This window comes from Myroides odoratus, assembly GCF_965118575.1.
Taxonomy (GTDB): Bacteria; Bacteroidota; Bacteroidia; order Flavobacteriales; family Flavobacteriaceae; genus Flavobacterium; species Flavobacterium odoratum_B.
In genome coordinates this window covers 115344-173014 of record NZ_CBCPHW010000007.1, presented here as the reverse complement: position 1 = coordinate 173014, position 57671 = coordinate 115344, and the positions used below count along the sequence as shown (strand labels likewise).

Genomic DNA, 57671 nt, shown 5'->3' with positions numbered 1-57671 from the left:
AAAGCAGGCCCAATATTGCTAGTGCTTCTTTAAACTATAATACAGGAGATTATCAGACCAGTACATATAGTACTCCCGGTTTTTCGGAGTTGAGAACAGGCTACTATTTTGGCGATACCTATAATTATAATAGAGTAGAAGCTAAATTAATACCGATTAACAATGGGGCTAATGGAATGAAAGTATCTGTTTTCATAAAAAGTGAAAGATCAAGTGCCACTAAATACCCTATTCGGGATTTTATCTATCCTAATTCATTTAAAACCAGAGATGAAAATGGGACAATCTACAATTATGAAACACAAGTGCCAAGTATTTTTAAAGTTGGTTTTGCGGGTGGTACTGGCGGTGCAACTCAAACTCAGATTATCAAAGATGTGGTTGTAAATTTACCTTATGCTCCTATTACGCAAGATCGGGACATGCTTTTATGTCTCACCAATGGTGATGATAAAAATAATTCACAAAGTATTGTATCGCCCTTTTCATTAGATACCTTTTATGTTGGAACCATTGATAATCCAAGTAGTCAACAAGGAGAACGCAATGTGGATGTAACCTCTTTTCGATTTGAAGATGAAAATGGATTTAATATTAATACGGGTACAAGAATGGACTCTAATTTTTATATAGTGGAGTATCGACAATCAGGGATTGGATTATGGGAGTATTATTACGATCGTAGGTTGGGAAACACGCCCGCCAATTATTTATATTTTACGCCAGAAACTAATAATTTACCAGAAGGTGACTACAGTGTATATTATTCAGCTCACAGTAAAGATGATGGCAGTAATGGACCTTTTGCTGAACATATTTACAGGTGTAGACCCACAAAAATTACGGTAAAAGCAAGAGTGTGTAGTGCAGTAGTTAATCCAAATCTACCGATTAAAGTTCTACTAGAAGAGTAATCTGAAATACTAAAAAAGGGCTTGAAATTATCTTTCAAGCCCTTTTTAGATACATTAAATTCAAAAAAAAAATCGCTCCTTTTTGAATTGAACTATTCTTCAATATTGTTTTCTTTCAGTAGGTTTTGCGCTTTTTCTACATCTTTTTCTTCCACAAATACATGAACCGCTTTACCTAAAGTGCCATAACCTGCACTGCGTCCTGCTTCAATATCATCTCGGATAATATAGGCGATGTTGTTTTCTTCTAATAAGTTACGTACAGCTAAAACCATAACTTCACTGCCTGCATATAATTTTTTGTGATCCATATCTCGTTTATTTTTTATTAAAAGTACACTTTTTAAACTAAATAAACAGAGGATTATTTCTTTTTTTAGCAAGTTTCTCTCCGAAGTTTCCGAGTATTATAGGAGAAAGTTCTATTTTTACTCTTTCTAATAAATGCGATATGTACAATCTGAAAATAGACTATGCAGAAGGAGCTCATCCTGCAATTCTAGATAAATTACTAGAAACCAATTTTATACAACAAAATGGCTACGGAATAGATGATTTCACACTGGAAGCTAAAGCTGCTTTACGTGAGAAAATCAATAAACCCGAAGCAGAAATTTATTTTGTTTCTGGAGGAACGCAAGCGAATTTACTGGTGATATCTTCTTTATTAAGGGTTCATGAAGCGGTGATTTGCGCCAATACAGGACATATTTATGCCAATGAAACGGGAGCCATTGAAGCTACGGGACACAAGGTTATTCCAATTGAAACAAAAGAGGGGAAAATTACGGTTGACCAAGTAGAACAGACCCTAGCCTCCTTCCAATTGCGTCCGCATGTTGTAAAACCAAGGTTAGTTTATATATCCAATACAACCGAATTGGGAACCCTTTATACCTCTAAAGAATTACGCGCTCTTTCTGATTTTTGCAGAGCAAATGATCTTTTGCTTTTTTTAGATGGCGCCCGATTAGGACATGCTCTTACTGCTGCAACCAATGATCTATCTCTAGAGGAAATAGCAGATTTAGTGGATGTTTTTTATATAGGTGCAACAAAAAACGGCGCACTATTTGGCGAAGCAATTGTCTTCCCAAACCCAAAATGGGCACTTGATTTTGATTATAGTCTCAAACAAAAAGGAGCGCTCTTAGCCAAAGGACGAGTATTGGGTATTCAGTTTTTAGTACTTTTTCAAGACGACTTGTATTTTAAACTCGCACAAGATGCAAATAGAAAGGCAGATAAAATTGTAGAAGCACTCTATGAAAATGGCTATGCTTTTTTAGTAGAACCTGCAAGTAATCAGATTTTTCCCATTTTACCACTTGTACTTATTCAACGCCTACAGGAAGAATTTGACTTCTATGTTTGGAAACCAATTAATGCAGAATATGCTGCGATACGCTTAATTACCTCTTGGGCAACGGATGAAAAAATGGTAGATGTTTTTATTTCAATGCTAACTGAATAAGAATCATATGAACCAGATTTTTATTACTGATCTAGATGGGACTTTATTAAATAGCAGGGGCTATTTGAGTGTGGAAAGTGAAGCTATTCTCAATCAGGTGGCTACGGAAACCTCACATAAAATAGCATTTGCAACTGCAAGAGGCCTAGCGAGTGCACAAAAGGTTATTCAAAGGGTGCAGTGGAATTTCCCTGTACTTCTAAATAATGGTGCAATCATTTACGATTGGACCGCACAGAAAATTTTAAAAATTAACGGTATTGAAAATCAATATGTTCAAAAGATATTGAGTATCAGTGCGGATTGCGGAATATCTCCTTTTGTTTTTACGTTAAACGAGCATTTTGAAGAGGGCATTTTTTATCAAAAAAATCCATCCTCTGGAATGCAAAGTTTTTTGGACTTACGCCCTAAGGACCCCCGTTTTTTAGAAGTTGACATTCTTCAATCTCATCCAGCTATTGAGAATACTCAAAGCCTTGTTCTTATGTTTATAGCAGAGTATGAAACCTTAGTACCCTTAAAACTGTATTTTCAAGAACACTTTAAAAATGAAATGAAGTGTCTATTAACCCAAGATCAATATATTGCCAATCAATTTGTTTTAGAACTTTCCAGTGCAAATGCAACCAAAGAAAATGGAATTACTTACCTGAAAAATCTATGGGATATAGCTCCTCAAGATTTGCATCTTTTTGGAGATAATTTAAATGACAAAGGGATGTTAGAATTGGAAGCCAACACCTACGCTGTTAGCAATGCACATGCTGTTATTTTAGAAACTGTTCAACATAGAATTAAATCCAATGATGAAGATGGTGTAGCTCAAGTGATCGAAAAAAGAGTAGCACTTCAAAAATAACACTTAAATACAGTAAAGAAGAGAAGTGAAAAGCACATCCGCTTATTCTACAATTTTTTTATACCTTCGGGGTTTTCTTTTTTGACCTATATTTTAGAAGAGAAAGACCAAAGTAAAAATCAAAGTAAAGACCAAAGTAAAGACCAAACAATAAAAACTAAAAACATAAATTCATGAAATTAGCTAGTATAGACAACGGCACTAGGGACGGTCAATTAGTAGTTGTTACAAAAGATTTGACAAAAGCAATTGCGGTTAGTGAGATTGCAGCTACTATGCAAGAATCCATAGATCAATGGGCAACAAAAGAATCACTTTTAAAAGAAGTGTATGACAACTTAAACGCAGGAAAACTGTCTAATACAATTGATTTTACAACAGCTAAAGTAATGGCGCCCATTCCAAGAGCTTTTCATTGGGCTGATGGAAGTGCGTATGTAACGCATGTGGAATTGGTTCGCAAGGCAAGAAATGCAGAATTACCTGAGTCCTTTTGGACAGATCCATTGATGTATATGGGAGCGTCAGATGCCTTTATTGGTGCAACAGACCCAATTGAAATTGAAAAAGAAGAGTGGGGAATTGATTTTGAATCTGAAGTAGCTGTTATTACTGACGATGTTCCTCCAGGAGTAGATACTCAAACAGCATTGAAACATATTAAATTAGTGACAATCGTAAATGATGTGTCTCTGAGAAACTTGATTCCTGCTGAATTGGGTAAACAATTTGGTTTCTATCAGTCTAAACCATGGACTACTTTTGCCCCTGTAGCAGTCACACTAGATGAACTAGGAGATGACTGGAAAGAAGGAAAATTGCATTTACCTTTGCACTCTACCTTAAATGGTACACTAATCGGTTCTCCAAATGCAGGTATCGATATGACGTTTCATTTTGGACAGTTAGTTGCGCATGCCGCAAAGACGCGTTCTTTAATGGCAGGAACAGTAATTGGATCTGGAACAGTAGCAAATCAGGGTAGCCCTACAGGATCAAGCTGCTTGGCAGAGGTTCGATGTCTTGAAACAATAAAAGACGGTAAACCTTCAACTCCATTTATGCAGTTTGGAGATCGTATTGAAATTGAAATGATGGATAATGACGGAAAAAGTATTTTTGGACGTATCAATCAAGTAGTAAAGCAATATAATAAATAAGCCTACTTCATATACTTAAAAAAGCGCGTTTTTAAAAGACGCGCTTTTTTTGTTTGGATCGAATGCCATCCGAAACGAACAATACAAATAATAAAGAAACCATTGTAAAAGAGGGAGATCACACCAAAAATCCCCACCAAACGCCTAACCTGAAGGCCAAATATCCCACCTAGGAAAGGTTTATTAGCCCCTATAGCCTTGTTTTTATCAGGTTGAGTGAAACATTTTTACGTTTGGGTACTCGATTTTATCCGTTTGAGTTTTGTTTTTCTCTCAGTTAGCCCAATAAACACTACTATTGTATTACTTAAAACTCGTGAAAGAAAAGAATAAGCGTATAGCTTTAAGAGAGAATCAGTTTTAAATATAAAATGGTTGAGTTAAAAGTTTTATTAGATGCTCTCGTGATATATAGCATATATTTCTTTTGCTAGGTTAGTAATTGATAAGGTGAATGAGAAGAACAAACTTACTATAGGTTTGTTCTTTTTTTTTGTACCTATTCTACGGTAAATATTCGGCGCTCAACATGGCATACGGGACGGCTGCGGGTCGTGGAAGTGTCATACGATACATACCTCAGTCTTTACACCCCCAGTATGTCCTAAAGGACAGTTATGGAAATCTTTTTATATGTTCAGCAGGACATACAAGACGGCCACATATGACAGAAGTATGAAATAAGTACATTAAGTCTTCATACCTAGCTTGTCACCCATCAGATGTCCTTGGGAGCACTAAGGTTTGCATCCTAGACCTCACGTTTTATCAATTCCTACCCAACTTTTGCGCTTGATCCCATCCATCCGCTATCCTATCTAGAATAAAGAAAAAACGCTTATATTTTGCTATACGTCCCCAACTTTCGGTCTAGATTCCTTTTCATTTTGTATTTTTGAATGCATAAATAATAAAAAACAATGAAATTAATTTTCGCTTCAAATAACAAAAACAAAATCAAAGAAATCAAGAATCAACTTCCAGATTCCATAGAAATACTAAGCTTAGAAGATATTGGTTGCATGGTGGATATTCCCGAGACGGCTACTACTATAGAGGGCAATGCACTTTTAAAAGCAGATTATATTAAGCGCCATTACGGGTTTAATTGCTTTGCAGATGATTCTGGATTAGAAGTTAATGCATTGGGCGGTGCTCCAGGGGTTTATTCTGCTAGATATGCAGGGGATGGCAAAAATGATCAAGCGAATAATGCTAAACTATTGAGCGAATTGAAGGATAAAACGGATAGAAAGGCAAACTTCAAAACAGTAATTGCCTTGCATTTCAATGGAGTACAACATTTGTTTACAGGTGTTATTGCTGGAGAAATTCTAGTAAAAGAACAAGGCGAAGGAGGATTTGGATATGATCCTTTATTCAAAGCAGATACAATGAATAAATCTTTCGCGGAATTGACTATTGAAGAAAAAAATGCAGTGAGTCACAGAGGAAAAGCAGTGAGTCAATTGGTAGATTTTTTAAAAGGAAAAGACGCCGAAGACCTATAAGTTACAAAATACGCTTGAAAATACATCTCTTTTAGTAGCGATTACTTGTCTTTTAGTTTTATATGGATTGACTTATCGTATAAAAACTAAAATAAGTTTTTTTAAAGGAGCGATAGGAAAGTGTACCCATAAGAAATAAAATAAAAAGAAGATTGGTTTTAAGTATTTGTTAGCCAGTTATTTGACGGGTTGATGATTCAGGTTTTTCTTTTTTTTAGTAGCCCGATAGCACAGACAATCTTGGCTAAGGTTAAAAGATAAGCTGAAAAAAGTTTTGTAGTCTTATAGAATACTATAAATTTGATTAATTTTGCAATCGTTTTAAATCAATAAAGTTACAAAAGAACAACCATGATACTATCAATTGTTGGGTATGGCGATCCTGTTTTACGTAAAATAGGAGAAGACATAGCGGAAGATTATCCAAACTTAAGCGAATTAATTGCTAATATGTACGATACGATGTATTCGGCTAGTGGCGTAGGATTAGCAGCTCCTCAAATTGGATTACCAATTCGTTTATTCGTAGTTGATTGTGCTCCATTTGCAGAAATGGAAGATAATACAGCAGAAGAAATAGCGTTTTTAAAGGAATATAAAAGAACATTCATTAATGCAAAAATCCTAAGTGAGGAGGGAAATGAGTGGTCTTTCAATGAAGGGTGTTTAAGTATTCCTGATATTCATGAAGCTGTAATTCGTAAAGAACAAATCACAATTGAATATTATGATGAAAACTTTACCAAATACACGGAAACAATAAATGGTTTGGCTGCACGTGTTATTCAACATGAGTATGATCACATTGAAGGTATTTTGTTTACAGACAAGCTATCAACCTTAAAAAAGAAATTAATTGCGAAGCGATTAAAAAATATTATGGAAGGTAAAGTGTTTACAGACTATAAAATGAAATTTGCCTCTAAAAAAGGGAGATAAAAAATTGGAAATTAAGAAGTAATTAAGATATTTGTCACAAAGAAAATTTTTAGAAAATGAGTTTAGAAAAAGTATTAGCTATTTCTGGTAAACCAGGATTATTTGAGTTAATGGTTCAAACACGCACAGGATTTATTGCAGAGTCATTAGTTGATCGAAAAAGAAGTACTGTAGGGTTAAAAAATAACGTTAGTTTATTATCTGAAATCTCAATATACACACACGAAGGAGAAATTAAACTTTTTGACGTATTCAAGAATATCGCGGCAAAAGAAAACAATGGAGAAGCGATTTCTCATAAAGCTTCGGATGCTGAATTAGTTGCTTACTTCCAAGAAGTATTGCCAAACTATGATTCAGAAAGAGTTTATAATTCGGATATTAAAAAAGTACTTAACTGGTATAACATTATACAGAAAAGAGGTTTAATCGAAGAAACTTTTCAGGTAGTTGAAGAAAACAAGTAAGAAAAAAGAATAAATAAAAAAGCTCGTTGTACAACGAGCTTTTTTATTTTTACAGGAGTATTAAATAGACCTATTATGCATACACAACAAGAGAAACTGGAAGCCATCGGTAAGTTATTAACGATAATGGATGAGTTAAGAATTCAGTGTCCGTGGGATAAGAAACAAACGTTTGAATCTTTGCGCTCATTGACCATTGAAGAAGTATATGAACTAGCAGATAGTATATCGGGTGCTAATCCAAAAGAAATAAAGGGAGAATTAGGTGATTTACTTATGCATATTGTTTTCTATGCCAAAATAGGAAGCGAACAAGGTTTGTTTGATGTTAAAACAATTGCGGATGGAATATGTGAAAAATTAATCTATAGACACCCTCATATTTATGGAGATGTTCAAGTAGAAAATGAACAAGAAGTACTGCAAAATTGGGAACAACTCAAGCTTAAAGAAGGAAGAAAATCAGTGCTAGAAGGCGTACCAACAAGTTTACCTGCCATTATCAAAGCACTGCGCATACAAGAAAAAGTAAGTGGAATTGGTTTCGATTGGAGCAATAAAACCGATGTTTGGGCCAAAGTAGAGGAAGAAATTCAAGAATTTAAAGTAGAAGAAGCAGCTGGAAATAAAGAGCTGATGGAAAAAGAATTTGGTGATATTCTCTTTTCTTTGGTTAATTATGCCCGTTTTGTAGGCATTGATCCGGAACACGCTTTAAATCAAACCAATCAAAAATTCTTATTGCGATTTAAAACGATGGAAAGTCTGATCCAAGAAGATACAAAGGTCATACATCAAATGACGCTTGATCAAATGGATGTATATTGGGAAAAAGCAAAAAAGTTAACGCAAAAATAAAGGAGAAAATGAGCAAGAAATCCATAATTGAGCTTAAAATAGTTTTTGTTTTACTGTTTTCGTTGAGTCTGTCCACCAGTTATAGCCAGCGAATTCAACAAGATATTTGGAGTGATTTGACTTATAATACAGAGCAGTATACAGCAAAACTAAAGCAAAATAGCTTTGACGACTTAACTTTTACGGATTCAAATGCTAATAAAATTGAATTTAATACGGCTTATTTAGAAAAAAAACTCGGTGGTGCATATAAGGATACAGAAGTTAAATCGATGTTTTTTAAAGACTTAATCCTTGATTATATGCATATTCAAGGCTATGAAGCGTCCTATACTGTAGATGTTTTAGGAGTCTTAACGCTTGCGGATAATCAAGGAAAAAAAGTTGTTTTAGAAGCGCATATAGCCAATAGTTTAAGGGATGATGAGCCTAGATTAGCTGCTAATGTAACAGTTAATGAAGCTGGCAATTGGGTATATCAATCAACCGACCAACAAGCGGAGTTGACGAAAAGTCTGAACGGAAATAGAAGGTATACAGACAGTAATAAAACAATACTTGAGTTTGAAAGGGCGACTTGGGAACAAATAGTAAAAAAGCATAAATCAGAACGTGCATTATTTCTTTATTTATTGAAGGAGCTTTTATTGTTGAAGAATTAGTTTCCCGTCTACATAAACCTGTTTTACTTAAATTAACGTATAGATAAGGGTGATAATATTTGTTTTTTGAATTAAAACAGCTGATTTTGATAGAATTTAGCAAATATATATTGGGGCTTTGGTATTCAAATTATTTGAACTACTTTGCACAACAAATAAAAAAAGAGAGGTCCCCGCTTCAAAATGTCATCTTCAGAATGAAGAGTTTGGAAGAGATCTTGAGATTTAAATAATACACACGAACCAAATTAGACAAGTAGCCGTCTTATTTTATGGTATCAAAAAGCTAACTTCTTGAGTTAGCTTTTTTATTTTCCCATCTAAGGGATGCCTAATCTTTTTTCTACCTCCTTTTTCTTTTGTTTACTATTTGTTGGAAATCCTAAAAGATAGAAGCTCTAGAACCATAGAAAAAGCAAGAACTTTTTTTAATTAGATTTAATATAAATTAGTTGATCATTTACTTGCTGAAATTAAGGAGAGTAACTACATTTGTTTGCGTAAAAATAATGTTAAAATAGATGAGTTCTTTTTTCAAGATTACCATTTTAGCTGTGCTCTTTTTCTTTGTAGAAAATGCTGCTCTAGCCCAAGTTAAACAAGGTGTAGTTCATGGAGTCGTAGTGGATCAAGCGAAACAGCCTATTCCAGGAGCTACGATTTTAATTGAAGGAACCTCAATTGGCGTCATGTCCGACACTAAAGGTCATTTTCAACTTAAAAATTCAATTGGAGAAGCAACGATTCAAGTAGCTTTTCTCGGATTTGAAACCCAAGTTAAAAAAATATATTTTAAAGAAGTAGCAGGTAGCGTATTGCAATTTGTCTTAGTTGAAACTCCAGCAATGTTGGATGATGTGGTGGTGGAAGTGAAAGGGAAAGTATCCGCTTTAAGAGATGAAGCCTTTGCAGTATCAGCGATTGATTTAAAAAAGTTTAGCAATAGCACCTCTGATTTGAATCAATTGTTGAACAAGAGTACAGGGATTAAAGTACGTCAACAGGGTGGAGTAGGTTCAGATTACAACTTCTCTATTAATGGAATGTCCGGTAAAGCCGTAAAATTCTTTGTGGATGGTGTACCACTGGAAATGCTGGGAAAAGGGGTGGACATGAATACACTACCCGTTAATATGGCAAAACGCGTAGAGATTTACAAAGGCGTTGTACCCGTTCATTTGAGTACGGATGCCATGGGAGGAGCAGTCAATATAATAAGTAACAGTCAACAAGCCGATTATGCGGATGTGAGCTATACTACAGGGTCATTTAATACCCACAAGGTCAACTTAAATGGACAGTTTAAAGAAGAAGGCACTGGAATCGTCCTGCGATTAAATACGTTTTTTAATCATTCAGATAATGACTATACCATGCGCAACATGAAGATATGGAATGCCGATAAATACGCCTATGAATACAAAGATGTAAAGCGCTTTAACGATCAATACCAATCTTTTTTTGTACTGACAGAATTTGGTGTAGTAAATAAAAAGTGGGCGGATCAATTTTTCGTAGGAACCTCGTATTCCCTATTTGATAAAGCGATTCAAACCGGATCCAATCAGGATGTTGTCTACGGTAAAGTAAAGCAAAAAGGAGATGCCAACAACTATTTTCTAAAGTATAAAAAAGGCAATCTACTAGACAATCGATTGGATATCAATCTATATGCGGGTTATTCTAAGAGTTTAGAACATGGAATTGATACCTTAATGCGCAAATATGCTTGGGATGGAACCTATACACCTGCAGGAGGAAGTGAAATGGGAGGCCCATCATTCAGTTATATTTACAGAGATCGCTTCTATTCTCAACTATCGTTGGAGTATAGATTTAGCGATTATCATAAAATCAATGCAAACTATACCGTTGATTATATTGAGAATACAACCTATAATTCCTTAATTCAGACCAAAGCAGATGTTTTTCCAGCAAGAATGACCAAACAGATTGCTTCTTTGAGCTATCAACAAGACTTCTTTGATAAGCGTTGGACCAATATATTCTTTGGAAAGTACTATAAAATCAATTTGCAAAAGACCATTTGGGATGCGTGGACGCAAGTGAATACTGCTGTGAAAGAAAACTTTGACAATAGTGGCTATGGAGTAGCAACCCTCTTTAAAATAACGGACAATTTAGGGCTAAAAGCCTCTTTTGAACGTTCGTATCGCTTACTAGAACCCGAAGAGATTTTTGGAGACGGTATTACGATAACGAGTAATATGGATTTAAAACCAGAAAATAGCAACAACTATAATTTGGGGGTGTATTATAGTAATCGCTTTACGGATCATTTTATTCGTTTGGAAGCAGCAGGTTATATTCGCGACACCAAAGATTATATTTATACTGTGCCCAACTTGTATAGCAGTACATTTAAATATGAGAACTTAACCAATATTTTTACGAAAGGACTAGAGGCAGAATTTAATTATCAGTATAAAAATTACATCAATGCCGTATTTAATTTGAGTTACAATTATGCCTACGACAATACTAAATACGCGAATAACAGTGAAATTGTATCGGCAACGTATAAAAAGGAAATACCTAATCAACCGTGGTTATATGGAAATATTGATATCACACTTGGGCAGGATGATCTTTGGCAAAAAGGCAGTCGCCTTGAATTTCATTGGGGATGGCAAATGACGGAATGGTTTTATAAAAACTGGCAGTCATATGGAAATAAGAAAAATATACCGACCATACCTAGACAAAATCTCCATGATATCGGTGTTAGTTATAGTTTGGCCAACGGAAAATACAATGTTGCTTTTGACTGTACTAATGTGGGGAATGCTTTAGCCTATGACAATTTCCGTTTACAAAAACAAGGCAGAGCCTTTTATTTAAAGTTTAGATATTCATTACAATAACACATTCGATTCATGAAAGTTAACTATATAATCATGCTATTGCTCACTATAGGTCTAGTGAGTAGCTGTAGTAAAGAGCCTAGTCAACAAGGCGGATTTGAAGGAGAAGAAAAATACGATTACTTTTTGTTGTCTGCCCTGGGAAGTTGGCCCAATACCGTCCATTATATGACAGCAACCAATAATTTACGCGAAGGAGAAATGAATTTGGAAGTGGAGGGAGATGAAGTAAATTCAAAAGGAACCTATTCCTATATTGTCAAAGATGGTTATATCTATAATTACAAAACGGATCAAGGCGTATTTAAAAAAATGAAATACACCAAAGATCATTTGGTTACCGAATTAGAAGTTCCCTTTGCAGCCATTTATGATGTCAATACTTATACTTGGATAGACGACAATACACTGTTAGTATTAGGAACAACAGGTGGAGTAGAAAAATTAGTTTGTACGGTGTTTGATGTGCGTACCTTGCGTATTCTTCATCAAGGAGAAATCAAAGGGCTGGATACTTTCCCCGATAAATACAATTACTATTTACTTGGTGCGATTGCCTATGTGGATGGAAAGTTATTTTTACAATATGGATATCGCGATCATACCTGGTTAACCCCAACTTATTTTAATTTTGCTACCATATCGTATCCAAATTTTGAGGTAATCAGCAAAGAAGATGACACGCGAAGTAGAGGAGTAGCTAATAGTTCTCCTTATTTTAGAACGACATTCATAAAAGATAATGCCGATTTCTATTTTACTTGTTTTCCCAGAGAAGCAACCGGTCAAACCGATGTGTTTTTATTTAGAGCACAAAAAGGAGATACAGCAACGGATAAGAGCTATGAAATTAACCTATCTAATTTAGCTGGAGGTAAGATAATTGAACCTGCAATCGGTTATTTGGGGGATAATAAAATGGTAATGCTTTACCGTGATCCTGCTTTAGGAGATAGTTACAATGGACGATATGCCCTTGTCGATTTAGAAAGTAAAAAGATAATACGCATATTGGATGAAATTCCTGGAGATGAACCCTATGAGTTAGGATTTTTCTGTAAAGAAGGCAAATTGTATATCGCAAACAATGCCTTAAAAGAGCAAAATCACATTTGGATTTATGATAGTCAAACCGATCAAGTGACAAAAGGAATGAAAATTCCAGATCGTATCTCAGGTTTTGCGCGATTTGAAAGTTTTTATTAGTAATCAATAGCAACAACAAAAAAAAGGACATCATTTGGTGTCCTTTTTTTGTTGTATCCATACCTAAAAAAACACCTTTGCTTCAACAAGTGAGGAGCAAAGGTGTTGGTGAAATAAAAGATTTAAAATTTGTAATTGAAGGATAATGTAAAAATTCGACTGTCTAGGTCGTAATCTTGTTTGACTTTTGAATTGAAATCATTTCCTTGAATTGTATAATTATTGGTATTCAATACATCAGTAAGTGCCAATTTGATACTGCCTTTCTCCTTTAACACACTAGTAGAAGCACCAAGAGATAAATTAAAATAGCTGTCTCTTTTGTATAAACCAATATTGGATTTAGAAAAATATTGAGCATTAACTTCCGCTTTTATTCCTTTGGTAATTGTAAAACTATTTTGTGCATTTAGTGTGAAAGCCAATTGCTCACTATCAATAGTTGTTCCTTGGTAATCTCCTTTGTATTTGTTGTTGAAAAGATTAAGCATGGTGCTCATAGTCCAAAAGTCAGCCGGGTTTACCGTTGCTGTAATTGTGGTTCCATAATGATATGATTTGTTTAAGTTTTCCAGTGTTTTAACTAGAATCGTATTGTCTTGTTCATACTTGTAAACCTCAGTCATTACGTCGTTGGTCTGGCTAAAATAAACCGTTGCAATAAGGTATTTACTCCAAATATAACCGATCTCCGTTGCATGCGTAATTTCCGGTTTTAGGTTTACATTTCCCTGCCAATAATTAAAAGGATCATCGTAAAAACGGAAGGGATTTAAATCAAAGTGACTCGGTCTGTTGATACGCTTACTGTACGAAGCATAGTAGCTATGCGCATTGTCCGTTTCGTATTTAATGGATGCACTAGGAAAAAGCTTGTTATAATCCTTATTGTAGTGCTCTTCCGTTGTTTTCTGATGAATTTGACGATCCGTATACTCATTTCGCAAGCCAAATTGAATTTGCCAATGATCCAAAGCAAGCTTATAATTGGCGTATAACGCATGAATTTGCTCCTTGTAATCGTAATGATTACTCGTTACAGGATCAAGCACCCATTGGCTATCTTGTTCTAGTTCATAAACTGAAGGATTATCATTGGATTTAACAATGGATTTCCAACCTGTTTCTAGTGTTTGCTTTTCATTTACCGGAATTGTAAAATCTAATTTACCATTCCACACTTGTAGTGTAGACGGAATTTTCCCTTTTCTATTTGGGTAATTTTCCGATGCAGGTAGAAGGTTCTCCTGCAATTGAGTCTGGAGCGATCTGAATTTGGAGTTTTCATATTCTACATCAAAATCCAGTCGAACCCCTTCTTCCGAAAACTTGTGTATTCCATTTATACTAAACGTATAATCATACCAATGTTCGTCGTTGTAATTATTGGAGCGAATAGTAGAAAATAACGTCTGGACTGGAGCATAAATCTCACTTGTTCCTTTTGACTTATTTTCGTAACGACCAATTTTAGCATCAAATAGAATACCTAGATTCGTTTTAGATGACACTTGATAATCCGCACCAACTTTGAAGTTATTAGACGTTAAAGGTTCGCTCGTTGTATACCTTTGTGTGGTTTTTTTGATTACTACATTTGCTTGATTCGGGTCAAAAAAGTCCTGATTAAATGTTTTGCGTTCTTCTTCTCCTCTAAAAGTATAGCTATAATCCGTATAAAGACTTAATTTATTGTGGGTATAATTTAAACTAAGCCCAGAGTTGATGCGATTTTTTCTTCCTCTTCCACCATTTACATATACCGTTCCGTTGAGACCTTCTAAAACACTTTTTTTCAATACAATATTGATAATTCCAGCATTTCCCGTTGCATCGTATTTGGCTGATGGATTGGAGATAATTTCAATGTTCTTGACTACGGATGAATTGGTAGATCGGAGTAGATTGGCTAGTTCTTTCGAAGAAAGAGAACTTAATTTGCCATTGATCATAACACTTACCCCTTTTTTTCCTCGTAAAGATAGTTCCCCATCTTGCGAAACAACAACCCCTGGTGCGCGACCTAGTACCTCCAAAATCGTACTCCCTTCTGACAGGGTACTGCTTTCAACATTAAAAACCATCTTATCTGCTTTCTGTTGAAATACAGGCTTATCCATACGGATAATTACTTCGCCTAGGTTGGTGTTAGGTTGTTGGAAGATACTGTCTAATTGTGCTTCGGTTTGAGCATACGAGTTCAATCCCCATAAGGAGAGTAGTAAAATATAAGCTCTATTCATGATTAAAATTTATTGTGTGTTTTTACTTGTTTTCGTTTTGTTGCGGCGTCCACGCCAGATTAAAAAGCCCGTAATAGGCAAAGAGGCACAAAATAAACTACTCACAAAAGCAAATACCTTTCCCGGGAAACCAAAAAACGCCCCAACATGTAAATCATAGGTAGCATCTACTGCTTTTTGTGCGACTAATTTGTCTTGATGTGATCGATCGAATAACAATTTTCCAGAGTGTTCATCAAAAATCATCATATGAGATTCGGCATAGGTGAATTCCTTATCCTTAATCCAAATACTAAAATTCTCATGGTGATGGTCAGCCTCTTCGTGATCTTCCAGGTCCAATCCAAACGAATAAGCTTGCGGATAATATTCGCGTACTTGCGCGATAATAGCGTCGATTGTAGTTGGGGTTTCTTCACTTTCTGGAGCCGTTGTAACATATTGTTCGTAGCTAGGGTATTGACTGTCCCCTCCATTTAAAGCAACATATACCCAATGTTTGGTAATAGTAAACGAGTACATAATTCCCGTTAAAGCAATAATAATCGCTAAAAAAGAAGCATAGAAACCTAGAATATTGTGTACATCGTAATTTTTGCGTCTCCAGCCTTTTACTTTTTTCCATCTAAACCAAAAACGCTGCTTGCGCATGTTTTTGTTTTTGGGCCACCACAAGATGATACCCGTAATGAGCATGATAGCAAAAATAACGGTAGATACCCCCACAATGGTTCCCCCAATACTATTGCTTAAAAGTAAGGAGCGATGCAAAATCATCGTAAAGAAAAAGGGATTGTTTCGGATATTATATACGGCCAGAACCTTGCCTGTATATTGGTTTACATAAACGTTTTTATATACTAGGTAGGTATTAAAATAGTTCCATCCGTTGGGATCGACTAGATGAATACCAAATTGGTAGGATCGAGTAGGGTCGATGGGAATGGTTACTTCCTCTGCGAGTAAAGTTTCTCCTTGTTCTTTAAGTTGTATATTGACTAGATCTTTTAATTCCCTAATAGGAATAGGAAGTTTATCCTGTATGTTTTGTTCGTGATGGAAAATGACATCCTTTCTAAGAAAAGCGGTAATATCTTCATTGAAAACATAAAAGGCACCCGATAGGGAGGCAATTAGCACAATACAACCACTAAGAAGTCCTAACCATAAATGAGCTTTTACAATCCATTTTCTGAAAAGTCCCTTTTTTTTCTTCTTGTCATTGCCCATAACCGCATTTTTTTATTTAGATTCAATATAGATAATACAAATGAAACGCAAATATAATATTATTTAGAATCATTTTAAGCATTAATTAGGATAATTTACAAGCTATTGTTTATGAGGTGTTTGTTTTGATTTTGTTCACTTGTTTTTTCTTTCTAAGGTAGAATGGCGAAGGTTAAATTAACATTAAGCACAAGATTTACATTAATTTTTTACTACTACTTAAAAAAAAGGTAATTTTACTAATCACATAAAATAAAACAGATGACACATTTAAAAGTGGGCGACCAAGCACCCAATTTCACAGGAATAGATCAAGCAGGAGTTAAGCATCAATTAAGCGATTACAAAGGAAAAAAATTAGTTATTTTCTTTTATCCTAAAGCAAGTACACCAGGTTGTACGGCCGAAGTGTGTAATTTGAGAGATAACTATCAGATATTGAAAGAACAAGGGTTTGAATTACTAGGTGTAAGTGCAGATTCTGCTGAAAGACAACAGAAGTTCATAACTAAAAATAAGTTGCCTTTTCCCTTACTGGCAGATGAAAATAAAGAAGTTTTAAATGCTTTTGGGGTTTGGGGACCTAAAAAATTTATGGGAAGAACGTATGAAGGTATTCACCGTTTGACTTTTGTTATTGATGCAGAAGGAAAGATTCAACAAATCATCGAAAAAGTCAAAACAAAAGACCATGCTGCTCAAATTTTAGAAGCGTAAAAAGCGGGTATATACACGTTTTAGGTTGTAATAAAATTGAATATGAAAGAAAAAGAAAAACAAGTAACCAAACAAGAGCTATTCTTACTTAAAGAGTATTCTTCTATCGATAACCAACAGTTTAAAATTTTATACGATACCTATGGGTTTGCTTCAGCCAAACAATGGAAAGATTTTATCTATTATGCCTTGTTGGTTTGTGGAACTGGCTTTTTAGTAAGTGGTATCCTATTCTTTTTTGCCTTTAATTGGGATCAAATGCCCGTTAGTGTAAAATTCTCGCTAGTGGGCCTTGGTATTTTAGGAAGTGCCTATTTTGCAATAACCCCCCGAGTAAAAGAAGAAGTAAACAAGATTAGCTTAGTGGCAACTTCCTTGCTAATTGGTGTATTGTTAGCTGTTTTTGGACAAAACTATCAAACGGGAGCCAATGCGTATGATTTGTTTTTAACTTGGTTGGTAATAGTCACCCCACTAACGTTGGTTAGTAACTTTAGTTATCAGTGGTTATTTTTTAGTGTTTTAGCCAATACAACACTCATTTTGGCCATGGTTCAATACTTTCAAGTTGATTCTGTTTTTGTGGGAATTGCCTATTTAGTTCTACTGAATTTAATCTTGTTGGTATTGCCGCAATTCAAACCCCTATACCGCAATTTTCAAATCAATAACTTCTATCAGCAAATACAACTCGTAACTCTTTTTACCTTAGCTACTGCGGGATTTGGGTTTTGGTTGTTTACCAAGGATTCAAGTTACCAAGCCAAAGAAGTAGAAGGTGCCCTTTGGACGCTGCTTATTGCTGTGGTTGTACTAGGAGGAGGCTTAGGAATAGGCTGGATGAAAAAGCAAATTTATTTATTTTCTTATGCAGTTATTGCCCTTGTTAGTTGTGGACTTATGCTGTGGATGAAGTTATTTAAAGATGCCACCGAAGGATTACTTGTTTATATGCTTTACTCTCTAGGTGCTATATTTTTTATTATTAAAATCGTTTCAATTCAATCTAAAGCGTGGAAGCATGAAAACAAAAACAGGGAATAACTTAATCGAGGAGGTTGAGAAACAGGGAGTTGTTGTTGATCAACAACTCATGGAGCACCTAAAAGAAGAAAAGGCTATCAAGTATATATTTTTAAAACTGGTTGCTATTTTGGGAAGTTTACTGGTTGTAGGTTTTTTCTTTGGTTTCCTAATCCTTGCGCTTAATGATAGTTTGAACTATATCAGCTTTTTGTTTTTTGCAGCTATCTTATATGGCCTAAGCTTTCTAGGAAATAAAAAAACAGAACCCGCACTAAGAGACGGCGTTTTTGTTGCCACGTATATCAGTGCTATAATTTGTGTTATAGCGGCTTGTATTGACTTACAACTAAGTGAAGAAAATACACTTTTGTGTTTTAGTATACTTTGTGGTGGTGGATTCTTTCTCTTCAAAAGCAAGCTCATTCAGTTTATATCAGTGCTAGGTTTGTATTATGGTCTAGTTTACTATTTAGGCAATATAGGGGTGGGCTATGTAGGTCTATTTTTGTTTTGGGTGGTATTAGGAGGATTGTATTTCTTGTTTGATAGAGAGTTAGATATTAAAACAAACAATAAATTTTTGGGGAAGAAATATAATCCCTTAGTTAATGCTTTATTTTTTGTGCTTCTTTTTGAAGTGATACTTGATAATTTAGCCTTGCTAGAGCCAACAAACTGGTTCATTAGAGGTAGATATGGTGAATATAGTTGGTTTAATCATCGTATTTACTTAGTATTTGCGGGAATTGTACTTATTCTCTTGATCTATTTTACAGGAAAGAAAATAAATGAAAAACTACAGTTTCAAAAAGTAAATCTTGCCATTGGTCTGGGATGTCTTTTTATTTTAGGGATTTCCTTTTGGATGAAGGGATTTGGAATTCCATTGGCAATTAGTCTTTTACTCTTACTTTGGTCGTATCTATTTCGCTATCAAAAGGGAATTGTTTTAGCGCTTGCCACTTTGGGATTATCACTAATTTCATATTATTACTATTTGAATGTTACTTTGCTGGTAAAATCATTAATTCTAATGGGATTAGGTATACTTTTTTTAGGTTTATTTGTAATTAATACTAAGTTGAATCGTGAGAAATAAAAGAAATAGTGTCATTGTTCTAACTCTTGTTTTGTTTGGTGTATTTTTCGGACGTGCGATCTGGCAGAAAGAACAAACTATTCAAGAAGGAAAACTCGTTTTCTTAGAGTTAGCCCCTGTTGATCCTCGTTCCTTAATGCAAGGCGATTATATGCAGTTGAATTATGCTGTCAATAATCAATTGAGTGATGCAGGGATAGATAAAGAAAAAATACACAAGCGGGGCTATGTTGTTCTCGCCCTAGATCCCCAAAATAAAGGGGTATTTAAAGCCATAGGAGAGACTTTACCCCTTGATCTAGTAGATTCATTGATTGCGGTAAAATACTTCAATTGGAATGGGTTTAGCCTTTCTGTAGGTGCAGAAAGTTACTTCTTTCAAGAAGGGAAAGACACTTTACACGAAAAAGCAAAATATGGAGGATTGCGTGTGGACTCCAAAGGAAATAGTGTATTGATGGGTTTATATGATGCCGATCTCAAAATAATTGAATAAAATAGATAAAGATGAAAAAAATAGGATTAATTATGGCATTGATTTCCTTTGTACTAAGTGCAGGGTGTAAGAGTCAAGCTATATCAAAGGATACCCAAACTGAAACAAGCATTCCGATGAATACGACAAGTAAATTAGATGGAGAATGGGAGTTGATAGCTATTCAATCTAGCGCTAAAACAGAGGAAAACGTACAAGATTTATTTCCCCTAAAAAAACCCTTTCTTATTGTAGATTCGAAAGAAATGAGTTTCCATGGTCATAATGGCTGTAATATATATCAAGGAACGATAGAAGCCATAGACGCTAATATACTGCTTTTAGATAAAAAGATAGTATCAACCCGTAAATACTGTGAAGGTGTTAATTCCCCAGTCTATATGAGCGCTTTAGGAAAAGTCAAAGACTATCAAATGGAACAAGATGTATTGACTTTGACTTCTGAAGATCAAAATGTATTTTTAAAGTTTAAAAAAATAGAGAATTAATAGTCGTTAGTCTATATTAAAATTATACCTCTTCCTTTTTAATATAAAAACGAAGGGAGTTATGAAATAATTTGTAAATTTGAATAGTAATATTAAAAAATAAAACTATGAGAAGAAAGTATTTATCAATTGTTGCTGTAGCTGTATTGAGCGTTTTTACGTTAGCAAGTTGTAAAAAAGAAGTAAAAGAAACAACGGAACCCATAAAAGAAGTGGTAACGACTGAAGAAGGGATGGCTGATAATTCTAAAACATCTTTAGATTGGGCTGGAACCTACAAAGGAACTATTCCATGTGCAGATTGTCCAGGTATTGACGAAACAATCGAAATTAAAGCAGATGGAACCTTCAAATTGGTGGACCATTACCAAGAAAGAAAAGACGGACATTTTGAAGAAGTAGGAATGTATGAGTGGGACAATGCAGGAAATAAAATTGTACTTACTTTAAAAGATGGAGGTAAAAAACACCTTGCAGTACACGAAGGAAGTGTATTAGTTTTAGATCAAGAAGGCAATGTTATTACAGGGAATTTAGCTGAAAATTACCGTTTGAAAAAACAATAAAAAGAACAAGTAACCACACTCGAAGGGGCAAAAATGCGATGCATTTTTGCCCCTTTTTTTTGTTCGCTTACCTATAAAAAATAGGGGGTATACTTTTTAGTTTATACTATTTGATCCAATCTTTGTTGCGGGCTATTTCGTTTTAAGGCTTGATTTATTTGAGTGAGATAAATAGTCAATGGAACAAAAATAAGGTAAATCATTACTTTAACTAAAGGTGGTTAAGTGAAATAACAAGGCGCTTTTAGACAAAAATAACAAAGGACGAATAAAATACAAATGACTTAAAGTGACTTTAATTTAATATGAATTAAAAGTTTAATCAAACACGTATAAGTATTTGAAAAATAACGATATATATAAATTAAAGTAATCACATAACAATAAGTTATGAGTTGTAAATTGTTGTTTTTTGTCTTTTGGATTGCGTCTTAGGGCTTTTTTAAATTTAGTAGATATAAAAGTTAGGTTTTTTTATTCTTGTTTTTTGGTTCTTGAAAGCCATCCTCTTTTTTGTCTTTTTTAAGAGAATTTAGATTCGCATAAAAAGAAGATATATCCTAAAAATGCAATACCTTTAGTCAAGGCAAATCAATTGTAAAAAAAGAAATATGGCGACCCTTATTCTAGAAAGAAAAAAATCCTTGGTGGATCGATTTAGAACCTTTCAAATCTATTTAGATGGAGAGAAAGTACACACCATTGCCAATGGCGAACAAATCCAATTTGACGTAGAAAAAGGCAAACATATGTTAGCCGCAAAAATTGATTGGTATATTTCTTTGCCTGTTGTTTTTGATATTGAAGAAGAAGAGACACTCACTTTTTTAGTGCATACGCCAAATTTGGTTCAAGCCGTTTTTTATGCTTTTTCAAATAAGCACAAGTACCTAACTTTAAAAATTAATACCAGCGATAAGCGCGTGCGATAAACCTAAAAGTAAAACTTTTTAAAGCTTGTATTTGCAACGTTTTTATCCTTAATTTTGCACGAATCGACAAATAATACCATTTGTTTTTTGAAAGTTTACCCGTATGTTTAAAACCAAAACTTGGATCTCTGCCGCAAGATTGCGCACGTTACCCTTATCCATTTCGGGCATTATCGTAGGAACGGCATGTGCCTATCCTTACTATGCCAGTAACCCTCATTTTTCTTTGATTTTTCTATTTGCAATTCTTACCACTTTGCTGTTTCAAATTCTATCCAATTTTGCCAATGATTATGGCGATGGGGTGAAGGGAACGGATAACGAAAATAGAATAGGCCCTAAAAGAGCTTTACAAAGCGGTCTGTTGACCAAAGAAGAATTGAAGAAGGGGATTAGTATTACAGCGGGATTATCACTTATTTCTGCGCTTATTTTAATTTATCTCGCCTTTGGCAGAGAACACTTTTTAACCTCTTTGTTTTTCTTTGTATTGGGCATTAGCTGTGTGGCTGCGGCAATTAAATATACCGTTGGAAAATCGGCCTATGGATATAAAGGATTAGGTGACCTATTTGTGTTTATCTTTTTCGGACTTGTAAGTGTAATGGGGTCTTTCTATTTGTATGGACAAGCTCTGAATTGGTGTATCATTTTACCCGCTATAGCCGTTGGAAATTTGAGTATCTCCGTATTGAACATTAACAATATGCGAGATCTAGATGCAGATAAAGTAGTAGGGAAGCATACACTTGCCGTAAAGTTAGGTAGACAAAAGGCAAAATACTACCATTATTTTATTGTTCTTTTTGCCCTAGTAGCTTTTGTGGTTTATGCTGTGTTCAGCGCCATACCGTGGTGGAATTTTGCTTTTAGTATTGCCTATATTCCCTTTGTGAAACATTTGATATTCGTAAAAAACAACATTGAACCTAGCGCTTTAGATAGTCAGATGAAAGTGGTAGCCTTAAGTACTTTTTTGGTTTCTCTACTTTTTTCCTTAGCTTTAATCATATAAAACAAGAAATATGAAAATAACTTATTATGGACATGCCTGTTTAGGTATCCAAATCGAAGATATTCACGTAATCGTTGATCCTTTTATTACCGGAAATCCTTTGCCTGCTGCCAGAGAAATCAACGTAGAAGCAATCCAAGCAGATTATATTTTATTGACCCATGCCCATGGCGATCACATTGCGGATGTAGAGTTAATTATCCAGCACAACCCCGAGGCGATTATTGTTTCAAATGCCGAAATTGCTGGACACTATGAAGCCAAAGGCTTTAATGCACATCCAATGAATCACGGCGGAACGTGGCAGTTTGAATTTGGCAAAGTAAAATATACACCAGCCATTCACTCGAGTTCTTTTCCCGATGGGAGCTATGGCGGACAACCTGGAGGCTTTGTTATCGAAAGTAAAAACAAAACGATTTACATCGCAGGAGATACCGCTCTGACTATGGATATGAAATTAATTCCCCTATTTGCATCCTTAGATTTAGCCATCTTACCGATTGGAAGTAACTTCACTATGGGCGTAGAAGAAGCCGTTGTTGCAGCTGATTTTGTACAGTGTGATAAAGTATTGGGGTATCATTTCGATACCTTTGGCTATATTGAAATCGACCATGAAGAGGCCAAACGCAAATTCTTTGAAAAAGGAAAAGATCTAATGCTTTTAACTATCGGAGAGAGCCTAACCTTATAAAAGAGATGAAAGCAACATATAGCAAGCATATCTTGCAGTTTAAGAGACTTTCTGCAACTTCTAGGGGAGTAATGACCCAAAAAGAAACTTGGTTGCTTAAAATAGAAGAAAACGATAAATTTGGAGTGGGAGAGTGCGGGATACTGCGCTCTCTTAGTTTTGATGATCGTCCAGGCTATGAAGCACAATTGAAATGGGTGGTTGAAAATATCCATTTAGGGAAAGAGGTTTTATGGGAAAACCTCCGCGATTGGCCTTCGATTCAGTTTGGTGTTGAACAAGCGTTTTTATCTTTAGCAAGTAGTGATCCCTTTGTTCTTTTTCCCTCTCAATTTGTGGAAGGCAAGGAAGCAATTTCCATCAATGGTTTAGTGTGGATGGGCAATGAAGCTTTTATGAAAGAGCAAATTGATGAAAAACTAAGCCAAGGATTCACTTGTGTAAAATTAAAGATTGGCGCCCTTGATTTTGAAGCAGAATTAAATCTGCTGCACGATATAAGAAAGCAGTATACAGCAGCTCAAATTGAGCTAAGAGTAGATGCAAATGGAGGATTTACGGTAGAAGATGCCTTAACAAAACTCCAACAATTACAGGTTCTAAGCCTGCATAGTATTGAACAACCCATCAAGGCAAAGCAAGAGAAAGAAATGGCGGCGCTTTGTCGAGAAACGCCCTTGCCAATTGCCTTAGATGAAGAATTAATAGGCATAACAACCTATGAAGCTAAAAAGGCGCTGTTGGAACGTATTCGTCCCCAGTATATTATTTTAAAACCAAGCTTAATAGGCGGTTTTAAAGGAAGTATGGAATGGATAGAAATTGCAGAGCACTTGCAAATAAAATGGTGGATTACCTCTGCTTTAGAAAGCAATATAGGTTTGAATGCCATTGCCCAATGGACCTTTACTCTTCAAAACCCGATGCCACAAGGTTTGGGAACAGGAGCTTTATACACCAATAATTTCGAATCTCCTTTGGAGGTTAAAGAAGGGAAGCTCTGGTATAACCCAACTCTAAAATGGGATTTCCTTTAAAAAGAACGTAAATAAAATAAAGAAGGCTCACAAGTTGTGGGCCTTTTCTATGAACAAAGCACACTTGCTTTTATTTTCTTCTAAATTCATCTGGCGCTAGGCCAATGTGTTTTTTAAAAAACCGTGAAAAATAAGAATTGTCTTTAAAGTTGAGTTGATAAGCAATTTCACTGGCCGATAAATTGGTGTGAATTAAGAGCCTTTTACATTCCATCAAGATGCGATTGCGAATCATATCTCCAGCCGATTGGTTTTTAACCCTTTGACACATGGCATTGAGATAATTTGGTGTAACTAATAATACTTTAGCATACTCCTTGGGAAATCGATACTCAAAAAAATGCTTGTCGATTAACGATTCAAAGGATTTAATAAGCGCATTGGATTTTACGTCATTTTTATTGCCTGAAGCAGTAGTTTCAATTTCCTTTTTACACAACAAGAGAACCTCTAGTAAATACGTCCGCAGTAAATTAATATAAGTCCCATTTTCTGTTTCATAATCTTTGAGCATGCAATCCATGGCAAGTTGTACTGCCTGATTCAATTCATCTCCCATTTCTAAGACATGATGCGTTGTAAATTTTTTGAAAAAAGGCAAATCGTGAACAAATAAATGATCAGAGACAAACTGCGTAAGAAAACTGGGCGTAAAACTCAGCAGGTACCCTTGGATGGTTGTATTAAAACTCCAGCTGTGTTGTTGCCACGTATTTAAAAAAATAATATCGCCTCTTTTTATTTCATAAGCTTGTAAATCGATATATTGAATACCTGTGCCATTTGTAATATAAATAAGCTGAAAAAAATCATTTTTATGCATTTTAGTCGTATAACTATCCGTTACCTGTAAGGTATGGTGTAGTTTGGTTATCATAAATTCCTTTTTCTCGCCTTTAGTAGTAAATAATCGTTGTTGGTTTAATTCCCCATTATGCATTTTATCTATTTTGTATTGCAATACTAAAGATAGGTTTATTGTTTTGTATTCGTGTTTTAATTAATAATTTTAGTATTTTTTTATAAAAAATACACAGAATGAGGGTTTGTTTTAGGAATAAGATAATTTGAATATTATATAAATAGACCGTTTTTTTGCTTTTAGTATATAAATCAAAAAGACCGCTCTTTCAAAGAATGAAAGTAGCGGTCTTTTTTTTTAACAAACTAAACCAATCGTTTGTTTTCGTTAGAAAACATATCCATTCGCGTCTATTACTTTTTTAGCAATAGATTCTCGCAGTGCATTTACATTGGGTAGATTTACGTATTTAGTAAATCGTCTTAATCCCATTAACATGATGCGTTGTTCGTCACCTTCAGTAAAAGAAGCGATTCCTTCTTTTCCTTTTTGAGCTATGATATCAACCGCATGGTATAAATAGAGTTGAGCCATCGCAATTTCTTCCTGGATGTTTTGCTCTCCTTTGTTTTTGGCTAATTTTTCAGTTCTTAAGATTGCACTTTCCGCCATGTAAATTTCAATCATCATATCTGCTGCAGCCATCATTAAAGCTTGGTGTTTTTCCAAATCAGGACCAAATTTTTGAACAGCGCTTCCAGCAACCATTAAAAAGGCTTTTTTAAGCTTTTCAATCATTTCTTTTTCTTCCGCGAATAGTTCACTGTAGTCTGGGGTATCAAAACTTGGAATAGCCATTAATTCATCAGCCACTTGCATAGCAGGTGTTAATAAATCGACATGCCCTTTCATTGCTTTTTTGATTAACATTCCAACAGCAAGCATGCGGTTGATTTCATTTGTTCCTTCGTAAATACGAGATATACGCGCATCTCTCCAGGCACTTTCCATCGGTGTATCTTCAGAGAATCCCATACCGCCAAAAATCTGAATTCCTTCATCCGCACACGATTGAACATCTTCAGAAACCGCAACTTTTAGAATCGAACATTCGATAGCAAATTCTTCAACCCCTTTTAATTCCGCTTCTTGATGTGTATTGCCTTCTTCAACACGTTGATTGATTCTCTTTTCAATACTTCCAGCTGCTCTATAAGAAGCCGATTCCCCTACATAGGCATTGGTCACCATTTCGGCAATTTTCGTGCGTATTGCCCCAAATGAAGCAATAGGAACTTTGAACTGAATACGCTCATTGGCATAGTTTACAGCCTCATTGATTAATCTTCGTTGAGAATCCAAACAAGCAGCAGCTAATTTAATACGTCCAACGTTTAAGGCATTCATTGCAATTTTAAACCCATTGCCACGTTCCGAAAGCATATTTTCAACAGGTACTTTCGTATTGTTGAAAAACACCTGGCGCGTAGAAGAAGCTCTAATACCTAACTTGTGTTCCTCTTCTCCGAGAGAAATGCCATTAGAAGGATCATTTTCTACAATAAATCCCGTAATATTTTTATCATCTTCAATACGTGCAAATACAATGTATACACTGCAGAAACCTGCATTTGAAATCCACATTTTTTGCCCCGTAATAGAATAGTATTTACCATCTTCGGAAAGTACAGCTTTTGTTTTTCCTGAATTGGCATCTGATCCTGCATCTGGTTCTGTTAAACAGTAAGCGCCAAACCATTCACCACTAGCTAATTTGGGAACGTATTTTTGTTTCTGTGCTTCATTTCCATACAGAGTGATGGGCATAGTTCCAATTCCGGTATGTGCACCAAAAGCCGTAGAAAAAGATCCTGTTGCCCCCGATATGTAGTCACAAACTAACATCGTAGAGACAAAACCCATTTCTAAACCGCCATAGGCCTCAGGAACAGCAACGCCTAAAAGTCCCAATTCCCCCGCTTTTTGCATACACGCTTTGGTGAAAGCATAATCCTTATTTTCAAAGCGATTCTTGTGTGGCCAAACTTCTTTGTCGATAAACTCTTTGACAGAGTCACGCATCATTAGTTGCTCTTCTGAAAAATCTTCCGGAGTAAAGATATTTTCACTTTTTGTTTCTTTTATTAAATATTGACCTCCTCTTGTTATAGCTGTATTCATGATTTATTTTTTTAGGGTTAATTAGTTACTTATAGTAATTCGTAGATTCCAGCAGCACCTTGACCTGTTCCCACACACATGGTGACGATACCGTATTTAGAGCCTCTGCGTTTCATTTCATCAAATAATTGAACAGATAATTTAGCTCCTGTACAACCTAGAGGATGGCCTAAAGCAATCGCACCTCCATTGACATTAACGATATCTGGATTAATTCCCAATTCTCTGATTACAGCTAACGATTGCGAAGCAAAAGCTTCATTCAATTCAATCAAATCGATATCGTTTAATTGTAACCCTGCTTGTTTTAGTGCTTTAGGAATGGCTTTAACAGGACCAATTCCCATAATTCTAGGCTCAACACCTGCAGCTGCATAATTAACCATACGAGCAATCGGTTCAATATTAAGTTCCTTAACCATTTCTTCAGACATAATCATAACAAAAGCTGCGCCATCACTCATTTGAGAAGAATTCCCAGCCGTAACTGATCCATCCGCAGCAAATACAGGTCTCAACTTAGACAACGCCTCAATAGAAGTACCCTTACGCGGTCCTTCATCTTGTGTAACAACATACGATTTACTTTCTCTTTTGCCTTTTTCATTAATAAAGACCTCATCTACGGTAATAGGTACAATTTGATCCGCAAATTTCCCATCAGCAATTGCTTTTAAGGCCTTCATATGTGAATGATAGGCAAACTCATCTTGATCTTCTCTGCTTACTTTAAACTGGTTTGCAACTGCTTCCGCCGTCAATCCCATGCCCCAGTAGTAATCTTCATTACCCGCTTTAGCAACACTATAATCTGGTGCAGGTTTATACCCACCCATAGGAATATAGCTCATGCTTTCAGCTCCACCCGCAATAATGCAATCAGCCATACCTGCTTGAATTTTTGCAACGGCCATACTAATCGTTTCAATTCCAGATGCACAATATCGATTTACGGTTACACCCGGAACATCATCTATTTTTAGTCCCATTAAAGAAATTAGGCGCCCTATATTTAAGCCTTGTTCCGCTTCGGGCATGGCGTTGCCTACCATCACATCATCAATGCGCGTCTTGTCAAATTCAGGCAAGGCTTGCATGAGATATTCAATGGTTTCTGCTGCTAGTTCATCGGGTCTTTTAAAACGAAAAACACCACGAGGAGCTTTACCGACAGCTGTTCTATATCCTTTTACTATATATGCAGTTTTCATGTTTTTGTACGTGTTGGTTAGTTAGTTTCTCAAAGGTTTACCTGTTTTAAGCATATGTTGAATACGCTCTAAGGTTTTGCGTTCTCCACACAGAGATAGGAAAGCTTCTCTTTCTAAGTCTAGTAAATATTGTTCAGACACTAGTGTAGCTTCAGATAAATCTCCACCCGCCATAACATAAGCGAGTTTATTGGCGATTTTTAAATCGTGTTCTGAAATGTATTTACCTTCCATCATGCTGTTTGTTCCTACATAGAACATACCCAAAGCTTGACGGCCTAAAACCTTGATGTCTTTGCGTTTAACCGGTTGGGTGTAGCCTGCTTGTGCTAGCAATAAAGCTTCGCGTTTGGCTTGCGCAAGTTGCAAGTCTTTATTGACAACCACTAAATCTTTGCCTCTTTGAAGAATATTAAAGTCATACGCCTCTTCCGCAGAAGTAGCCACTTTAGCCATGGCAATAGTTAAGAAATGTTCTTGTAAGGTATTTAACTCCACATCATTTTTGCGATATAAGTCAGAAGCTCTTACAGTCATTTCTTTCGAACCACCACCACCAGGAATTAAGCCCACACCAAATTCAACTAATCCAATATACGTTTCTGCTGCGGCAACCACTTTATCTGCGTGTAAACTAATTTCACAGCCCCCTCCAAAGGTCATCCCATGTGGAGCAGCTACAACAGGAATTGCGGAGTAACGCATGCGCATTGTTGTATCCTGAAACATTTTGATTGCAATGTTTAACTCATCCCAATCTTGTTCAGCAGCCATCATGAAAATCATCATCAAGTTAGCACCTACAGAGAAGTTTGAACCTTGATTTCCAATAACCAATCCTTCAAAATTAGTTTCTGCAAGCTCCACCGCTTTGTTTAGACCCGCTAAAACACCTCCACCGATGGTATTCATTTTCGAGTGGAATTCTAAGTTTACAATTCCATCCCCTAAATCGAGTAGGGTAGCCTCGCTATTGCCCCAAACTTTATTGGTTGTGCGAATATTATTTAAAATAATAAAAGCATCTTGTCCAGGAATAACGTCAAACGTTTTGGACTGTTGATTGTAAAATAGTTTTTTGCCGTTTTCCAATTTATAGAAACTCTGTGCACCAGAGGCTGCTAACTCTTTAATCCAAGCAGCAACTTCATAGCCTTCTTGTTCAATTAAGTCAATCCCTTTTTGCAAGCCTAGGACATCCCAAGTTTCAAAAGGACCGTATTTCCAAGCATATCCTGTTTTCATCGCATCATCAATAGAGAAGAGCGTATCTGTGATTTCAGGCACTCGTTGGGCTACATACGCAAATAGTGAAGCAAAATGTTTGCGGATAAGCGTACCTGCTTTTCCTTTATCTGCCAATAAAACAGACCATTTCGCTTTTGTGCCACCCGCTTGATTCGCCATTTCAACCGCTTCAAGTTTAGCGCGTACTAACGGTCTATAAGTTAAGGTAGTTAAATCTAAAGCAAAGCGATTTGTTTTGCCTTCTTTATCTACTTCTTTATAATAAAAACCTTTTTTGGTTTTATCTCCTAAAAATTTATTTTCCAACAAGAAGTTTAAAGCTGTATTGTCTTTAATTTCTTGAATCATTGCATCCGCAGGACAGTTTTGTTTCAGTCCCATTGTTACATTAATTGCTGTGTCTAAACCAACTAAATCACCAAGTTTAAAAGTTCCCGTTTTAGGACGTCCTAGAAAGGAGCCCGTTAAGGTATCAGCTTCTTCAATCGTAAGACCAATTTCTTGCGTTAATTGCATAACCATGGCCATGGAATAAACGCCAATTCGATTGCCAATAAAACCAGGCGTATCTTTACATAATACAGGTGTTTTACCTAAGTATACGCGGGCATAGTTTTGGAAAAAAGAAAGTACCTCTGGAGCCGTATTCGGTCCAGGAATAATTTCAAATAAAGGCAAGTAACGAGGTGGATTAAAAAAGTGAGTACCGCAAAAGTGTTTTTGAAAATCGTCAGAACGACCTTCCACCAACAGTTTCATTGGAATTCCAGATGTATTAGAAGTAATTAAAGTGCCTGGTTTTCGGTGTTTTTCAATATTTTCAAAAACGGACTTCTTAATATCTAGTCGCTCAATAACGACTTCAATTATCCAATCTACATTTTTTATTTTTGATAAATCATCCTCGAGATTTCCTACTGTAATTCGATCAGCAAAGCGCGGCGAATAAATAGGAGAGGGTTTTGATTTTAGTGCATTGGTCAAATGCATTTGAGCAATTTTATTTCGAATTGCACGATCAGCAAGGGTGAATCCCTTTTTTTCTTCTTCAGGGGTTAAAGCATTGGGAACAATATCCATTAACAATACCTCAATACCGATATTTGCAAAGTGACATGCAATAGCTGATCCCATAACGCCTGAACCAATTACAGCCACTTTTTTAATTCTTCTTTTCATATGTTTATATAATTCCAGTGGTTATTATTTGTTGTTTATACCAATTCTCCTTACTTTTTCGTCTCAAATATGGCCTTGTCGGCAATAAGTTGATGGATGGTTTCCGTAACTTGAATAAAATTGGCTATTTGTTCCTCCGTAAGATGCTCCTTTAAAGTCTCATTAAAACGCTTGACCTTTTCTTTCGAAAGCTCTCTTTTTTCAAGACCTAAGGGGGTTAGCTTTAGGATAACACCTCTGCCATCGTGCGGATTTTTTTCTCTTGTGATTAATTCCTTTTCCTCCATTTTGTTCAAGGTACGCGTTAAACTCGTCGCTTCCATTCCCATATTTGGACCTAATAGAGTAGAAGGGGTACCGTTTCTATCTATACTTAAAAGTGCAAAAGCGAGAGACATTGTAGCGCCATATTTTGCAGCCTCTTCATTGTACATTCTTGCTACGGCTTGCCAAGTTGCTCTTAGGGTATAGTCAATTGTTTTTTCCTTCATTTTCAAAAATGGGTTAAACTCAAATATACTAAAAAAATAATATGCTTGCATACTAATTGATAAGATATTTTTTTAAAAAGTAATTTATTTTTCTTTGAAAGAAAAAACGAAGAAACTTAAGTCCTTCTAAATTAGTGAATTATTTTAACATGAGGGCTATGTATGGGATACTAATTTTTTGGGTAACAAAAAAAATAAACGAGTAAATTAAAAAAGTTAGGACAAAAAAACGGAAAAGGAGACGGGTTGGATTTATAAAGAGTATCTTTGCTGACTGAATTAATAGGAAGCTGTTAAATCGATAATTAATAATTTTTTTTTGCATGAATCCGAGTCATTTTTCTTTTATAAGAACATCAAAAACGTACTTACCACAATATGATGTATTATTAGAAAAAGCGGATGCTTTCCGTATTTGGCCTGAATTTATATTACAGGATAAAGTAAATATCAAATACTGGGAAGATCTGTATGTTGAATTTCCGTTGTATCAGTTTTTTTTAACGGATCAACAAGAAGTTGTTGGCAATGGCAACTGTGTTCCGTTGAGTTTGACAGCAGAAGAAGTAAACCATCTACCTGAGGGAGGTTGGGATTGGGCACTCGAACGCGCTTTTTTAGACAAAAAGGCAGGGAAGAAACCCAATACCTTATGTGTGTTACAACTCGGTATAAATAAAGGATATCAAGGGCAAGGGGTTAGTGATACCTTGGTTCGCTTTATGAAAGCGATAGCCAAAGAACAACAATTCACCCAGTTTATAGCACCTATTCGTCCACATGGCAAACAACAGTATCCGCTTCAAACGATGGAAAACTATGTTAGCTGGACCAATGCGGAAGGTTTGCCTTTTGATTCGTGGATACAGACCCATTGCAAAAATGGAGCGCAAATAGATAAGATATGCGCAAAAGCAAGACAGGTAGAAGGAACCGTTCAACAATGGGAGCACTGGACAAAGCAATCTTTTCAGAGCTCAGGGAAATATATTGTTGATTTTGCCTTAAACCCAATTGAAATTGATTTAGAACACAATATTGGACGGTATACGGAACCCCATGTTTGGATGAAGTATAGCGTAGAATAAGTAAATAATTACCTTGTTGCAAGTTGAGTAGACCCCAAAAAGTGAATTGCCTTTTGGGGTTTATTTTTGGTTGGCTGCGAATTATTTTTGATCTGTATGTCCATTTGGAATCTCTCTTAAAGGCAAAAATACATAGCGTCTACAGGCGCTATTTGTATTGGTGCGAGTCAGAGACTTCGAGTAAAAGGGATGGCCATTTGGAATGAATTTGTTTGGGTCTTGCTTGGATTTGGCTCAAATTAAGTTTTAGTCTTGTTCAAGTCTTGTTCGGGTCAGGTTCGGGTCAGGTTCGGAAAAACGCACTTTTTCTCGAACAACATTCGACTAATATTCGACTTATGCGCGAATCAGTTTCATCGTGTATCCCAATTATTTTAGGAATAAGCAAATACAGATTGAGAAGAGAATAGCCCCTGGACTACTTGAATAGTCCTATTTTAGAAAGATAAAAAAAATTTAACAATAGTTGGTTTTAAGTTTTGTTTGGCATATTTTTATAAATTCATTAACATCTGGCTTCTAGGTGAAGAGAACCTGGTGTTTTTAGTTGTTTTTTAAGAAGTGAAGTCTTGAAAATAAAAATAATAGAGCAAAATTTAGTAAAAACCGAAACAATGAAACTACGATTATCTTTTTTCAATTTAATTCTTGTATGCTTTTTTAGCCAATACAGTTTTTCACAGTCGAGTGAATCAGTAACTACCTTATTTGATAAAGTTATTTTTTATGATGGCTATGCAGCTGCGTCCGCAGAACCTACACAAGTGGGTGTTGTAAGATTGCGAAACGATCTGTATGCAAAAAAGATAACTGATGAAGAGCGCAATAGCGTGAAGTCAACCTTAACGATTGACGTAACAATAGGTGCGCTTTGCGATAACTACGATCGATTAGGAGGAGTTTTTATTTCTTTGGTTCCCAAAGGACAACCGTTGAGTGACAATACTAAAAAAACAATTGAAATAGGTCGTTTTATTACGCCTTTTATGAATAAAAATAGACAGCCAACAGAAGTACCATATACGTTTGATTTGACGCATTTAGTGCCGATGTTTAAAGACAATGCAATGAAGGCGTATGATTTCTGGATTGAATTCAATGTCTTTGGCGTTCCGTATGCTGCCAATAATGAAGTAGTGGGTTGCTCAGGGAGAAATGATGTATTTGAAGGAACGGTAAAAATGAAAACGGCGGGTTCAGGCAATGTATTAGACACCTTTTATTTATTGCCTTTAGCGAGTAGAGATACCTTTAACAATTACAACGCAACAGATGTAGCAGGTACGACAACCAAAGTGTATCAATTTACCCTTGAACAAGATATTAATGAGTCTTATTTTCATTTGATTACGTCTAACCACGGAGCGAATTCGGGCGGAGAAGAATATGTTCGCCGTATGCATTACGTATATTTAGACAATAGCTTGATCGAATCTTATAAGCCAGGAGGAAAATCATGTGAGCCTTACCGCCAATACAATACCCAAGCGAATGGCATTTATGGCAACCGACCTAAGACGGAAGCCGATTGGACTAGTTGGAATAATTGGTGTCCCGGAGATGTTATTCCAAACCGAATTTACAAAATCGCCGATCTGAAAAAGGGAACCCATGAATTCAAACTGACAGTTCCCGATGCACAATTTGTTGGACAACAAGGGGATTTTCCTTTATCGCTTTTCTTCTATGCAACCGGAATAAATGGCGTTTTATCCAATGAGAAATTCGAAAAAGTAAGTTATAAACTATACCCAAACCCAACGCAGGATGTGATTCATATTAGCTCCGAAGATCAGGTGGATACCTTGGTTCTATATGATATGAAAGGCAGTAAGGTAATGGAGGCAAAACAAGTAAATACATTGAATATGAGTAAATTGTCTTCGGGGAATTATATTTTAACTATTATTTTTTCCAATGGTGTAAAAACAAAGGAAACGATCGTAAAAAAATAAACTACGTATTTTAAAGATATAAAAAAGGCTCAAGTGAATTCACTTGAGCCTTTTTTGTTCGTTGTATGGAATGAGAGCCCTTACTACGCAGTTCCATCCATGGCACTTCTGCCGTAGTAGCCGTCTCGTATGTCATTCTGCTTGCTGTGAAGCATCGCATCGGTTATTCAACTTTGTCATTCGCAGTATGGATTTATAGGATGCGACCTCTCCTTCGTCGAGGACATGCGAACAGGAAAAGTGAATTCGAAAAAAGTGGATGTTTTGGTCAATCCCCAACTTTTACACTTGATTCTATCGTTGTTTCGTTCTAAACTACACTTAATCCGCAATAGAATCAGGCTATAAAAAGCGAGTAGCCTTTTCCTGAGAAAGAAAAGGCTACGTCATTTGTTGTTTGTTGTTTTTGCTTCTAAATAGCGGGCTATTGGGTATTATTTTGTTTATACGTTTAGAAAAAGACAATTTATTGAATCTCTTTTGGCTATCCTGTCCTTTTTTAGGACTTATATTTAATTATTAACCAAAATCTGTGCCATAAATTTCATTTCTAGTAGCTCGAATTTAAACTGGATGTTTTTGAAGTAAAAAGATGCAATTGCGTTGCAAATACAGTCAGATAGTATTAAAATCCAAAAAGACTTTCTATTTTTGTAAGGATGAAACACTACAAGTACATACTAGCTTTGTTTTTAGCAATAACTATTTTGGTTATCTCTTTTTATCCTTGTGCGGATAGATATGTTTCATCTATAGTGCAAACAGAAGTAGCAAGTACAGAGGCATTTGAAACGCAACATAAGGAGCATTCTTCGGACGCTTGTTCTCCTTTTTGTACCTGTGTATGCTGTGCGGTATCTGTAAATTTAACCTTACCTAATTACGCCTTACCCCAACTGCTACCAACCCTAGCAACAGCAAAGACACTGCTGCCTTATCCTTTTGTAGAAACTGTCGTTTATCATATTTGGCAACCCCCTAAGCTCGTATAATTAGCTCGTTTTTTTTGCCGTTAATCTTCTGAAGGTTAGGGCTTTATTCACGTTTATATTTATACAAAGATGCTAGATAAAATCATTCAGTTTAGTATCCGAAACAAATTCATAATTGGCCTTTTCGTACTGGGACTTATCGCAGTAGGAAGTTATTCGCTCGTGAATTTGCCGATGGATACCCAGCCTGATATTACCAACAATCAGGTGCAAATTATTACAAGCTCACCAACCTTAGCCACGCAAGAGGTGGAGCAATTTATTACCTATCCCATTGAACAAGCGGTAAAACCCATCCCAAATATCACAGAACTCCGTTCGATTAGTCGTTTTGGATTAAGTGTGGTAACGGTTGTTTTTACAGAAGATACAGATATCTATTGGGCTAGAACTCAGATTAGTGAAAAGCTTAAAGCCGCGGAAGAAGTTATTCCCAAAAATGTGGGAACTCCAGAATTAGCTCCTGTAAGTACAGGACTTGGAGAAATTTATCAATATGTGGTCTATGCCCAAGAAGGGTATGAGGATCAGTATAATAGCATGGATCTTCGCACCATTCAAGATTGGATTATTAAACCCCAATTAATCGGCGTAAAAGGGGTAGCGGAAGTCAATACCCTTGGTGGACATCTCAAGCAATATGAGGTAGCTGTTCAGCCTGATCGCTTAAAAAGTATGAATACCTCTATTATTGAAATATTTGATGCTTTAGAACAAAATAATGAAAATACAGGAGGTGCCTATATCGATAAAAAACCCTATGCTTATTTTATTCGAAGTATTGGAATGGTGCAATCCATAGAAGACATTGAGAAAATTGTCGTCAAAACGGTGAATGGTTCCCCAATTTTAATCCGCGATGTAGCAGAAGTCAAAATTGGCAGCAGTATTCGATACGGCGCTGTTACCAAAGATGGCAAAGGAGAAGATGTAAGCGGTATGGTGATGATGCTCAAAGATTCCAATACCCAAGAAGTAGTGAAATTGGTCAAAGAAAAAATGACTCAAATTGAAAAAACACTACCCGAAGGTGTGGCTATTGAAGCTTTTATTGATCGCACAAAATTAATTGACAAAACCGTAAGCACGATTCAAACTAATTTGATTGAAGGCGCCTTAATTGTCGTTTTCGTTTTGGTCTTGCTTTTAGGTAATTGGCGCGCAGGACTTATAGTGGCTTCCGTTATACCCCTGTCTTTGCTATTTGCTATCAGTTTGATGAAGTTATTTGGTGTAAGTGGTAACCTAATGAGTTTAGGAGCGATTGATTTTGGTTTAATTGTCGATGGAGCCGTTATTATTGTAGAAGCCATTGTGCATCGCTTACATATCGGCAAGCAGCGGAAAATTACCCAAAAAGAAATGAATGAAGAGGTATATAAAGCCGCCTCTAAAATTAGAACTAGTGCCTCCTTTGGTGAATTGATTATCTTAATTGTCTATTTGCCTATTTTAGCGCTAACAGGCATAGAAGGAAAAATGTTTGGTCCCATGGCAATGACCGTATCTTTTGCCATCTTAGGAGCTTTTATCCTTTCTCTTACCTACGTGCCTATGGCATCTTCGCTATTTCTAAAGAAAGAAATGGGGAAAGTAAAACCCAATTTTAGCGATAAATTAATTGATAAATTATATCGCTTTTATAAACCTATTTTGGAAGGAGCCTTTCGCTTCAAGCGATTAGTTTTGGTCATTGCTTTTGGTTTATTTGCTTTAGCTTTAGTTGTTTTCAGTAGAATGGGGGGAGAGTTTATCCCTACGCTAGATGAAGGGGATTTAGCGACCCATATTATTATATCATCGGGTAGTTCCCTGTCACAAGAAATCGAAACAACAACCAAAGCGGAACAAATCCTAATGGATAACTTCCCTGAAGTAAAGATGGTTATCTCAAAAATTGGAAGTGCCGAAATTCCAACGGATCCTATGCCGATGGAAGCCGCAGATATGATTATCGTGTTGAAAGACAAAAAAGAATGGACCTCTGCGAAAACCAAAGCGGAACTCATCGATAAAATGGAGGAAGCACTAGAGCAAATACCCGGTGTTACCACCGAGTTTTCTCAACCCATTCAAATGCGTTTTAATGAATTAATGACTGGCGTTCGAAGTGATGTCGCTATTAAAGTCTTTGGCGATGATTTGGAGCGTTTGGCAAGTATAGGCGATGAGATTAATGGTCTGATTGCAACTATTCCTGGCGTATCTGCACCCAAATTAGAACGCGTAACGGGTTTACCGCAGATTTCAATTAAATACGACAAAGATAAACTAGCGTTATATGGCTTAAAAATTGCCGATATCAGTCAGATTATTCGCGCGGGATTTGCAGGTGAAACAACCGGATTGGTTTATGAAGGTGAAAAGCGCTTTGATTTGGTCGTTCGCTTAGATCAGGCGTCTAGATCTGATATTGATAACCTCAAAAACTTCTTCATTCCTTTGGCAGATGGGCAGCAAATTCCCCTAAGTCAAATTGCAGATATTGATTATGAAGATGGTCCTCAGCAAATTAGTAGGGAAGATGGACGACGACGCATTGTGTTGGGATTCAATGTTAAAGAGCGTGATGTTAAGAGTGTGGTACACGATATTCAAGAGCAATTAGACCGCAAACTAAAACTCCCTGAGGGGTATTATATTACCTACGGGGGGCAATTTGAAAATTTAGTCGAAGCAACCAATCGCTTATTGATTGCTGTGCCGATTGCCTTGGCTTTAATTTTTGTTTTGCTGTATTTTACGTTTAAATCTGTCAAGCAATCACTTCTTATTTTTACGGCAATTCCGCTATCTGCCATTGGAGGAGTAGCCGCTTTGTGGTTGAGAGATATGCCTTTTAGTATATCCGCAGGGGTTGGATTTATTGCTCTTTTTGGTGTGGCAGTATTGAATGGAATCGTATTAATAGGTCAATTTAATCAACTAAAAGAACAAGGAATGGGTTTATATGAACGAATTATAGAAGGTACCAAAATACGCTTGCGACCTGTAATATTAACGGCTGCTGTAGCTTCTTTGGGATTCCTACCCATGGCTTTGAGTACAAGCGCAGGTGCTGAAGTACAAAAACCCTTGGCAACCGTAGTGATTGGAGGATTAATAACAGCAACCTTATTGACGTTGCTTGTATTGCCTATTATCTATTATTATGAAGAAAGAGGATTTCGCAAAAGACCAAAAGCAACGGGCTTAGCTGTATTAACTCTTTTGTTTACCTTAACTGCGGTACAGGCTGAAGCGCAAGAGACTACTACGCTTTCACTGCAACAAGCTTTAGAATTAGCCCGTGAAAATAACCAAAGTTTAAAAGCGGCTAAAGCCCATGTGTTGAGCCAAGAACAAAGGAGAAAAACGGCGTATGATATCCCTAAAACAGAAGTGTCAACAGGATTTGGTTATTTGAATGGAAAAAACCAAAAAGATATTAGTTTAACGGTGAGCCAATCGCTGAGTCCTTTTACCTATGGAAAGAAGAAAACTATTTTGCAAAAAGAGTATGAAAGTGCACAGCTTCAAGTAGAAGGAAAGGTAATAATGCTTGAATTTGAGATTAGACAAACGTGGGAAAACATCCTATATGCTCAATCCAAGAAAAAACTATTAGAGCAGCAATTTACCTTATTGAAAGCCTTTTCCAAATCAGCGAGATTGCGATATGAAACGGGGGAAACGACTTTGATGGAAAGCAATGTTGCCCAAGCAAAAGAACAGGAAATCAGCGTTATATTGACCCAAAACAATACCTTTTTACAAAATGAAAAATCAAAAATTAAGACGTATTTGAATTTGGAAGGCAATTTTGAGTTGGTGGAGCAAGACCTAATCTACGATGAACACGACCCTTGGTCAGACTTGAATTTAGATGAAAACAATAGCTTGCAAATGGCAGAAAAGGAGATAGAACGCGTGGAAGCCGCTCAGAAATTAGAGAAATCACTGTTGTTGCCAGATATTACCCTGGGATACTCGATTGAGTCAGAAGCAGGATTGCGTGCGAATGGAACGAATTACGGCAGAGAATTGCGCATCCCCAGTTATACGGTTGGAATCGCTATTCCTATCTTTTTTGGTAGTCAAGCAAAAAAAATTAAAGCAATGAAGTACAGTGTAGAGCAGGTGGAATTAGAAAAAAGCTATTTGCATAAACAATTGAGTGAATCGGTTCAGCAGCAATTGGAAATTATTCGCGCACAACAATCGGTTATTGATTATTATAAAGATAATGCTTTGTTAAATGCGTCTATTATTCAAGATCACGCCAATAAATCCTACAACAATGGAGATATCTCCTATGTGGAATATATCCAATCTGTCGAAACCGCTTTAAACATCCAGATTAATTATTTAGAGGCAGTATTGCAATATAATTTAGGACACAATGCCCTTCATTATTTAGTTAACCAATAATTCGAATTTAAAATGAAAAGAATATATATCGCTTTACTTGCGCTTGGAACTGTTTTCTTTGTGAGTTGTCAAGATAAAAGCTCAACGGTAGCAACAGAGGAAACGCAGGAATCCGAGCACGAAGAAAGTACAAAGAAAGAGGTAGAGTTAAACAACGCCCAAAAGCAAGCCGCTGGTATTGTAATGGGGCAGTTGGAGAATAAGAATCTGACGGATGTGATTCAAGTAAGTGGGCAAACGGAATTACCGCCTCAAAATCAGGCCGATGTCACTACTTTTTTAAGTGGAACGGTAACTCAAATTCTCGTTAATATTGGAGATAGAGTAACCAAAGGACAAGTATTGGCTCTTGCGGACAGTCCTGAGTTTATCAAACTACAAGAAGAATATCAAATTTCAAAAAACAATTTAGAGTATTTGGAATTGGAGTACAAAAGACAACAAACCCTGCGAGCAGAAAATGTCAATTCAGAAAAAACCTATCAAAAAACAAAGGCAGAGTTAAATATTGAAAAGTCGCGGTATCAATCGCTGACCAATCAATTGACGGTATTAGCAGTAAGTCCAAATTCCATGTCGCGCACGCTAAAAATTGTAGCGCCGATTAGTGGAAATGTAGCGGCTATTCCCATCCGCATAGGAACGAATATGATTAATGGACAGTTGTTGTTTTCTTTGGTAGACAATTCAAAAATACACCTGGATTTAAAGATTTACGAAAAAGATCTTCCCTATGTGCACGAAGGTCAAAAAGTGTCTTTTAATTTAACAAATATCAATAAATCAGAAGTAACCGCTACGATTTTTAGTATTGGAAAAGCATTTGAGCCCGGAACAAAAACCGTGATTGCTCATGCGAATATCGATCAGGTACCGGATAATCTAATACCTGGATTATATGTAAATGCGTTGATCGATATCGGAGCTAAAACCGTAAGTGCTTTACCTAATGATGCTCTTGTAAAAGCAGATGGAAGAACGTTTATCTTTGTTGCTGATACAACAGAAGAACACACGGCACATTTCCATTACCAGCGAATTGAAGTGAAAACAGGCGTAAAAGAATTGGGCTTTACGCAAGTAGATATTTTGGAAGAATTGCCTGAAAAGTACAGTATTGTCATACAGGGCGCCTATTATTTACAAAGCCACTTGATTAAGAATGAAGGGGGTGGAGGGCATAGCCATTAAAATACACATGTAAAAAACTCGTCTCGCAGAGACGAGTTTTTTATTTTATACGCAGGAGAAAGTTATTGGTCTGAACACATCAAATTCGGTTCTTTTTATAAAAGAATTGCCTCATTCATAGCTAAAGCCCTAGAAATAATTAAATTTGTATTTCAATCTTTAAAAATCAAAACTTATCATGCTTACAAATCGCTTCAGATTAAACGAAATGTTGGTATTTGCCTATCGACTTTTTTTAGCCTTCTTTTTTTACTTTTTAGCGCGCGTTTTATTCTATGTATACAATAGTGATTTGCTGGCTGTTGATTCTGTAGGTCAATTTTTAACCTTGGCTTATCATGGCTTGACCTTTGATAGAATGGCTATTTTCTATGTGAATAGTTTGTTTATTATCTTGTCAATTCTGCCGATTTTTAAAACCACTTCCAAAGGCTATCAGAAAGTAGTCTTTTGGAGTTATATCATCCCGAACTTATTGGCCTATGCCACGAATTTTATTGATTTCATTTACTATCGTTTTATCTATGCACGTACGACAATTGCTGTATTCGATAGCTTAGAACACGAATCCAATAAGGGACAATTATTTTTAAACTTTTTAGTTAATTACTGGCATGTATTTGCTTTGTGTATAGCACTTTGTGTTTTGTGGGTCTATTTATACAAACGCATTAGCTTTTCCAGACCTCTTGAATTGGGTAGCAAGAGAAATTATTTTGTATCTAGTGCAATTATTTTTGTTTTAGTAGTCGTTGGTTTTATCGCAGGAGTACGTGGAGATTTAAAGAAAACAACAAGACCCTTAAATATTATTGATGCAAACCGCCATGTAGAAAAACCAGAGCATGCCGATATTGTTTTGAATACGCCTTTTGCCATCTTGCGTACGATTGGAAAAACGAGCTTCAAGAAAGTAGAGTACATGGATGAAGCAACCCTAAATCACTATGTAAGCGGAACGAAGCAATATTATTCTACTGATCCGTCTAAGCCGAATATTGTCTTGTTTATCACAGAGAGTTATGCTAGAGAATACCTAGGTGCATTTAATGTGGACCTAAATATTCCCAACTATAAAAGTTATACGCCTTTCCTGGACTCTTTAGCCCAACATAGTTTGATTTTTCCCAATGCATTTGCCAACGGATATAAGTCTATTCACGGGGTGTCTTCCGTTATTGCGGGAATTCCCTCTTTCAAAGATGCTTTTACCTCTTCACCTTTTCCCAAACAAAAAATAGAATCCTTAGTTTCTACCTTGAAATCGCAAGGCTATGATACGTCCTTTTTTCATGGAGCACCGAATGGTTCTATGGGCTTTTTGGGATTCGGCAATATTCTGGGGTATGATCATTATTATGGAAAAACAGAATACAACAACGATGATGATTTTGATGGAACTTGGGGTATTTGGGATGAACCTTTCTTCCAATATATGCGTCAAACGTTGAATGAGAAAAAACAACCTTTTTTCGCTACTTTATTTACGGTTTCTTCCCATGAACCTTTCCAGGTACCTAGTGCATATAAAGACAAGTTTCCCAAGGGTAATCAACCGATTCACCAAACGGTTGGCTATACGGATTATGCCTTTAAACGCTTTTTTGAAGAAAGTAGTAAAGAACCGTGGTTTAAAAATACCATTTTCATCATTACCGCAGATCACACCAATCAAATTGATTATGATGAATATAGAAAATTAGTGAATCGTACAGCCGTTCCGATTTTATTCTATACCGCTGATGAACGTTACAAAGGCGTAAATAAAACCTTGGCACAACAGATTGATATCTACCCGACTGTATTGGATATGATCGGCTATAATAAGCCGTTTAGAAGTTGGGGACGTAGTCTGTTAAATGACACCTTGGTTCAGCCTTTTACCATCAATTATGGAGCTAATGAGTATACCTATCAAGAAGGGAATTACATCTGTAGATTTAACGGAAAAGAAGTAACTGGATTTTATGCCATCGACGATAAAGGATTAGAGAAAAATCTAATCAAACACAAGAATAAAGAAATGGAACAAGTGGAAATGAAAGCCAAGGCTTTTATTCAAGATTACTTCAATCGCATTATCGATAAACGCCTCGATAAGTAAGTTTTTTATTACAGCGAAGCCTTGAAAAAAACGCAATCTAGATCGATTTAATACGCTAACCGCTTTATATAGAAACGACTAAATTTTATGGTTATTTTACGACTTTTAAAATTAGAAGAATAGCTTTAAAAGTTGTATTTTTGCCAAGTTTTATTCTTTACAACACAACAAATACATATAAATGAGACAAGCTAAGTATATTTTCGTAACAGGAGGGGTAACGTCTTCCTTAGGAAAAGGAATTATAGCAGCATCGCTGGCAAAATTGTTGCAAGCGAGAGGTTATTCAGCAACAATTCAAAAATTTGATCCTTATATTAATGTGGATCCAGGTACACTAAACCCGTATGAACATGGGGAGTGTTTCGTAACAGACGATGGAGCAGAGACAGATTTGGATTTAGGTCACTATGAAAGATTTTTGAATGTTCCAACTTCTCAAGCCAACAACGTAACTACGGGTCGTGTGTATTTATCAGTTATTGAGAAAGAAAGAAGAGGAGAGTTTTTAGGAAAAACCGTTCAAGTAGTTCCTCATATTACCAATGAAATTAAAGAGCGTATGCAGTTGCTTGGTAAAACAGGTGATTACGATATTATCATTACTGAAATTGGAGGTACTGTAGGAGATATTGAATCTTTACCTTATATTGAATCTGTCCGTCAGTTACTATGGGAATTAGGCGATAACAACGCGATTGTTGTTCACCTTACTTTAGTACCGTATCTGGCAGCGGCAGGGGAGTTGAAAACAAAGCCAACCCAGCATTCTGTGAAAACATTAATGGAAAGTGGAATCAAAGCAGATATCTTGGTTTGTAGAACAGAACATAATTTAAGTGCTGAAATCCGTCAAAAATTGGCCCAATTCTGCAATGTAAAACCAGAGGCGGTAATCCAATCTATTGATGCGGAAACTATTTATGATGTTCCGAATTTAATGCTAGAAGAAGGATTAGATAAAGTAGCCTTAAAACGCTTAGACTTACCAGAAAAACAAACGCCAGATTTAGTTAAATGGAATGAATTTATTCACCGTTTAAAATTTCCAAATCACATTGTAAATATTGGATTAGTAGGAAAATATGTAGAATTACAAGATTCCTATAAATCAATTTTAGAAGCGCTTGTGCATGGAGGTGCTGAAAACCAAACGAAAGTGAATATTATTTCAATTCAGTCAGATTTGATTTCAGCGGCTAATGTCAGTGAGAAAATGAAAAATTTAGATGCTATTTTAGTAGCACCTGGATTTGGATCTCGTGGTATCGAAGGAAAAATCGAAACAGTAAAATACGCAAGAGAAAATAAAATTCCCTTCTTGGGAATTTGTTTGGGTATGCAAATGGCTGTTATTGAGTATGCCAGAAATGTACTAGGCTATCAATCAGCAAATACAACCGAAGTAAATGAAAGTACACAATATCCTGTAATTACTTTTATGGAAGACCAAAAAGATATTACAGACAAAGGCGGTACTATGCGTTTAGGAGGCTGGGATTGTAAACTAAAAGAAGGTTCTAAAGTATTCGATATCTATGAAAATAGCCTCATCAATGAACGTCACCGTCATAGATATGAATTCAATAACCAATATTTAGAAGACTTTGAGAATGCAGGCTTAACCGCTTCAGGTTGGAATCCAGAAACGGGATTAATTGAAATTATAGAATTGGATTCACATCCTTTCTTTATTGGTGTTCAATTTCACCCAGAATACAAAAGTACGGTAGCCAAACCGCACCCACTTTTTGTTCATTTTGTAAAAGCAGCTATTGCCTATAAATCAAATTAAGCAATAGACTTTTTATATAACAAATTTTATCACTTACAAATTAAGTAATGGAAGGAAAAAAATTAGATCGTAACAGTATTATCGGCTTTGTAATTATTGCAGGATTGCTTATTTGGATGATGTTGAATAACATCAACAAAGAGCAAGATTCAATACAAAAAGATACTGAATTAGCACAGAAAGAGACTATTAAAAAAGAACAATCCGCTACCTTTGAAGAAGCCCTTCAAAAGCCAGTAGCAGGAGATTCTTTACAATCTGAACAAGTTCGTGCTACATTTGGTCCTTTTGCTTATAGTGCGATGTTACCAGCAGCTAAAGGAGGAACTACAACATTAAAAACGGATTTACTTACAATTGAAGTTGATAATAAAGGGGGGAAATTAGCCCAAGTAGTTGTAAATAAATTCAAGAGATTTAGCAAAAAATCGGAGGAGATTGTTACTTTGATTAAAGATCACAACGCGAAATTTAATTTACAATTATATACCAACGACAACCGAGTATTCAATACAGAAGACTTGTATTTTGAACCAATTTTGACCAAAGAAGGGGAGAATCAAGTATTGACGATGCGCTTAAAAGCTTCTGAAACGGAGTTTTTAGAATATCGTTATGTATTGAAACCAGATGAGTATATGCTCGATTTCTCTATCCGTACCCAAGGATTGAGCAAAATTGTTGATGCTTCTAAAACCCCACAGTTAAACTGGGAAATGAAAACGTACCGCAATGAAAAAAGTATTGCATACGAAAATAGATACGTGCGTTTGTACTATGAACATGAAAAAGGCAAAGACAATAACTTGAGCGAATCGAGTAAAGATGATACCAAAGAGCTAAAAGATGTTTCATACATCGCTTACAAGCAGCACTTCTTCACGTCTATCCTATTGACCAATAAGAATTTTGATACGGCTACTTTAAATACGAAAAATTTAGTAAATGATGAAAAAGTAGATACGGTTTTTACAAAACAATTTGCAAGTACAATTCCGTTGAATTATACCAATGGTGAATTGAATTACGATATGAATTGGTATTTTGGTCCTTCTGACTTTAAAATATTAAAATCATACGAACGCAATTTAGATAATATCGTTCCTTTAGGATGGGGTATTTTTGGATGGATGAACCGTTTCTTGTTTATTCCCGTATTTGGATTTTTAACTAGTTTCTTGCCGTATGGTATTGGTATTATTGTATTGACAATTCTAGTTCGTTTGTTTACTTCACCTTTGACTTATAAATCGTATGTTTCTCAAGCGAAGATGAAAATGATTCGCCCAGAGGTTACAGAATTAAACGAAAAGTTTAAGAATGACCCAATGAAGAAACAACAAGAAACCATGAAATTGTATTCTAAAGCAGGTGTAAACCCGATGGCCGGATGTATTCCAGCCTTGTTGCAGATTCCGATTTTCTATTCTTTGTTTCAATTCTTCCCGTCTTCTTTTGATTTAAGACAGAAGAGCTTCTTATGGGCAGATGATTTATCGTCGTATGACTCGGTATTACAATTGCCATTTCATATTCCATTCTATGGAAATCACGTGAGTTTATTCCCATTATTAGCTTCAGTTGCTATTTTCTTCTATATGAAGATGACAACAGGAGATCAACAAATGGCGCAACCAACGCAAGAAGGGATGCCAGATATGAGTAAAATCATGAAGGTAATGATTTATGTATCGCCATTGATGATGTTGTTCTTCTTTAATAACTATGCTTCAGGTTTGAGTTTGTACTACTTTATTTCTAACTCAATTACAATTGGTATTATGTATGTAATTAAAAATCACATTGTAAAAGACGAAAAGATTAAAGCGACAATCGAAGAAAATAAAACCAAAAAGCGTCCACAAGGAAAATGGCAGAAAAAAATGCAAGATATGATGGAACAAGCGCAAGAACAACAACGCTTGAAAGATAACAATAAGAAATAAGTAATTAGAATATAAAGATGAATGAGGCTGTCCGAAAAGACAGCCTTTTTCTTTTTGTATTTTTTGGGATTAACTTTTATACGCCTATATTTTCCGCAAAGGGATATACATTGGCTGACAACATCGTTCTAAATACCTGTTTTCCTAAAACAAAGCGAATAGTACCTCTACAAATACAAAGATATATTTTGTTTAAAAAAGCCAATAGATTGCATATTATTGTTATTTTTGACAAAATTTATATTTTATGAAAAAATTAATACTTTTTAGCTTTTTAGGAGCTGCGACATTAATGAATGCACCAATACATGCACAAGAAAAAGTAAAATTCACAAAAGAACAGTTAAAAATGATGGATGATGAACTATTCGATGAAATGTTTGTCGGTGTCAGTTCTAAAAAGAATTCAACTCTTGTCCTTAAAGATGGAACTAAAAAAGAAGGTTCTGTTTCTGGAATAGATAGAAAAAAAGGTCAAATTACATCCATCAAAATGAAAGATGCTTCAGGTAAAAAAATAGAATACAAAGCGGATGAAATCGAAGAGATGTATTTACCTATTGCTGGATTAGTCAAGGGAGCTAAAGTAGCTAACTATTTTGGCAATACCAGAAACTGGGGCAGTAAAAGCTTAAGTAAATCAACCAATCCTGATGAAGTTTATGTAAAAAACATTAAAGCTTCATTAAAAAACAAGAAAACTGAAAAAGAATTCTTGATGCAATTAATCAATCCAAGCTTCAGTAGTCAAATTGAAGTGTATGCTGATCCAACGGCTGCTGAAACATCATCTATTAGCTTTGGTGGAGGACCTAATATCGGTGGAGGAGTTATTAAATCGTATTACGTTAAAAAAGGAGAGGAAGTGATCTGGCTTAAAAAAGGAGAATTTGAAGAAAACTACAACTTCCTTTTTGGGGATAATCAAGAATTTCTACAAAAATTCCCATACAATTCAATTAAATGGGACCATTTAAGCTACCTAATAGCTGAATACACAAAAATGGCAGAAGAGAAAAACTCATAAATTCACAAAAGAAGGTGCCCCAAATGAAGGGCACTGAAAAACTATATTAATAATGAGAAAAGAGCATTTTTACCGTAAAATGCTCTTTTCTGTTTTTACCATCCATTATACTAGCCACGCTGTATGTCATGCTACTTGCAGTGAAGCATCGCATTGGTTACTCATATTGTAGACCTATAGGATGCCTTTCGTGCCCTCAGTGTAATTACTGTGTAAGTGGTGGTGTATGTAAGTGGTGGGTGTATATAAAGCAACCCTGTTGCTTCTGAAATTGCTATACTTTTTCTAGTACACGTTGTGCTTTTTTTCGTACTTTTACCCCATGAAATGGTTCGTATCTTTTCTTGTGATTTTTCTTGTATTCGCTTGCTCCAACGAAGTGAAGCAATTGCCATATTTGGGTAATCATACGGAAGAGGTTTCTCCTACTGGAGAAAAAATAGAAAAGTACTATACAATTCCCGCGTTTTCTTTTTTAAATCAGGATAGTCTTACAGTTGCGAATCAAACTCTTGCTGGGCAACTATATGTAGCGGATTTTATCTTCTTGCAATGTCCTACCATTTGTCCCAAGATGAATGTAGAGATGAAAAGGGTATATGATGCATTTTTAGATAAAGAAAATGTACGTTTTGTTTCCTATACCATAGACCCTAAAAATGATTCCATTCCCTTGCTCAAAGCCTATAGTGAATCTTTAGGTGTTGATTCAAAGAAATGGCATTTTTTACATGGCGATGAAAGGGAAATACACCGTTTAGCCGAGGGCTATTTTATGCAGGCGTATCAAGAAACAAACGCCCCTGGCGGATATGCCCATAGTGGTGGATTTCTATTGATTGACGGAAAACAACACATTCGCGGTGTGTATGATGGTACGAATCCAACGGATGTAAATCGATTGATTAGCGATCTTCGCCTTTTAGTAAATGAACCCGTAAAATAAATGAAAAAGAGTGTTTTACTTCTTTTATTGCTTTCTTTTATTTACCAAAATACGTCTAGTTTTTGGATACTAACTTCATTTTATATCAATCAAACCTACATTGCCGAAAATATTTGTATTAATCGCTTTGATGCTATTCCCATCTGTTATGGAAGCTGTTACCTCCAACAAGAATTATCTCAAGATTCAGACAATAAGAGGGAACTTCCCGTTTTCAAAAGCAAAGAAATTCAACCGCTATTTAGTCAATTTCAGGGATATGAACCCTATGTAGTTGCGCTAGTGCCTACGGATCAGACCGTCTATCCCTCGTACCACAATACGTTAACGCACACTACTTTTATTTTTTCTGTTTTTCAACCACCGGAAATAGCTTAACTATCTCCAAATAAAAGTCTATTGTTTTGTTGGTCAGCAGCTTATTTTGTTTTGTCAAGAGGCAAGTGATGCAGCAGATAAAAGACGTAGAAAATCAAGTTGAAAATTTAAAAATTTAAGTTATGCAAGCGAATAAACTACCCGTTTGCAATATTGGTTTATTTAATCCTTCCAATGAACTTTGGATGGAATCAATTGCGGGGGTATTGATCAAATACCCTATTTTAGAATCTCCCCACAGCACTACTTTTTATTTACTTGTAAGTGTGGAAAGAGGAGAGGGCGTGCTTGTTATTGATCAGGATAAAATTCACCTATGTGCAGGACAAGTGCTGATAATCAAACCAAATTGCATTAATCAAATAACGTTCAAAGCTGAAACAACAGGAACCCTTATTGGTTTTACCCCTGATTTTTTCTCTTTGCGTTACAACACCAATGTTTTACATCAGTTTTCATTTTTTAATGAAGTCAATTATACCGTTTTAACCCTGCAAAAGAACAAAGTTGAGTCGATGTTGTTTTTGCTAGGTCAGATGTTAGAAGAGTGTAGAGTTAAAAATATCGCTTCTCAAAAAGTATTGCGTTCCTATCTCAATATTTTATTGATTGAGTTAGACCGTATGTACATCCCTATTCAGGCCGTGAAAGTACACAGTGCTGTAAATGATAAAATACAGAAATATCAACTGTTGATTGAAAAGCATTTTAAAACCCACAAAATGCCTTCAGAATACGCAGAAATGCTCCATATTAGCACCAATTATCTCAATAAAATTTGCCGGACTATCTTGGGTCAAACGTCAGGAAATCTCATTAAGAAGCACATTATTCTCGAGGCTAAGCGCCTGTTGAATTATACGACCAATTCGATTAGTGAAATAGCGGATGAATTAGGGTTTGAACACGCGTCCTATTTTGTGACTATTTTTAAGAAAGCAACCAATCAAACCCCCGAGCAATACAGAAAAAATCAAAGAGTAGCTTAATTGAATTGAATACAAGGCTTTTAGGGAATACTGAAAATTACAGCTGAAAATTAGCAAAGAGGAAGGGGTTAATTATTTTGTTACTTCAACGAAGTAAAGAGGTGAAAAGTAAGCCTTTTATTTCTTCTTTTCCGCGATAAATGCTTTCATTTTGTTAAAAGTATTAGGGATTCATTTCGAATTGACTACCTTTAATTTTAATAAAGTAAAAAGATATGATTTTAAAGCGTTTGCTATTGCTTTTTTGTTTTTTAGGTGGTTTACTAAGTGTGGAAGCACAGAACCGGTTGGATCAGGTGATGGAGGTTTTTATGGAAGATTACAATACAAGTAATTACGACAAATTTTACCATCGCTTTTCAGAATCTCTCCAAAGTAGAGTGCCTTTTAATACCGTAGAAGCGTTTTTTGATGAAATGAAGCAAAATTTAGGTTCTATTGTGAATATTGAATATTATGGGGTTAATGATGACCAAACCCCCTTATTTAAGGCACAATTTGAAAAGGATACTGCGATTGTCAATTTGGCTTTTGATGAGGAGGCAAATATTGTAGGTTTTCGAATCTTAGATTACGTCAATAGAGAAGATCTAAAACGCGAATTGGCGGGAAAAACGATAGAAGATATTATCCGTGAAAATGGCTTGCTTCTTCCGGATCAGACACAATTAGCCATGGCTGTTGTAAAGGAGGGGCAAGTAACGTATTATGGATTTAAAAAGAATAAGGACGAATTAATTGCCCTTGACAATAAAAAAAGACTTTTTGCTTTGGGAACTTTCGCTTCTATTTTTACCAATACTATTTTGGCGCAAGCTGATGTTGAAGGTAAAGTGAAGGTATGGGACGATATCAATGCCTATTACCCACAGCCGTTTAAAGACACGTTGTCCTTTTCATTTGCTTCTTTAGCTAATGGTGCGGCGATGTTGCCATTTTTTCCCAAAATTACCTTGGTAAAAGACGATTGGAAAAACAAGAAAAAGAGAGATAACCCAAAGATAGGTAATGCTTCTATTGCTAATTATTTAGCGGAAGATCTTATGTTAGATACACTAGCAACAAGAGGCCGATTTTCAATTTTTGGCATCAGCGTGTTAGGGGATGCACTAGCTCGGGTTTACCAAGAACCCTATGCGAAGCTCTTTCAGACGAAGATTGTAGATCACTATGATTTACAGTCTACACATTTGATAAAAGGCAAGCGAACAAAAGTAGTTGAATCTGTGGGTAAGGTTGACCTAGGGTTGGATGATAAAGCGAATTATATCGATATTTTCCTACCTTCAACACAAGGGTATTCAACGATTGAAGATCTATCCAAATACGTGCAGGCGTATTTTGATCCCGCTTATCCGGAATTAGCTTTAATGCAAAAACCAACCACGATGGTTACCTCGGATGATTGGATAAGCTTAGGATGGCGATTGAATTTCTTTGGAACGAAAGAATCGCTCTTTTTTCACCGGGGAATAGATGTAGCTTATGCGAACTTTGTTAGTTTTAGCCCAGATAGAAAAGAAGCCGTAATTTTATTAACCAATAGTTCTACGGATGATGTGATTCAGATAATTGAAAATATAAGTTTTCAAATTTGGTCAAAATTAGTCTTAGAAGATTTAGAATCCTAATAAAAAAGGAGCTGATGTTTAATCAGCTCCTTTTTTATTGCATTATACTTTTGATGTATTAGGTTTTTGTTTGTTAGCCTTTCTAGGTCTTTTTCGACCATATGATTTATTTACGATCTTACCTCTTCTTGTTTTTAAATCTCCTTTTCCCATAGTTCTAAATTAAAGTTTAACATTCGTTCCTCCAAGATACGGATTTTAAATGGACAATGAGCCTTTATAAATTTAAAATGGTAATAATCAGTTTTTTACAAAATAAAAATAAACCGACCGACTAGTGGAAAACGGTGAAAATAAATCCAAAATAACAACCTGTAAAAAAGGATTATTTTTTGGCATTAAATGTTGGATAAATTAGTTTGTAGAGTTGTTTTTAAGCCTTATTTTAGTGCCCTTTAAAACCAATTATGAAACATATAGATTATAACCGAAAAGACCTATCCGATCAAACGTTAATTGATTTGTATAAAAGGCTATTGAAACCAAGAATGATAGAAGAGAAGATGCTTATTTTAATCCGTCAAGGAAAAGTGTCGAAATGGTTTTCTGGAATTGGACAAGAAGCGATATCTGTAGGTATTGTGGCTGCTTTAGAAAACGATGAGTATGTATTGCCTATGCATCGTAATCTAGCTGTTTTCACTTCTAGAGATATTCCTTTGCATCGTTTATTTTCACAATGGCAAGGGAAAGGAAATGGTTTTACAAAAGGGAGAGATCGTTCTTTCCACTTCGGAACACAAGAATTTAATATTGTAGGTATGATTTCCCATTTAGGCCCACAATTGGGTGTGGCTGATGGGATCGCCTTAGCACATAAATTGCGCAAGCAAAAGAAAATTACGGCTGTATTTACGGGAGAAGGAGCCACTTCAGAAGGAGACTTTCACGAGGCCTTAAATGTGGCTTCAGTATGGGATTTACCTGTTTTATTTGTCATTGAAAATAACGGCTATGGTTTATCTACCCCAACAAACGAACAATACCGTTGTGAGCGTTTAGCAGATCGCGGGATTGGCTATGGCATGGAAAGTTATACCCTTGAGGGGAATGACATTTTAGAAGTATATACGAAAGTGAATGAATTAGCGCAATCCATGCGTGAAAATCCACGACCAGTTTTACTTGAATTCCTAACGTTTAGAAGAAGAGGGCATGAAGAGGCTAGTGGTACAAAATACGTCCCACAAGAATTAATGGATGAATGGGAAAAGAAAGATCCAGTAGAAAATTACCGTGCTTATTTAAGTGAGATTGGTGTACTGACGAATGAACTAGATGAGGAAATCAGAAAATCGTTTAAGCAGGAAATAGATACCGATTGGAAATTGGTACAAGAGGAAGCGCCGATCACGGCTAATTTGGAAACGGAATTAACAGATATGTATGCTCCTTTTACGTATGAGCATGTTGAACAAGGAACAGAAACAAAAAATATTCGCCTTATTGATGCTATTTCAGAAGGGTTAAAACAATCCTTTGAAAAGCACCCTGAATTGATTATTATGGGTCAAGATATCGCTGAATATGGTGGGGCATTCAAAGTAACCGATGGATTTGTAGATTTATTTGGCAAAGAGCGCATTAGAAATACACCGATTTGTGAAAGTGCTATTGTTTCTGCTGCAATGGGGTATTCAATCAATGGTGGAAAAGCCATCATGGAGATGCAATTTGCAGATTTCGTATCTACCGGTTTTAATCCGATTGTCAATTACTTGGCAAAAGTTCACTACCGCTGGAATGAAAAAGCAGATGTCGTGGTGCGTATGCCTTGTGGGGGTGGAACTCAGGCGGGGCCTTTCCATTCACAGACCAATGAAGCTTGGTTTACCAAAACGCCAGGGTTAAAAGTAGTTTACCCTGCTTTCCCAGTTGATGCAAAAGGATTGATGAATACAGCTATCAACGACCCAAATCCAGTTGTGTTTTTTGAGCATAAACAATTGTATAGAAGTATCTATCAAGAAGTGCCTTCAAACTATTATACCATTCCATTTGGTCAAGCAGCGTTGCTTAAAGAGGGAACGGATGTAACGATTATCTCCTTTGGTGCTGGAGTGCATTGGGCACTAGAAACATTAGAGAAACATCCAGAGATCAAAGCGGATTTAATCGATTTGCGTACGTTGCAACCTTTGGATGAAGAAACGATCTTTAAATCAGTAAAGAAAACAAATAAAGTTATAATTTTGCAAGAAGACTCTATGTTTGGAGGTATTGCAAGTGATCTATCAGCGATGATTATGGAGAATTGTTTTGAATATTTAGATGCTCCAGTAAAAAGAGTAGCGAGTATCGAAACAGCGATTCCATTTGTGAAAGCTTTAGAAGATCAATACCTACCTAAAGGTAGATTTGAGACTGCGCTTTTAGATTTATTAGCGTACTAAATAGGAAGAACTACACAACATACATATATGAGTAACACAATCACACAAACTAATTTTAAATTTCCAAACCAAAAAAGTGTATATCACGGTAAGGTAAGAGAAGTTTATACCATAGCAGATCAAGTTTTAGTTATGGTTGCAACCGATCGTTTATCTGCTTTTGACGTGATCATGCCTAAAGGGATTCCTTATAAAGGACAAATTTTGAATCAAATAGCAACACGATTCATGAAAATGACCGAAGATATTGTACCGAACTGGCTCTTGGCTACTCCGGATCCCAATGTTGCTGTAGGACATATTTGTGAGCCTTTTAAGGTTGAAATGGTAATTCGTGGCTACTTAGCGGGACATGCTGCTAGGGAGTATAAAGAAGGAAAACGCGTATTGTGTGGTGTAGCTTTGCCAGAAGGATTGCAAGAGAATGACAAATTGCCTCAACCTATTATTACCCCTTCAACAAAAGAAGAATTGGGGTTACATGATGAAGATATCTCTAGAGAGGACATCTTAGCACGTGGCATCGTTTCTGAAGCGGATTATCTTGTTTTAGAGCAGTATACACGCGCTTTATTTCAAAGAGGAACTGAGATTGCTGCGGATAGAGGGTTGATTTTGGTGGATACGAAATATGAATTTGGCAAAACCCAAGAAGGTAAGATTGTGTTAATTGATGAAATTCATACGCCTGATTCTTCGCGTTATTTTTATGCAGAGGGCTATGAAGAACGTCAGGCAAAAGGAGAATTGCAAAAGCAATTGTCGAAAGAGTTTGTGCGTCAATGGTTAATTAACAATGGTTTTCAAGGCAAAGAAGGGCAAGTTGTTCCAGAGATGTCAGAGGATTACATTCAGTCCATCTCTGAGCGTTATATTGAATTGTATGAACATATTTTAGGAGAGCCTTTTGTCAAAGCAGATGTTTCGGCTATTGAACAAAGGATAGAGTCCAATGTATTGGCTTTTTTAGCTAAAATTTAAAGTTGATAAGTTATGAGGTTACTAGATAATTTAAAATGGCGTTATGCTACAAAACGCTATAATAACAAAGTTAAATTAGAAGATTCTCAGGTGATGCAAGTGGTTGAAGCAGCTCGTTTGGCACCTACTTCTTCTGGATTACAGCCTTTTGAAATGATTTTAATTAAAAATCAAGAAGTAAAAGAACAGTTATTTCCGATTGCCATGAATCAAATGCAAATCAAAGAGTGTTCACACCTTTTGGTTTTTGCAGCTTGGGACAGTTATACGGACCAAAGAGTAGATGCTGTTTTTGATAATATGGAAGCTATTCGAGAATTGCCGAAAGGCGAAATGAATGAGTTCAAAAATAGTATCAAGGCGAATTTCAATGCTAAAACCGAAGAACAACAATTTGAACATGCAGCAAGACAAGCTTATTTGGCTTTTGGAATTGCGATTGCAGCCGCCGCAGAATTGAAAATTGACGCTTCTCCAATGGAAGGGTTCCACAATGATCAATTGGATGCGTTTTTAGGTTTAGACAAAAAAGGACTGAAGAGTGTTACTATTTTAGCACTAGGAGAAAGAGATCCTGAGAATGACTGGCTGATGCCAATGAAAAAAGTACGATTTGCTATGGCGTCCATGTTGACTGTTATAGACTAAGATAAAAAAAGCCTTTGTTGAACGAACAAAGGCTTTTTTGTTTATATTCTGTTGAGGATTTACTAATCAAATGCTTTTTTTTAAGATATGATTTTTATATTCTCATTTTTTTTGGTTTATTCCTTTATAAAAATCAAAAAACCCAAGTACTAATTCACAATATTCCTTTGGATTATATTAGCTTTTTTGTTTGGATTATTTTATATTCGTATCCTGTAAAATATTAGGTTACGCGATGAGTCAAAATAAAAAAAACACAGCGCTTTCTTTTGAAGATTTTAAGAAAGAGGTTATTCAAGATTATACAATTGCTAAGATCAGTAGAGAATGTAGTTTACTAGGTCGTCGTGAAGTTTTAACGGGTAAGGCTAAGTTTGGGATATTTGGAGATGGAAAAGAGGTACCTCAGTTAGCAATGGCTAAAGCTTTTCAAAATGGAGATTTCAGATCTGGTTACTACCGAGATCAAACCTTTATGATGGCAATTGGTCAGTTAAATATCCAACAGTTTTTTGCTGGTTTATTTGGTGATGCCAATATTGAAAATGACCCAATGTCTGGTGGACGTCAAATGGGAGGGCATTTTGCTACACACAGTTTGGATGAAAATGGAAAATGGAAAAAGCTAACAGCACAGAAAAATTCAAGTGGTGATATTTCTCCAACGGCAGGACAAATGCCGAGATTACTTGGACTTGCACAGGCTTCAAAATATTATAGAGCACTACCTGAAGCAGATAAAAACCAACAATTTTCTATCAGTGGAAATGAAGTTGCTTGGGGAACAATTGGAAATGCTTCAACATCAGAAGGACTATTCTTTGAGACAATCAATGCTGCAGGAGTATTACAAGTTCCTATGGTAATGAGTGTTTGGGATGACCAATATGGAATCTCTGTTCATGCAAAATATCAAACAACGAAAGAAAATATTTCTGAAATTTTAAAAGGTTTCCAACGGGATGAATTTGGAAATGGCTATGAAATTTTAAGAGTCAAAGGATGGGATTATCCTGCTTTAGTAGAGACGTATGCGAAAGCTTCTCAAATAGCTAGAGAAGAGCATGTTCCTGTTTTGATTCACGTACAAGAATTAACACAACCTCAAGGGCATTCAACTTCAGGTTCTCATGAGCGTTACAAAAGCAAAGAGCGCTTAGCTTGGGAAGTGGAACAAGATTGTATTTTACAAATGCGAAATTGGATGTTAGAAGCCAATATCACAACTGTAGAAGAATTGGACGCTTTGGATAAAGACCTTAAAAAACAAGTTTTAGAAGGAAAAAAACAAGCGTGGAGAAACTATGTAGATCCAATTGTTGCAGAACAAAATGAATTAATTGCGGTTTTACAACAAATTGCAAATCAAAGCCCAAATAAAGTGTTTATTGAAAAACACATCGCTGACTTACAAGGTATAAAGGAGCCTATTCGCCGTGATGTTTTATCTGTAGCACGTAAAGTTTTGCGCTTGATTATTCAAGAGAGTAGCAAGTCTATATTAGTTCAATTTATTGAAAAATACTATGCGCAGGTACAACCAAAATACAGCTCTCATTTATTTTCAAGTTCAGATGAAAAAGCACAACAAGTTGCAGCAG

Annotated in this window: 48 protein-coding genes (2 of these 48 cut by a window edge); 38 read left to right on the top strand and 10 right to left on the bottom strand. The window is 35.9% G+C overall.

Annotated elements, in window-relative coordinates; all coding sequences use genetic code 11:
• Positions 1 to 914: the 3' portion of a hypothetical protein gene (locus ACMHJ2_RS07995; RefSeq protein WP_413512431.1), read on the top strand. The gene continues 640 nt to the left of window position 1, outside the view; the window shows 914 of its 1554 coding nt (coding positions 641-1554); its start codon lies beyond the left edge, outside the window; it ends in the stop codon at positions 912 to 914.
• 92 nt (positions 915 to 1006) lie between these two features.
• On the opposite strand, the gene ACMHJ2_RS07990 is transcribed toward ACMHJ2_RS07995, so the two are convergent.
• On the bottom strand, positions 1007 to 1225 hold the full coding sequence (locus ACMHJ2_RS07990) for a putative signal transducing protein (RefSeq protein ID WP_413512430.1): 219 nt from the start codon (positions 1223 to 1225) through the stop codon (positions 1007 to 1009).
• Between the two features lie 140 nt (positions 1226 to 1365).
• Between ACMHJ2_RS07990 and ACMHJ2_RS07985 the strand changes: the two genes are divergently transcribed.
• The 10 genes from ACMHJ2_RS07985 (at position 1366) to ACMHJ2_RS07940 (ending at position 12938) form a co-directional block, all read left to right on the top strand.
• Positions 1366 to 2388: a threonine aldolase family protein gene (locus ACMHJ2_RS07985; RefSeq protein WP_413512429.1), complete on the top strand. Its 1023-nt coding sequence runs from the start codon at positions 1366 to 1368 to the stop codon at positions 2386 to 2388.
• Positions 2389 to 2395: 7 nt separating this feature from the next.
• The gene (locus tag ACMHJ2_RS07980; protein ID WP_413512428.1) at positions 2396 to 3250 is read left to right on the top strand and encodes an HAD-IIB family hydrolase; all 855 of its coding nucleotides are present in this window, start codon (positions 2396 to 2398) and stop codon (positions 3248 to 3250) included.
• Between the two features lie 173 nt (positions 3251 to 3423).
• Entirely contained in the window at positions 3424 to 4410 is a 987-nt protein-coding gene (locus ACMHJ2_RS07975) for a fumarylacetoacetate hydrolase family protein (protein ID WP_413512427.1), read from the top strand.
• Between the two features lie 920 nt (positions 4411 to 5330).
• Positions 5331 to 5921, top strand: coding sequence for a non-canonical purine NTP diphosphatase (locus tag ACMHJ2_RS07970; RefSeq protein ID WP_413512426.1), 591 nt, complete (start codon positions 5331 to 5333; stop codon positions 5919 to 5921).
• 351 nt (positions 5922 to 6272) lie between these two features.
• Complete coding sequence (gene def / locus ACMHJ2_RS07965; protein ID WP_413512425.1) at positions 6273 to 6860, top strand: peptide deformylase; 588 nt, start codon at positions 6273 to 6275, stop codon at positions 6858 to 6860.
• Between the two features lie 56 nt (positions 6861 to 6916).
• On the top strand, positions 6917 to 7327 hold the full coding sequence (locus ACMHJ2_RS07960; protein WP_413512424.1) for a DUF5606 domain-containing protein: 411 nt from the start codon (positions 6917 to 6919) through the stop codon (positions 7325 to 7327).
• Between the two features lie 75 nt (positions 7328 to 7402).
• On the top strand, positions 7403 to 8185 hold the full coding sequence (mazG, locus tag ACMHJ2_RS07955) for a nucleoside triphosphate pyrophosphohydrolase (protein ID WP_413512423.1): 783 nt from the start codon (positions 7403 to 7405) through the stop codon (positions 8183 to 8185).
• An 8-nt stretch (positions 8186 to 8193) separates the two neighbouring features.
• On the top strand, positions 8194 to 8847 hold the full coding sequence (locus ACMHJ2_RS07950) for a hypothetical protein (RefSeq protein ID WP_413512422.1): 654 nt from the start codon (positions 8194 to 8196) through the stop codon (positions 8845 to 8847).
• Positions 8848 to 9368: 521 nt separating this feature from the next.
• A complete protein-coding gene (locus ACMHJ2_RS07945) occupies positions 9369 to 11732 on the top strand; it encodes a TonB-dependent receptor (protein ID WP_413512421.1) in 2364 nt (787 codons plus the stop codon).
• 12 nt (positions 11733 to 11744) lie between these two features.
• On the top strand, positions 11745 to 12938 hold the full coding sequence (locus ACMHJ2_RS07940; RefSeq protein WP_413512420.1) for a hypothetical protein: 1194 nt from the start codon (positions 11745 to 11747) through the stop codon (positions 12936 to 12938).
• 122 nt (positions 12939 to 13060) lie between these two features.
• On the opposite strand, the gene ACMHJ2_RS07935 is transcribed toward ACMHJ2_RS07940, so the two are convergent.
• Both ACMHJ2_RS07935 and ACMHJ2_RS07930 read right to left on the bottom strand, forming a co-directional pair.
• Complete coding sequence (locus ACMHJ2_RS07935; RefSeq protein ID WP_413512419.1) at positions 13061 to 15181, bottom strand: TonB-dependent receptor domain-containing protein; 2121 nt, start codon at positions 15179 to 15181, stop codon at positions 13061 to 13063.
• 9 nt (positions 15182 to 15190) lie between these two features.
• Positions 15191 to 16411, bottom strand: a complete 1221-nt coding sequence (locus ACMHJ2_RS07930) for a PepSY-associated TM helix domain-containing protein (protein ID WP_413512418.1) — start codon at positions 16409 to 16411, stop codon at positions 15191 to 15193.
• Between the two features lie 261 nt (positions 16412 to 16672).
• Here ACMHJ2_RS07930 and bcp point away from each other — a divergent pair, with 261 nt between their 5' ends.
• The 10 genes from bcp (at position 16673) to ACMHJ2_RS07880 (ending at position 24484) form a co-directional block, all read left to right on the top strand.
• Positions 16673 to 17128 carry a thioredoxin-dependent thiol peroxidase gene (bcp, locus tag ACMHJ2_RS07925; protein WP_413512417.1) on the top strand — a complete coding sequence of 152 codons (456 nt, stop codon included), beginning with the start codon at positions 16673 to 16675 and terminating at the stop codon, positions 17126 to 17128.
• Between the two features lie 42 nt (positions 17129 to 17170).
• The gene (locus tag ACMHJ2_RS07920; RefSeq protein ID WP_413512416.1) at positions 17171 to 18172 is read left to right on the top strand and encodes a DUF2157 domain-containing protein; all 1002 of its coding nucleotides are present in this window, start codon (positions 17171 to 17173) and stop codon (positions 18170 to 18172) included.
• Entirely contained in the window at positions 18150 to 19253 is a 1104-nt protein-coding gene (locus tag ACMHJ2_RS07915; RefSeq protein WP_413512415.1) for a DUF4401 domain-containing protein, read from the top strand. Before ACMHJ2_RS07920 ends, ACMHJ2_RS07915 begins: the two co-directional genes overlap by 23 nt.
• Entirely contained in the window at positions 19243 to 19749 is a 507-nt protein-coding gene (locus ACMHJ2_RS07910) for a GDYXXLXY domain-containing protein (protein WP_413512414.1), read from the top strand. The genes ACMHJ2_RS07915 and ACMHJ2_RS07910 overlap by 11 nt, the downstream gene beginning before the upstream one ends.
• Positions 19750 to 19760: 11 nt before the next feature.
• Entirely contained in the window at positions 19761 to 20237 is a 477-nt protein-coding gene (locus ACMHJ2_RS07905) for an META domain-containing protein (RefSeq protein WP_413512413.1), read from the top strand.
• A 107-nt stretch (positions 20238 to 20344) separates the two neighbouring features.
• On the top strand, positions 20345 to 20803 hold the full coding sequence (locus tag ACMHJ2_RS07900) for a copper resistance protein NlpE (protein ID WP_413512412.1): 459 nt from the start codon (positions 20345 to 20347) through the stop codon (positions 20801 to 20803).
• Positions 20804 to 21414: 611 nt separating this feature from the next.
• Complete coding sequence (locus ACMHJ2_RS07895) at positions 21415 to 21735, top strand: hypothetical protein (RefSeq protein ID WP_413512411.1); 321 nt, start codon at positions 21415 to 21417, stop codon at positions 21733 to 21735.
• Between the two features lie 103 nt (positions 21736 to 21838).
• The gene (gene menA / locus ACMHJ2_RS07890; protein WP_413512410.1) at positions 21839 to 22750 is read left to right on the top strand and encodes a 1,4-dihydroxy-2-naphthoate octaprenyltransferase; all 912 of its coding nucleotides are present in this window, start codon (positions 21839 to 21841) and stop codon (positions 22748 to 22750) included.
• A gap of 10 nt (positions 22751 to 22760) precedes the next feature.
• Positions 22761 to 23447 (top strand): metal-dependent hydrolase, encoded by a 687-nt coding sequence (locus tag ACMHJ2_RS07885; RefSeq protein ID WP_413512409.1) that lies wholly within the window; start codon positions 22761 to 22763, stop codon positions 23445 to 23447.
• Positions 23448 to 23452: 5 nt separating this feature from the next.
• Positions 23453 to 24484: an o-succinylbenzoate synthase gene (locus ACMHJ2_RS07880; protein WP_413512408.1), complete on the top strand. Its 1032-nt coding sequence runs from the start codon at positions 23453 to 23455 to the stop codon at positions 24482 to 24484.
• A gap of 70 nt (positions 24485 to 24554) precedes the next feature.
• On the opposite strand, the gene ACMHJ2_RS07875 is transcribed toward ACMHJ2_RS07880, so the two are convergent.
• The 5 genes from ACMHJ2_RS07875 to ACMHJ2_RS07855 all read right to left on the bottom strand — a co-directional run bounded on the left by ACMHJ2_RS07875 (position 24555) and on the right by ACMHJ2_RS07855 (position 31596).
• A complete protein-coding gene (locus ACMHJ2_RS07875; RefSeq protein WP_413512407.1) occupies positions 24555 to 25445 on the bottom strand; it encodes a helix-turn-helix domain-containing protein in 891 nt (296 codons plus the stop codon).
• A gap of 228 nt (positions 25446 to 25673) precedes the next feature.
• Positions 25674 to 27467, bottom strand: a complete 1794-nt coding sequence (locus tag ACMHJ2_RS07870) for an acyl-CoA dehydrogenase family protein (RefSeq protein WP_413512406.1) — start codon at positions 27465 to 27467, stop codon at positions 25674 to 25676.
• Positions 27468 to 27496: 29 nt separating this feature from the next.
• Positions 27497 to 28678 carry an acetyl-CoA C-acyltransferase gene (locus tag ACMHJ2_RS07865; RefSeq protein ID WP_413512405.1) on the bottom strand — a complete coding sequence of 394 codons (1182 nt, stop codon included), beginning with the start codon at positions 28676 to 28678 and terminating at the stop codon, positions 27497 to 27499.
• A gap of 21 nt (positions 28679 to 28699) precedes the next feature.
• Positions 28700 to 31105: a 3-hydroxyacyl-CoA dehydrogenase/enoyl-CoA hydratase family protein gene (locus ACMHJ2_RS07860; RefSeq protein WP_413512404.1), complete on the bottom strand. Its 2406-nt coding sequence runs from the start codon at positions 31103 to 31105 to the stop codon at positions 28700 to 28702.
• Between the two features lie 50 nt (positions 31106 to 31155).
• Positions 31156 to 31596, bottom strand: a complete 441-nt coding sequence (locus ACMHJ2_RS07855; RefSeq protein ID WP_413512403.1) for a MarR family winged helix-turn-helix transcriptional regulator — start codon at positions 31594 to 31596, stop codon at positions 31156 to 31158.
• A 323-nt stretch (positions 31597 to 31919) separates the two neighbouring features.
• Here ACMHJ2_RS07855 and ACMHJ2_RS07850 point away from each other — a divergent pair, with 323 nt between their 5' ends.
• Both ACMHJ2_RS07850 and ACMHJ2_RS07845 read left to right on the top strand, forming a co-directional pair.
• Complete coding sequence (locus tag ACMHJ2_RS07850; protein ID WP_413512402.1) at positions 31920 to 32684, top strand: N-acetyltransferase; 765 nt, start codon at positions 31920 to 31922, stop codon at positions 32682 to 32684.
• 614 nt (positions 32685 to 33298) lie between these two features.
• Positions 33299 to 34639, top strand: a complete 1341-nt coding sequence (locus tag ACMHJ2_RS07845; protein ID WP_413512401.1) for a peptide-N-glycosidase F-related protein — start codon at positions 33299 to 33301, stop codon at positions 34637 to 34639.
• A gap of 10 nt (positions 34640 to 34649) precedes the next feature.
• On the opposite strand, the gene ACMHJ2_RS07840 is transcribed toward ACMHJ2_RS07845, so the two are convergent.
• Positions 34650 to 34775: a hypothetical protein gene (locus ACMHJ2_RS07840; protein WP_413512400.1), complete on the bottom strand. Its 126-nt coding sequence runs from the start codon at positions 34773 to 34775 to the stop codon at positions 34650 to 34652.
• Between the two features lie 523 nt (positions 34776 to 35298).
• On the opposite strand from ACMHJ2_RS07840, the gene ACMHJ2_RS07835 reads away from it, so the two are divergent.
• The 11 genes from ACMHJ2_RS07835 to ACMHJ2_RS07785 all read left to right on the top strand — a co-directional run bounded on the left by ACMHJ2_RS07835 (position 35299) and on the right by ACMHJ2_RS07785 (position 52048).
• Positions 35299 to 35631, top strand: coding sequence for a DUF6660 family protein (locus tag ACMHJ2_RS07835; protein ID WP_413512399.1), 333 nt, complete (start codon positions 35299 to 35301; stop codon positions 35629 to 35631).
• A gap of 69 nt (positions 35632 to 35700) precedes the next feature.
• Positions 35701 to 40041, top strand: coding sequence for a CusA/CzcA family heavy metal efflux RND transporter (locus ACMHJ2_RS07830; protein WP_413512398.1), 4341 nt, complete (start codon positions 35701 to 35703; stop codon positions 40039 to 40041).
• A gap of 12 nt (positions 40042 to 40053) precedes the next feature.
• Positions 40054 to 41232 carry an efflux RND transporter periplasmic adaptor subunit gene (locus tag ACMHJ2_RS07825; RefSeq protein ID WP_413512397.1) on the top strand — a complete coding sequence of 393 codons (1179 nt, stop codon included), beginning with the start codon at positions 40054 to 40056 and terminating at the stop codon, positions 41230 to 41232.
• 178 nt (positions 41233 to 41410) lie between these two features.
• Positions 41411 to 43336: an LTA synthase family protein gene (locus ACMHJ2_RS07820; RefSeq protein ID WP_413512396.1), complete on the top strand. Its 1926-nt coding sequence runs from the start codon at positions 41411 to 41413 to the stop codon at positions 43334 to 43336.
• A gap of 181 nt (positions 43337 to 43517) precedes the next feature.
• Positions 43518 to 45131, top strand: a complete 1614-nt coding sequence (locus ACMHJ2_RS07815; RefSeq protein WP_413512395.1) for a CTP synthase — start codon at positions 43518 to 43520, stop codon at positions 45129 to 45131.
• 47 nt (positions 45132 to 45178) lie between these two features.
• Positions 45179 to 47077 carry a membrane protein insertase YidC gene (gene yidC / locus ACMHJ2_RS07810; RefSeq protein WP_413512394.1) on the top strand — a complete coding sequence of 633 codons (1899 nt, stop codon included), beginning with the start codon at positions 45179 to 45181 and terminating at the stop codon, positions 47075 to 47077.
• 247 nt (positions 47078 to 47324) lie between these two features.
• A complete protein-coding gene (locus tag ACMHJ2_RS07805) occupies positions 47325 to 48104 on the top strand; it encodes a hypothetical protein (RefSeq protein ID WP_413512393.1) in 780 nt (259 codons plus the stop codon).
• Between the two features lie 322 nt (positions 48105 to 48426).
• Positions 48427 to 49050 (top strand): SCO family protein, encoded by a 624-nt coding sequence (locus ACMHJ2_RS07800; RefSeq protein ID WP_413512392.1) that lies wholly within the window; start codon positions 48427 to 48429, stop codon positions 49048 to 49050.
• Positions 49051 to 49428 (top strand): hypothetical protein, encoded by a 378-nt coding sequence (locus tag ACMHJ2_RS07795; RefSeq protein ID WP_413512391.1) that lies wholly within the window; start codon positions 49051 to 49053, stop codon positions 49426 to 49428. It abuts the gene before it with no gap.
• Between the two features lie 122 nt (positions 49429 to 49550).
• The gene (locus ACMHJ2_RS07790) at positions 49551 to 50417 is read left to right on the top strand and encodes an AraC family transcriptional regulator (protein ID WP_413512390.1); all 867 of its coding nucleotides are present in this window, start codon (positions 49551 to 49553) and stop codon (positions 50415 to 50417) included.
• A gap of 215 nt (positions 50418 to 50632) precedes the next feature.
• Entirely contained in the window at positions 50633 to 52048 is a 1416-nt protein-coding gene (locus ACMHJ2_RS07785; RefSeq protein ID WP_413512389.1) for a serine hydrolase, read from the top strand.
• Positions 52049 to 52090: 42 nt separating this feature from the next.
• On the opposite strand, the gene ACMHJ2_RS07780 is transcribed toward ACMHJ2_RS07785, so the two are convergent.
• Positions 52091 to 52201 (bottom strand): 30S ribosomal protein THX, encoded by a 111-nt coding sequence (locus ACMHJ2_RS07780; RefSeq protein ID WP_413512388.1) that lies wholly within the window; start codon positions 52199 to 52201, stop codon positions 52091 to 52093.
• Between the two features lie 254 nt (positions 52202 to 52455).
• Here ACMHJ2_RS07780 and ACMHJ2_RS07775 point away from each other — a divergent pair, with 254 nt between their 5' ends.
• From ACMHJ2_RS07775 to ACMHJ2_RS07760, 4 genes are all read left to right on the top strand, one after another.
• The gene (locus ACMHJ2_RS07775; protein WP_413512387.1) at positions 52456 to 54441 is read left to right on the top strand and encodes a thiamine pyrophosphate-dependent enzyme; all 1986 of its coding nucleotides are present in this window, start codon (positions 52456 to 52458) and stop codon (positions 54439 to 54441) included.
• A gap of 27 nt (positions 54442 to 54468) precedes the next feature.
• Positions 54469 to 55422, top strand: coding sequence for a phosphoribosylaminoimidazolesuccinocarboxamide synthase (locus tag ACMHJ2_RS07770; protein ID WP_413512386.1), 954 nt, complete (start codon positions 54469 to 54471; stop codon positions 55420 to 55422).
• 12 nt (positions 55423 to 55434) lie between these two features.
• A complete protein-coding gene (locus ACMHJ2_RS07765) occupies positions 55435 to 56070 on the top strand; it encodes a nitroreductase family protein (protein ID WP_413512385.1) in 636 nt (211 codons plus the stop codon).
• A 235-nt stretch (positions 56071 to 56305) separates the two neighbouring features.
• Positions 56306 to 57671, top strand: partial view of a thiamine pyrophosphate-dependent enzyme gene (locus ACMHJ2_RS07760; RefSeq protein ID WP_413512384.1) — the 5' portion only. 1040 nt of this gene lie beyond the right edge of the window; 1366 of the gene's 2406 nt are visible here — the first part of the coding sequence; the start codon lies at positions 56306 to 56308; its stop codon lies beyond the right edge, outside the window.

Bases quoted from the DNA above. Each gene is read 5' to 3' on its own strand.
- ACMHJ2_RS07990 (WP_413512430.1), bottom strand. From the start codon at position 1,225: ATGGATCACAAAAAATTATATGCAGGCAGTGAAGTTATGGTTTTAGCT.
- ACMHJ2_RS07985 (WP_413512429.1), top strand. From the start codon at position 1,366: ATGTACAATCTGAAAATAGACTATGCAGAAGGAGCTCATCCTGCAATT.
- ACMHJ2_RS07980 (WP_413512428.1), top strand. From the start codon at position 2,396: ATGAACCAGATTTTTATTACTGATCTAGATGGGACTTTATTAAATAGC.
- ACMHJ2_RS07975 (WP_413512427.1), top strand. From the start codon at position 3,424: ATGAAATTAGCTAGTATAGACAACGGCACTAGGGACGGTCAATTAGTA.
- ACMHJ2_RS07970 (WP_413512426.1), top strand. From the start codon at position 5,331: ATGAAATTAATTTTCGCTTCAAATAACAAAAACAAAATCAAAGAAATC.
- def (WP_413512425.1), top strand. From the start codon at position 6,273: ATGATACTATCAATTGTTGGGTATGGCGATCCTGTTTTACGTAAAATA.
- ACMHJ2_RS07960 (WP_413512424.1), top strand. From the start codon at position 6,917: ATGAGTTTAGAAAAAGTATTAGCTATTTCTGGTAAACCAGGATTATTT.
- mazG (WP_413512423.1), top strand. From the start codon at position 7,403: ATGCATACACAACAAGAGAAACTGGAAGCCATCGGTAAGTTATTAACG.
- ACMHJ2_RS07950 (WP_413512422.1), top strand. From the start codon at position 8,194: ATGAGCAAGAAATCCATAATTGAGCTTAAAATAGTTTTTGTTTTACTG.
- ACMHJ2_RS07945 (WP_413512421.1), top strand. From the start codon at position 9,369: ATGAGTTCTTTTTTCAAGATTACCATTTTAGCTGTGCTCTTTTTCTTT.
- ACMHJ2_RS07940 (WP_413512420.1), top strand. From the start codon at position 11,745: ATGAAAGTTAACTATATAATCATGCTATTGCTCACTATAGGTCTAGTG.
- ACMHJ2_RS07935 (WP_413512419.1), bottom strand. From the start codon at position 15,181: ATGAATAGAGCTTATATTTTACTACTCTCCTTATGGGGATTGAACTCG.
- ACMHJ2_RS07930 (WP_413512418.1), bottom strand. From the start codon at position 16,411: ATGGGCAATGACAAGAAGAAAAAAAAGGGACTTTTCAGAAAATGGATT.
- bcp (WP_413512417.1), top strand. From the start codon at position 16,673: ATGACACATTTAAAAGTGGGCGACCAAGCACCCAATTTCACAGGAATA.
- ACMHJ2_RS07920 (WP_413512416.1), top strand. From the start codon at position 17,171: ATGAAAGAAAAAGAAAAACAAGTAACCAAACAAGAGCTATTCTTACTT.
- ACMHJ2_RS07915 (WP_413512415.1), top strand. From the start codon at position 18,150: ATGAAAACAAAAACAGGGAATAACTTAATCGAGGAGGTTGAGAAACAG.
- ACMHJ2_RS07905 (WP_413512413.1), top strand. From the start codon at position 19,761: ATGAAAAAAATAGGATTAATTATGGCATTGATTTCCTTTGTACTAAGT.
- ACMHJ2_RS07900 (WP_413512412.1), top strand. From the start codon at position 20,345: ATGAGAAGAAAGTATTTATCAATTGTTGCTGTAGCTGTATTGAGCGTT.
- ACMHJ2_RS07895 (WP_413512411.1), top strand. From the start codon at position 21,415: ATGGCGACCCTTATTCTAGAAAGAAAAAAATCCTTGGTGGATCGATTT.
- menA (WP_413512410.1), top strand. From the start codon at position 21,839: ATGTTTAAAACCAAAACTTGGATCTCTGCCGCAAGATTGCGCACGTTA.
- ACMHJ2_RS07885 (WP_413512409.1), top strand. From the start codon at position 22,761: ATGAAAATAACTTATTATGGACATGCCTGTTTAGGTATCCAAATCGAA.
- ACMHJ2_RS07880 (WP_413512408.1), top strand. From the start codon at position 23,453: ATGAAAGCAACATATAGCAAGCATATCTTGCAGTTTAAGAGACTTTCT.
- ACMHJ2_RS07870 (WP_413512406.1), bottom strand. From the start codon at position 27,467: ATGAATACAGCTATAACAAGAGGAGGTCAATATTTAATAAAAGAAACA.
- ACMHJ2_RS07865 (WP_413512405.1), bottom strand. From the start codon at position 28,678: ATGAAAACTGCATATATAGTAAAAGGATATAGAACAGCTGTCGGTAAA.
- ACMHJ2_RS07860 (WP_413512404.1), bottom strand. From the start codon at position 31,105: ATGAAAAGAAGAATTAAAAAAGTGGCTGTAATTGGTTCAGGCGTTATG.
- ACMHJ2_RS07855 (WP_413512403.1), bottom strand. From the start codon at position 31,596: ATGAAGGAAAAAACAATTGACTATACCCTAAGAGCAACTTGGCAAGCC.
- ACMHJ2_RS07850 (WP_413512402.1), top strand. From the start codon at position 31,920: ATGAATCCGAGTCATTTTTCTTTTATAAGAACATCAAAAACGTACTTA.
- ACMHJ2_RS07845 (WP_413512401.1), top strand. From the start codon at position 33,299: ATGAAACTACGATTATCTTTTTTCAATTTAATTCTTGTATGCTTTTTT.
- ACMHJ2_RS07840 (WP_413512400.1), bottom strand. From the start codon at position 34,775: ATGACATACGAGACGGCTACTACGGCAGAAGTGCCATGGATGGAACTG.
- ACMHJ2_RS07835 (WP_413512399.1), top strand. From the start codon at position 35,299: ATGAAACACTACAAGTACATACTAGCTTTGTTTTTAGCAATAACTATT.
- ACMHJ2_RS07830 (WP_413512398.1), top strand. From the start codon at position 35,701: ATGCTAGATAAAATCATTCAGTTTAGTATCCGAAACAAATTCATAATT.
- ACMHJ2_RS07825 (WP_413512397.1), top strand. From the start codon at position 40,054: ATGAAAAGAATATATATCGCTTTACTTGCGCTTGGAACTGTTTTCTTT.
- ACMHJ2_RS07820 (WP_413512396.1), top strand. From the start codon at position 41,411: ATGCTTACAAATCGCTTCAGATTAAACGAAATGTTGGTATTTGCCTAT.
- ACMHJ2_RS07815 (WP_413512395.1), top strand. From the start codon at position 43,518: ATGAGACAAGCTAAGTATATTTTCGTAACAGGAGGGGTAACGTCTTCC.
- yidC (WP_413512394.1), top strand. From the start codon at position 45,179: ATGGAAGGAAAAAAATTAGATCGTAACAGTATTATCGGCTTTGTAATT.
- ACMHJ2_RS07805 (WP_413512393.1), top strand. From the start codon at position 47,325: ATGAAAAAATTAATACTTTTTAGCTTTTTAGGAGCTGCGACATTAATG.
- ACMHJ2_RS07800 (WP_413512392.1), top strand. From the start codon at position 48,427: ATGAAATGGTTCGTATCTTTTCTTGTGATTTTTCTTGTATTCGCTTGC.
- ACMHJ2_RS07795 (WP_413512391.1), top strand. From the start codon at position 49,051: ATGAAAAAGAGTGTTTTACTTCTTTTATTGCTTTCTTTTATTTACCAA.
- ACMHJ2_RS07790 (WP_413512390.1), top strand. From the start codon at position 49,551: ATGCAAGCGAATAAACTACCCGTTTGCAATATTGGTTTATTTAATCCT.
- ACMHJ2_RS07785 (WP_413512389.1), top strand. From the start codon at position 50,633: ATGATTTTAAAGCGTTTGCTATTGCTTTTTTGTTTTTTAGGTGGTTTA.
- ACMHJ2_RS07780 (WP_413512388.1), bottom strand. From the start codon at position 52,201: ATGGGAAAAGGAGATTTAAAAACAAGAAGAGGTAAGATCGTAAATAAA.
- ACMHJ2_RS07775 (WP_413512387.1), top strand. From the start codon at position 52,456: ATGAAACATATAGATTATAACCGAAAAGACCTATCCGATCAAACGTTA.
- ACMHJ2_RS07770 (WP_413512386.1), top strand. From the start codon at position 54,469: ATGAGTAACACAATCACACAAACTAATTTTAAATTTCCAAACCAAAAA.
- ACMHJ2_RS07765 (WP_413512385.1), top strand. From the start codon at position 55,435: ATGAGGTTACTAGATAATTTAAAATGGCGTTATGCTACAAAACGCTAT.